55 protein-coding genes (2 of these 55 cut by a window edge) are annotated in these 57,109 nt (G+C 60.5%); 18 read left to right on the top strand and 37 right to left on the bottom strand.

Annotated elements, in window-relative coordinates; all coding sequences use genetic code 11:
- The 5 genes from U5G49_RS24655 to mug form a co-directional block, all read right to left on the bottom strand.
- Nucleotides 1-101, bottom strand: partial view of an antitoxin gene (locus U5G49_RS24655; protein WP_193444112.1) — the 5' end (the start) only. It extends 169 nt beyond the left edge of the window; only the first 101 of its 270 coding nucleotides appear in the window; the start codon lies at nt 99-101; its stop codon lies beyond the left edge, outside the window.
- A gap of 194 nt (nt 102-295) precedes the next feature.
- Complete coding sequence (locus U5G49_RS24650; protein ID WP_003547964.1) at nt 296-514, bottom strand: hypothetical protein; 219 nt, start codon at nt 512-514, stop codon at nt 296-298.
- A gap of 60 nt (nt 515-574) precedes the next feature.
- Nucleotides 575-1,420, bottom strand: coding sequence for a pirin family protein (locus U5G49_RS24645; protein ID WP_193444169.1), 846 nt, complete (start codon nt 1,418-1,420; stop codon nt 575-577).
- Nucleotides 1,421-1,505: 85 nt separating this feature from the next.
- Entirely contained in the window at nt 1,506-3,266 is a 1,761-nt protein-coding gene (locus U5G49_RS24640; protein ID WP_193444109.1) for an MOSC and FAD-binding oxidoreductase domain-containing protein, read from the bottom strand.
- A 52-nt stretch (nt 3,267-3,318) separates the two neighbouring features.
- A complete protein-coding gene (gene mug, locus U5G49_RS24635) occupies nt 3,319-3,861 on the bottom strand; it encodes a G/U mismatch-specific DNA glycosylase (RefSeq protein WP_246288888.1) in 543 nt (180 codons plus the stop codon).
- 211 nt (nt 3,862-4,072) lie between these two features.
- Here mug and U5G49_RS24630 point away from each other — a divergent pair, with 211 nt between their 5' ends.
- Together U5G49_RS24630 and U5G49_RS24625 are read left to right on the top strand one after the other, a co-directional pair.
- Nucleotides 4,073-4,555 (top strand): DMT family transporter, encoded by a 483-nt coding sequence (locus U5G49_RS24630; protein ID WP_193444107.1) that lies wholly within the window; start codon nt 4,073-4,075, stop codon nt 4,553-4,555.
- Nucleotides 4,552-4,992 carry a DMT family transporter gene (locus U5G49_RS24625; protein ID WP_193444105.1) on the top strand — a complete coding sequence of 147 codons (441 nt, stop codon included), beginning with the start codon at nt 4,552-4,554 and terminating at the stop codon, nt 4,990-4,992. Before U5G49_RS24630 ends, U5G49_RS24625 begins: the two co-directional genes overlap by 4 nt.
- A gap of 114 nt (nt 4,993-5,106) precedes the next feature.
- On the opposite strand, the gene U5G49_RS24620 is transcribed toward U5G49_RS24625, so the two are convergent.
- From U5G49_RS24620 to U5G49_RS24545, 16 genes are all read right to left on the bottom strand, one after another.
- Nucleotides 5,107-6,267: an amidase family protein gene (locus U5G49_RS24620; RefSeq protein WP_193444103.1), complete on the bottom strand. Its 1,161-nt coding sequence runs from the start codon at nt 6,265-6,267 to the stop codon at nt 5,107-5,109.
- Between the two features lie 12 nt (nt 6,268-6,279).
- Entirely contained in the window at nt 6,280-6,987 is a 708-nt protein-coding gene (locus U5G49_RS24615; RefSeq protein WP_193444101.1) for an ABC transporter ATP-binding protein, read from the bottom strand.
- On the bottom strand, nt 6,980-8,737 hold the full coding sequence (locus tag U5G49_RS24610) for a branched-chain amino acid ABC transporter ATP-binding protein/permease (protein WP_284199441.1): 1,758 nt from the start codon (nt 8,735-8,737) through the stop codon (nt 6,980-6,982). Before U5G49_RS24610 ends, U5G49_RS24615 begins: the two co-directional genes overlap by 8 nt.
- Nucleotides 8,730-9,563 carry a branched-chain amino acid ABC transporter permease gene (locus U5G49_RS24605; RefSeq protein ID WP_193444097.1) on the bottom strand — a complete coding sequence of 278 codons (834 nt, stop codon included), beginning with the start codon at nt 9,561-9,563 and terminating at the stop codon, nt 8,730-8,732. The genes U5G49_RS24610 and U5G49_RS24605 overlap by 8 nt, the downstream gene beginning before the upstream one ends.
- A 51-nt stretch (nt 9,564-9,614) precedes the next feature.
- Nucleotides 9,615-10,763, bottom strand: a complete 1,149-nt coding sequence (locus tag U5G49_RS24600) for a substrate-binding protein (RefSeq protein WP_193444095.1) — start codon at nt 10,761-10,763, stop codon at nt 9,615-9,617.
- Between the two features lie 29 nt (nt 10,764-10,792).
- Entirely contained in the window at nt 10,793-11,638 is an 846-nt protein-coding gene (locus U5G49_RS24595) for a nitrilase family protein (RefSeq protein ID WP_193444093.1), read from the bottom strand.
- A 187-nt stretch (nt 11,639-11,825) separates the two neighbouring features.
- Nucleotides 11,826-12,449 (bottom strand): ANTAR domain-containing response regulator, encoded by a 624-nt coding sequence (locus U5G49_RS24590; RefSeq protein ID WP_112908695.1) that lies wholly within the window; start codon nt 12,447-12,449, stop codon nt 11,826-11,828.
- A gap of 1 nt (nt 12,450) precedes the next feature.
- Nucleotides 12,451-13,584, bottom strand: coding sequence for a transporter substrate-binding domain-containing protein (locus U5G49_RS24585; protein WP_193444091.1), 1,134 nt, complete (start codon nt 13,582-13,584; stop codon nt 12,451-12,453).
- 145 nt (nt 13,585-13,729) lie between these two features.
- Nucleotides 13,730-15,178 (bottom strand): M20 family metallopeptidase, encoded by a 1,449-nt coding sequence (locus tag U5G49_RS24580; protein ID WP_193444089.1) that lies wholly within the window; start codon nt 15,176-15,178, stop codon nt 13,730-13,732.
- A 133-nt stretch (nt 15,179-15,311) separates the two neighbouring features.
- Entirely contained in the window at nt 15,312-16,856 is a 1,545-nt protein-coding gene (locus U5G49_RS24575) for an ABC transporter substrate-binding protein (protein WP_193444087.1), read from the bottom strand.
- 24 nt (nt 16,857-16,880) lie between these two features.
- Complete coding sequence (locus U5G49_RS24570; RefSeq protein ID WP_193444084.1) at nt 16,881-17,744, bottom strand: serine hydrolase; 864 nt, start codon at nt 17,742-17,744, stop codon at nt 16,881-16,883.
- Nucleotide 17,745: 1 nt separating this feature from the next.
- Complete coding sequence (locus U5G49_RS24565) at nt 17,746-19,374, bottom strand: ABC transporter ATP-binding protein (protein WP_193444082.1); 1,629 nt, start codon at nt 19,372-19,374, stop codon at nt 17,746-17,748.
- Nucleotides 19,371-20,189, bottom strand: a complete 819-nt coding sequence (locus U5G49_RS24560) for an ABC transporter permease (protein WP_193444080.1) — start codon at nt 20,187-20,189, stop codon at nt 19,371-19,373. Before U5G49_RS24560 ends, U5G49_RS24565 begins: the two co-directional genes overlap by 4 nt.
- Nucleotides 20,186-21,130 carry an ABC transporter permease gene (locus U5G49_RS24555; protein ID WP_193444078.1) on the bottom strand — a complete coding sequence of 315 codons (945 nt, stop codon included), beginning with the start codon at nt 21,128-21,130 and terminating at the stop codon, nt 20,186-20,188. Before U5G49_RS24555 ends, U5G49_RS24560 begins: the two co-directional genes overlap by 4 nt.
- A 178-nt stretch (nt 21,131-21,308) precedes the next feature.
- The gene (locus tag U5G49_RS24550; RefSeq protein WP_193444076.1) at nt 21,309-22,214 is read right to left on the bottom strand and encodes a LysR family transcriptional regulator; all 906 of its coding nucleotides are present in this window, start codon (nt 22,212-22,214) and stop codon (nt 21,309-21,311) included.
- Between the two features lie 37 nt (nt 22,215-22,251).
- A complete protein-coding gene (locus tag U5G49_RS24545; RefSeq protein WP_193444073.1) occupies nt 22,252-23,226 on the bottom strand; it encodes a LysR family transcriptional regulator in 975 nt (324 codons plus the stop codon).
- Nucleotides 23,227-23,265: 39 nt separating this feature from the next.
- Here U5G49_RS24545 and U5G49_RS24540 point away from each other — a divergent pair, with 39 nt between their 5' ends.
- Nucleotides 23,266-24,639: an MmgE/PrpD family protein gene (locus U5G49_RS24540; RefSeq protein WP_193444071.1), complete on the top strand. Its 1,374-nt coding sequence runs from the start codon at nt 23,266-23,268 to the stop codon at nt 24,637-24,639.
- 69 nt (nt 24,640-24,708) lie between these two features.
- On the opposite strand, the gene yghX is transcribed toward U5G49_RS24540, so the two are convergent.
- Entirely contained in the window at nt 24,709-25,596 is an 888-nt protein-coding gene (gene yghX / locus U5G49_RS24535) for a YghX family hydrolase (protein WP_193444069.1), read from the bottom strand.
- 328 nt (nt 25,597-25,924) lie between these two features.
- Between yghX and U5G49_RS24530 the strand changes: the two genes are divergently transcribed.
- The 5 genes from U5G49_RS24530 (at nt 25,925) to U5G49_RS24510 (ending at nt 31,449) form a co-directional block, all read left to right on the top strand.
- Nucleotides 25,925-27,082 (top strand): Gfo/Idh/MocA family protein, encoded by a 1,158-nt coding sequence (locus U5G49_RS24530; protein WP_018448632.1) that lies wholly within the window; start codon nt 25,925-25,927, stop codon nt 27,080-27,082.
- 13 nt (nt 27,083-27,095) lie between these two features.
- On the top strand, nt 27,096-27,980 hold the full coding sequence (locus tag U5G49_RS24525) for a carbohydrate ABC transporter permease (RefSeq protein ID WP_018448633.1): 885 nt from the start codon (nt 27,096-27,098) through the stop codon (nt 27,978-27,980).
- On the top strand, nt 27,977-28,834 hold the full coding sequence (locus U5G49_RS24520; RefSeq protein ID WP_018448634.1) for a carbohydrate ABC transporter permease: 858 nt from the start codon (nt 27,977-27,979) through the stop codon (nt 28,832-28,834). The genes U5G49_RS24525 and U5G49_RS24520 overlap by 4 nt, the downstream gene beginning before the upstream one ends.
- A 73-nt stretch (nt 28,835-28,907) precedes the next feature.
- Nucleotides 28,908-30,113 (top strand): ABC transporter substrate-binding protein, encoded by a 1,206-nt coding sequence (locus U5G49_RS24515; protein ID WP_018246089.1) that lies wholly within the window; start codon nt 28,908-28,910, stop codon nt 30,111-30,113.
- Between the two features lie 202 nt (nt 30,114-30,315).
- Nucleotides 30,316-31,449, top strand: coding sequence for an ABC transporter ATP-binding protein (locus U5G49_RS24510; protein ID WP_246288885.1), 1,134 nt, complete (start codon nt 30,316-30,318; stop codon nt 31,447-31,449).
- A gap of 160 nt (nt 31,450-31,609) precedes the next feature.
- On the opposite strand, the gene U5G49_RS24505 is transcribed toward U5G49_RS24510, so the two are convergent.
- From U5G49_RS24505 to U5G49_RS24485, 5 genes are all read right to left on the bottom strand, one after another.
- Nucleotides 31,610-32,110, bottom strand: a complete 501-nt coding sequence (locus U5G49_RS24505) for an SRPBCC family protein (protein WP_113543217.1) — start codon at nt 32,108-32,110, stop codon at nt 31,610-31,612.
- Entirely contained in the window at nt 32,097-32,450 is a 354-nt protein-coding gene (locus U5G49_RS24500) for an ArsR/SmtB family transcription factor (RefSeq protein ID WP_193444065.1), read from the bottom strand. Before U5G49_RS24500 ends, U5G49_RS24505 begins: the two co-directional genes overlap by 14 nt.
- 275 nt (nt 32,451-32,725) lie before the next feature.
- On the bottom strand, nt 32,726-33,826 hold the full coding sequence (locus U5G49_RS24495) for a D-TA family PLP-dependent enzyme (RefSeq protein ID WP_113543216.1): 1,101 nt from the start codon (nt 33,824-33,826) through the stop codon (nt 32,726-32,728).
- Nucleotides 33,827-35,302 (bottom strand): M81 family metallopeptidase, encoded by a 1,476-nt coding sequence (locus U5G49_RS24490; RefSeq protein ID WP_113543215.1) that lies wholly within the window; start codon nt 35,300-35,302, stop codon nt 33,827-33,829. It abuts the gene before it with no gap.
- Nucleotides 35,303-35,332: 30 nt separating this feature from the next.
- On the bottom strand, nt 35,333-35,815 hold the full coding sequence (locus tag U5G49_RS24485) for a hypothetical protein (RefSeq protein ID WP_193444063.1): 483 nt from the start codon (nt 35,813-35,815) through the stop codon (nt 35,333-35,335).
- 110 nt (nt 35,816-35,925) lie between these two features.
- Between U5G49_RS24485 and U5G49_RS24480 the strand changes: the two genes are divergently transcribed.
- From U5G49_RS24480 to U5G49_RS24460, 5 genes are all read left to right on the top strand, one after another.
- Complete coding sequence (locus U5G49_RS24480) at nt 35,926-36,315, top strand: RidA family protein (RefSeq protein WP_193444061.1); 390 nt, start codon at nt 35,926-35,928, stop codon at nt 36,313-36,315.
- A gap of 21 nt (nt 36,316-36,336) precedes the next feature.
- Nucleotides 36,337-37,200 carry a MurR/RpiR family transcriptional regulator gene (locus tag U5G49_RS24475; protein WP_130767099.1) on the top strand — a complete coding sequence of 288 codons (864 nt, stop codon included), beginning with the start codon at nt 36,337-36,339 and terminating at the stop codon, nt 37,198-37,200.
- A 25-nt stretch (nt 37,201-37,225) separates the two neighbouring features.
- On the top strand, nt 37,226-38,002 hold the full coding sequence (locus U5G49_RS24470) for an SDR family oxidoreductase (protein ID WP_193444058.1): 777 nt from the start codon (nt 37,226-37,228) through the stop codon (nt 38,000-38,002).
- A gap of 163 nt (nt 38,003-38,165) precedes the next feature.
- On the top strand, nt 38,166-39,365 hold the full coding sequence (locus U5G49_RS24465; RefSeq protein ID WP_193444056.1) for an MFS transporter: 1,200 nt from the start codon (nt 38,166-38,168) through the stop codon (nt 39,363-39,365).
- 184 nt (nt 39,366-39,549) lie between these two features.
- Nucleotides 39,550-40,752 carry an ROK family transcriptional regulator gene (locus U5G49_RS24460; protein ID WP_193444054.1) on the top strand — a complete coding sequence of 401 codons (1,203 nt, stop codon included), beginning with the start codon at nt 39,550-39,552 and terminating at the stop codon, nt 40,750-40,752.
- A 138-nt stretch (nt 40,753-40,890) separates the two neighbouring features.
- Here U5G49_RS24460 and U5G49_RS24455 read toward each other — a convergent pair whose 3' ends face one another.
- A complete protein-coding gene (locus U5G49_RS24455; RefSeq protein ID WP_193444052.1) occupies nt 40,891-41,805 on the bottom strand; it encodes a DMT family transporter in 915 nt (304 codons plus the stop codon).
- A 276-nt stretch (nt 41,806-42,081) separates the two neighbouring features.
- On the opposite strand from U5G49_RS24455, the gene U5G49_RS24450 reads away from it, so the two are divergent.
- Nucleotides 42,082-42,822 (top strand): helix-turn-helix domain-containing protein, encoded by a 741-nt coding sequence (locus tag U5G49_RS24450; RefSeq protein ID WP_183620066.1) that lies wholly within the window; start codon nt 42,082-42,084, stop codon nt 42,820-42,822.
- Between the two features lie 107 nt (nt 42,823-42,929).
- Here the strand turns inward: U5G49_RS24450 and U5G49_RS24445 are convergent, their stop codons facing one another.
- On the bottom strand, nt 42,930-43,931 hold the full coding sequence (locus tag U5G49_RS24445; RefSeq protein WP_193444050.1) for an NADP-dependent oxidoreductase: 1,002 nt from the start codon (nt 43,929-43,931) through the stop codon (nt 42,930-42,932).
- A gap of 49 nt (nt 43,932-43,980) precedes the next feature.
- Nucleotides 43,981-44,796 (bottom strand): oxidoreductase, encoded by an 816-nt coding sequence (locus tag U5G49_RS24440; RefSeq protein WP_130653877.1) that lies wholly within the window; start codon nt 44,794-44,796, stop codon nt 43,981-43,983.
- Between the two features lie 90 nt (nt 44,797-44,886).
- Here U5G49_RS24440 and U5G49_RS24435 point away from each other — a divergent pair, with 90 nt between their 5' ends.
- A complete protein-coding gene (locus U5G49_RS24435; RefSeq protein ID WP_193444048.1) occupies nt 44,887-45,363 on the top strand; it encodes a winged helix-turn-helix transcriptional regulator in 477 nt (158 codons plus the stop codon).
- An 86-nt stretch (nt 45,364-45,449) separates the two neighbouring features.
- Here U5G49_RS24435 and U5G49_RS24430 read toward each other — a convergent pair whose 3' ends face one another.
- Genes U5G49_RS24430 through U5G49_RS24400 form a run of 7 tightly spaced genes read right to left on the bottom strand, consistent with a single transcriptional unit; the run spans nt 45,450 to nt 53,303 of the window.
- A complete protein-coding gene (locus tag U5G49_RS24430; RefSeq protein WP_193444046.1) occupies nt 45,450-47,471 on the bottom strand; it encodes a beta-N-acetylhexosaminidase in 2,022 nt (673 codons plus the stop codon).
- 21 nt (nt 47,472-47,492) lie between these two features.
- Nucleotides 47,493-47,963 carry a GNAT family N-acetyltransferase gene (locus tag U5G49_RS24425; RefSeq protein WP_193444044.1) on the bottom strand — a complete coding sequence of 157 codons (471 nt, stop codon included), beginning with the start codon at nt 47,961-47,963 and terminating at the stop codon, nt 47,493-47,495.
- 11 nt (nt 47,964-47,974) lie between these two features.
- Complete coding sequence (locus U5G49_RS24420) at nt 47,975-48,901, bottom strand: ABC transporter ATP-binding protein (RefSeq protein ID WP_193444042.1); 927 nt, start codon at nt 48,899-48,901, stop codon at nt 47,975-47,977.
- Entirely contained in the window at nt 48,898-49,713 is an 816-nt protein-coding gene (locus U5G49_RS24415) for an ABC transporter ATP-binding protein (protein WP_113543205.1), read from the bottom strand. The genes U5G49_RS24420 and U5G49_RS24415 overlap by 4 nt, the downstream gene beginning before the upstream one ends.
- Nucleotides 49,710-50,612: an ABC transporter permease gene (locus U5G49_RS24410; RefSeq protein ID WP_018246110.1), complete on the bottom strand. Its 903-nt coding sequence runs from the start codon at nt 50,610-50,612 to the stop codon at nt 49,710-49,712. The genes U5G49_RS24415 and U5G49_RS24410 overlap by 4 nt, the downstream gene beginning before the upstream one ends.
- Nucleotides 50,612-51,592, bottom strand: coding sequence for an ABC transporter permease (locus U5G49_RS24405; RefSeq protein WP_027687552.1), 981 nt, complete (start codon nt 51,590-51,592; stop codon nt 50,612-50,614). The genes U5G49_RS24410 and U5G49_RS24405 overlap by 1 nt, the downstream gene beginning before the upstream one ends.
- A gap of 19 nt (nt 51,593-51,611) precedes the next feature.
- Nucleotides 51,612-53,303 carry an ABC transporter substrate-binding protein gene (locus U5G49_RS24400; RefSeq protein ID WP_193444040.1) on the bottom strand — a complete coding sequence of 564 codons (1,692 nt, stop codon included), beginning with the start codon at nt 53,301-53,303 and terminating at the stop codon, nt 51,612-51,614.
- A 310-nt stretch (nt 53,304-53,613) separates the two neighbouring features.
- Here U5G49_RS24400 and U5G49_RS24395 point away from each other — a divergent pair, with 310 nt between their 5' ends.
- From U5G49_RS24395 to U5G49_RS24385, 3 genes are all read left to right on the top strand, one after another.
- Nucleotides 53,614-54,522, top strand: coding sequence for a flagellin N-terminal helical domain-containing protein (locus U5G49_RS24395; RefSeq protein WP_193444038.1), 909 nt, complete (start codon nt 53,614-53,616; stop codon nt 54,520-54,522).
- Nucleotides 54,523-54,789: 267 nt separating this feature from the next.
- Nucleotides 54,790-56,331: a DHA2 family efflux MFS transporter permease subunit gene (locus tag U5G49_RS24390; protein ID WP_193444035.1), complete on the top strand. Its 1,542-nt coding sequence runs from the start codon at nt 54,790-54,792 to the stop codon at nt 56,329-56,331.
- A 105-nt stretch (nt 56,332-56,436) separates the two neighbouring features.
- Nucleotides 56,437-57,109: the beginning of a GH36-type glycosyl hydrolase domain-containing protein gene (locus tag U5G49_RS24385; protein ID WP_193444032.1), read on the top strand. It continues 2,615 nt past the right edge of the window; 673 of the gene's 3,288 nt are visible here — the first part of the coding sequence; the start codon lies at nt 56,437-56,439; its stop codon lies beyond the right edge, outside the window.

The raw sequence follows: 57,109 nt of genomic DNA, 5'->3' as shown, positions 1-57,109 counted from the left end.
AGCTCAAAGTCAGCCGGGATTCGTACAGCCTGGCTCTTGTTGTTTCTGAAAAGCTTGGCCTCCCGCTGGGGATTAGGCTCTTGATGTCGGGAATTGACCACGTCGGACTCCTATGTATATACACATGCATATACATGGCATCGGCGAAGATTTCAAGTGGGATCTGGCTTGGGGCGGTTCGTGGTTGAGATTAGAAATCATCGAGTGAAATGGGATAACATCTCAGAGAAGCTATCTGAGGCCCGGAAGGTGTTGTGCTAACCACGTAACCCGATCTTTGCCGGAGTTTTATCGGTCAGGCCGTTCGTCCAAGGGTCGAAAGTGCATCCTGCAGTCTAAGCGCCGCCAGTGCCTCGGTTGCCTCATCCGAAGACCATCCCGCTTCCAGCGCCGCAGACAGGACCAGCGATTCCGTTTGAAGCTCAAGCTTCTCATAAAGCGGCTCGATGGCTTCGCGCGCTGTTACCACGTGCTGGTCTGGTGGGGTGATGGGTGTGGCGGCAACCGTAGGCATGAAATGCTCCTCCTATTGAACGCTAAGGTTCGAAACCCGTTCGGGGCATCCTTGTTCCATTCATATCGCCTTTTCGGTCTTCGAGAGGCGATGCGAAAGATGACGACGCCACATATGGCGAAATTTCCTCCATCGCAGGAACGCGCGAATGATGATTGCCGGCGGAATCTTCTTGTGGTCGCCGACAGTCCCCTGCCTGGTGATAGATGCGTTCGGGTCGAGCAGAAACGCGACCAACGTGCTTGCACTCTGCGCCTCTAGTTCGAGCTTGTCATCAGATAAATGCAGCCCCTGCTCGCCTTCGGCGAAGGTCTGCTGATCGACGACAATGGATCCGCTAAAGATATAGAAATAGAGGTCTCGGCCTTGTTTCTGCGGGAATTCCACCCGTACGCCCGCGTCCAGCCGCATGTCGAAGACGTCGATTGCGCTGCGGACATAGAAGGGGGCGCCCTCACCTTCCGGCCCGACCAGGTGACGCCAGGCGTTTGCAGCGGCAGCTGGCATCGGCCCGTACTGGATCTTCGGCTCCAGATCGACCGCATAAGGGCGAACGAGGATCTGCAGCATTCGCAGAGGCGGGTCGGATGCCAGCGTCTCTTCGGAATGCCAAAAGCTTTTTCCCGCATTCATCACCATCAGATGGTCACGGTCGATCACCTGCCGGCCAGCGGCTTTGTCGTCGTGACGCATAACGCCTTCGGGCACCCAGGAAATAATCTCGTCGTTGCTGTGCTCGTGCATGGCGATCAGGCGGCCAGGATCGAGGATCGATTCAACGACCATGGCGAGAGGGCCTTGGCCGTGATCGGTCGGCTTGGGCTTCAACCACCCCGGCATGTTGATGTGCGCGACGAAGCCTCCCATATTCCGCACCACGAATGTTCGTTCGCCCTTGAGCAGCATCGCATCCTCCATGCTTGCAAGCGCCGGGCCATTACCGCGCCGTGCGTCGTCAGCACGAGTCACAATCGGCGCGTTCGTCCAGGCACTACAAATCAATCACGATGTCGCCCTCAGGTTTTGCGCAGCAAATCAGCACATTGCCATCCGCCGGAGCATCGACGGGGTCCGGCCGGTAGCCGACATTGCCCTCCACAAGTCCGGTCTCGCAAGTGTGACAGACGCCGGTTCGGCACGACCATCGCACAGGCACATCGCAGGCCTCGGCCAGTTCGAGCAAGCTCTGGAATGTCGGCTCCCAGCGCACGTTGAGACCGGTGCGGGCAAATGACACCAGCGGCCCCGAGCCTGTGAGCCCGGCCGGCAAATGTGGCGGCCGGGGGGGCGAAACAGCTATGCCGGGGGTCATCGCAGGACCGGCGCCAAACATCTCGGTGTGGATGCAATCAGGCGCGATGCCCAAGGCTGCAAGGCCGACGGTCAGATCGCTCATGAAGGTCGACGGTCCGCAGACATAGACGTCACAATCGCGCGGCAGGTTGAGCGACTTGAGCGCTTGCGCATCCAGACGGCCGCAAGCGTCGAAATCTACATCGGGCCGATCCTTGGGGTCGGGAGAGCTGTAGCAAATATGGCTGTGATGGTGAGCGAGCGCCTTCAGCAGCCCGCGCGCCTCCTCGGCAAACGGATGTTCGCGGCCATTGCGGGTTCCATATAACCACCAGACTTCCCGGGGCGATGCTTCGGCCGCCAAAACATGAAGCATCGCCAGCACCGGCGTCACTCCGATCCCGGCACTCATCAGAACAACCGGCCTATCGCCTGGCCGCAATGTGAAACTGCCGCGTGCGGCACTTGCCTGCACGATGTCGCCAACCTGCAGCTCGTCGTCGATGTAGCCGCTGGCAGCGCCATGGGCCTCCCGCTTGATGCTGACGCGGTAGCGGGTGGCGCTGGGCTCGCCCGACAGCGAATAGCTGCGCATCAGTGCTGGCGCAGAAGTCCCTCCGAGCCGCAGCACTACGAACTGCCCGGGGAGTGCGGCGGCAACAGGTTGGCCATCCGCCGGTTCGAGCACGAGGGAAACCACGCTGCCGCTTTCGCGCACCTTGCGCGACACACGCAGCGGGCGGAACCCGCGCCATGCCGGAGGTGGGGCGGACGCGGCGGTCAGCCCGGCATTTCCTGTCGGCGCGCCCTGCTTCCGCTCCTGTCTGATCAGCGCCTGGAAAGAACGACGCCAGCCTGGGCTCAGCGCCGGGATGCGCAGTGCGCGCTCCAATTGATCGCGGGGGTGGCCCGGCATATAAAGCAGCGCGTTGATCTCGAAAACGCTCATGCCTTCAGGCCCGGACGCCACTTTCGTGATCTCGTTGCCGGCCTGCACTTCCCCTTCCTCCAGCACACGGAAATAGAAACCGGGTCGACCGTGTTTGACCACCAGCGCGGCCATCTCCGGCTCGTCCATGCGTATGCCGAGCCGGTAGCAGGTGACGCGTGGTTGCGTCACTTCGAACAAAGCGCCGCCGATCCGGAAACGGTCTCCAATGCAGACCTCTGCGTCGGGCAGGCCATCGACGGTGAAATTCTCGCCGAACTGCCCGTAGACGAAGTCGTCTCGGCGCAATTGCTCCTGCCAGTACCGATAGGAATCGATTTGATAGACAAAGACTGCGCGGCGTTCGCCGCCGTGGCCAGCCAGGTCGCCTTGTCCATCGCCGTCAACGTTCAGGCGCCGAACCATACGCGGGCCGTCGACCGGCGTCTTCCAAATGGCCGTGTTGACGATCTTGCCTTGCCAGGCGACGTCGCGCGGCACGCCCACATTGACCGAAAGCAAGTGTACCATGACATTTCTCCCGAATGATGCTCACCGCAATTTCGAGATCGACGGAGGACGGTTACAGCGTCAATCTCAGCTCGAGATAGTGTTCGGTCAACGTCGTCAAGGTGAAGGCTCTGTTGAGGCCGCTCGGATTTGGCAAGAGCCAGACGGCGGCGCCGGCAAATGTCTCGGGTTGACGACCCCATTCAACATCGGCGCGAAGACTGATCGCCGCGTATGCCGCCTTTCCGAGAAAGGCCAAATTGGCCGGCGCAAACTTTCGTATCTTGTTTTCCAGGACAGGCGCGGCGCTCAGATAATCGCGCCTCTTGAGCTCGCTTGCGCTTTTCGTCGGACGTGAAACCGCCGATGTCAGACCACAGCCATATTGCAGCAGCTCGCGCTCTTCATCCGCCTGCAGCAGACGCGGTGTAAATCCAGCCAGATGCAACACGCGCCAAAAACGGTTGCTCGGGTTCGAGAAATTATGCCCGTCGCGAACGGCGGACAAAGCCGGATTCAATCCGCAGAAAACCACGGAAAGGTCAGGTGCGAGGATTTCCGACAATCCGGTGCTCGGCATCGTGGAGGCGTCTGAACTGTCGAGTTCCGCGGACATGGCATCATCTTGCATTATGGGACATCGCTCGAATTACGCCTGTCAAACATACCAACCGTGCATCGAGCGAAACGAGCTTCCTGAATACCATCAATGAGGGGCCGGTCTGACAGACGCACGGTGCTAATCATCTTGCCGAAAATGCCGATGAATGGCCTTAGTGGCAATTTGAAAAATATCGGGCGCAATCGATTCTTTGACAGGATCTGCAATGACCACCGAAGCACGTAATTCGCATCCCATCTACTTCGTCGGAGCTTTTGCCACCGGTGGGCTCCTGACTTTCATGGTGCACCTCAATGGGGAGTTGGCCCGTTATGGCAATCCCCTGTTCTCATCTTGGACCGCTCACGGCACAGGCATAATTGCTGCCGTCATTCTTCTCCTAATGGTCCACCGCCGGCGCACGCCGAGGGTAGAAAAAGCCCCCAATGCGCCTTGGTGGGCTTACTTCGGTGGGATATCCGGTGCGGCAACGGTCATTCTGACCTCGATTGCGGTCAACTCACCGCTCGGGCTCTCCGGCACCTTGGCTTTGGGTTTGGCGGGCCAGGTCGCCTTCAGCGTCGCGGCCGACAGCTGGGGATTGTTCGGTCTGCCAAAGCGGCGTCCGGATAGACAAGACATCGCTGCGCTCGGCCTGGTCGTCATGGGGGCTGCACTCATCATCCTGTTTGGGCGAGGTGCGGCGTGACGGGGTTCATTCTCCTCGCGTGCCTGGGCGGTGTGCTCGTCGGCCTCAGTCGTCAGCTCAATGGACGGTTGAGCATATCGACGACGCCGCTGATTGCATCCTTCTGGAATCATGCCATAGGCTTTGCTGCCCTCACCTGCCTTGGTCTCTTTGTAGGAGGTCTGCTTCCTGCGGGTGCTGCCGAGGCGCCTTGGTATGCCTATCTGGGTGGTCCGATCGGCGTCATCTTCGTGGCCGCGGGCAGTTGGGTCATTGCTCGAATAGGTGCGGTCAATTCGGCTCTGTTGATCATCGGTGGCCAGATGGTGACAGGGGTAGCGTTTGATTATATCAGCGCCGTTCCAGCGTCATTTTGGGCAAACGCGACCGGAATTGTTCTCATCGTCGGCGGAATGATGGTCAGCCGGGGACGACGCAAAGCCGGCGGTTCGCAATAGCCATGCGTTGCGCTGCGATTCAGGTGCCATTGCTGACCGAATAATTTCATCGGCCGGTCGCAAGCCATGGGGACGGATAAACGGTGGGGCATGCTCCGCGCCGCATTTGCTCTTTCACTCAACTTTTAGTCGCCGGGCCACATTCATAAGCATCCTGTCGGCGCTCCTTGCGCCGAACAAGGAAAGCGAAACATTTCCCGCACAATTGATAATGGGAAAAGCCAGTTGGGGGCAGCCGCTAAGGCCCGAGAGACACAGGAGCTTGATGCAGGCGGAACGAAATGCGGCGAAGCTTTCCGGTTCGGCATCGCGCGTGGGCGGGTTCATGGCCAAGGTCGGAAGAGCGACAACCACATTTTCGCACAGCAACCGGTCGATCTGCCGGGAAAAGAGCGCGGCGATCCTGAATGCCTCGCGCACCTCCTCGTCGTCCAGGCGAGATCCTGACAGGAGGCGCGCAGCAATATCGGGCGCAATGGCTTCAGGGCTCCGCTCGAAGAGTGTTTTGTTGCTTTCCCAGGCTTCCCTTTGCAAGATGGTGATGAACGCCAAAGCAAGATCGGCGAGGCTGAACGAGGCGATAGCATTGGTCATGCGAATAGGCATGCCCGCTGATCGAAGGCTGGCGATCATCTCGTCGGCGACCGCGTCGTCGATGGTTGCGAAGATATCCTCGGGTATGAGAATAGATGTTGGTTGGTCATTTGCCGCGGGCATGCCGACGGCGCTCATCACCACGGCCATTGGTTCCAGGCTTCTCGTCATGAAGCCCGGCACGTCGAAGCTTGGCGCCAGCGGACGCAGCGCCCTGTTGTCGAGGCTTCCATGTGTCGGCCGCCAGCCGATGAGACCGTTGACGGCGGCGGGCAGACGGATGGAGCCGGATGTGTCTGTTCCAAGGCCGATATCGGCGAAGCCAGCGGCAACCGCGACGGCCGAGCCCGACGACGATCCGCCGGGAATGAGGTGGGGATCGCGCGGATTGATCGGCATGCCGAAATGGATGTTGCCGCCGATCAGGGAATAGGCGAGCTCATCCGTATTGGTTTTGCCGACGAAGCAGACTCCGGCATCGAGCAGCGTCTGGACCAGAGGCGCCGTCGATGTCTTGATGCCGGAGGCGGCGAGCACCGCGGCATTGCCAGCCGCTGTGGGATAGCCGGCAACGTCGAAAAGGTCCTTGACTGCCAGTCGAAGGCCGGAAAGCGGACCGGTGGTCGCGTGCCGTACATCCGCATCCGGATAGGGCATGAAAGCGTTCCATGGGTCGCGCACTCGCCCCGGCTCCTAGATCTTCAGATGTTGCAGCACACGGTCGCGGCTCTCTGGACCATTGGGGCTTTCGTCTTCGATCGCCCCGAGTTTGAGAATGGCCCAGCGGTCGGCCACCGAAAGGGCAAAATCCAGGTTCTGTTCGACCAGCAGAATGGTCGTGCCGCGCTTCTCGCGCTCGTCCTTCAATGCTTTGGCGATGTTCTGAACAACGGAGGGCTGCAGGCCTTCGGAGATCTCGTCGATTAGCAACAGTTTTGGCCGCAGCATCAGCGCCCGCGCGAGGATCAGCATTTTCTGCTCCCCGCCCGACAGGGTGCCGGCCTTCTGTGTCAGCCGGTCCTTCAGGAAAGGGAAATAACCGTAGACCCGCTCCAGGGCGGATGCCAGATCCCGGTCGCCTTTGAGCGCGAGGCGCAGATTGTCGCGGATGGAGAGATCCTGAAACAACGGCAATTCCTGAGGGGCATAGCCTATTCCGGAAGCGATCAGCTCGGCAGGCTTCCTGTCGGTGATGACAGCACCGTCGACCTCGATCGTGCCTTTGCCCACACGCAGGAAGCCAAGGATCGTCTTCAGCAGCGTCGTCTTGCCCATACCGTTCTTGCCCATGAGAGCGAAGATCTCGCCCGGCCGGATGGCGAGCGACACGCCGTTTACGACATCGACCGCGCCATATCCGCTCGATATGCCGCTGAGCTTGAGTTTGAACGCGTCAGCCATGGGCGCCTCCTGCGTAGATGGTTCGAACCGTTTCGGAATTGACCACGTCATTCACCGTGCCGTCGAGAACGAGCTTGCCCTGGTGGAGAACCACGATGCGGCTCGATATGTCGCGCACGAAATCCAGGTCATGTTCGACCAGGATGGCGGCGAAACCCATCTCGTCCGTCAGTTTCTTGAGGATGGTGCCGATGGTCATGCGCTCGGTCTTGGTAAGGCCCGCAGTCGGCTCGTCGAGAAGAATGATGCGTGGTTCCAGAGCGACGACCATCGCCAGTTCGAGAGCCTGCCTTTGACCGTGCGACAGCAGCGAGACCGGCTTGTCCAGCATATCAGCCATGCCGGTGAGCGTCAGGATCTCGGCTGCAGCTAGCGGCAGCACGATCTCGGCGAGCGATCGCATCGGGTCGGGTTTCTCGCGGCTGAAACGCGCCATCTTGAGGCATTCGCCGATGGTCATGCTGTCGAAGATGCTGGCGACCTGGAATTTACGGCCGACGCCGAGGGCGACGATCCGTTCGGGAGCACGACCGGCGATATTCGTGCCGATGATATCCACTTGACCTTCGATCTGCTGGGTGCCGTCCGACAGACAACGCATCAGCGTGGTCTTGCCGGCGCCGTTGGGGCCGACCAGGCTAACGAGTTCTCCGGCGCCGATTTCAAGGTCGATGCCCTTGAGGACGGAGAAGCTGCCATAGGACTTGCCGAGGCCGCGGATCGACAGAAGGCTTTTGCCTGCCAGGGCACCGTCCTTGGCGACGATGCGCGTCGGCAAGGATTTCAGAGTGCTGTTGGAGTTTGTGGATTGCAGGAAACGCGTCACCAGGGAGGCGAGGCCGCCCGGCAAAAGGATGATCATGGCGACGAAGAGCGCGCCGATGATCAATTGCCACAGGAAGGGCAGATCGCCCGAAAGGCTGGCGCTCAGATAATCGATGCCGATTGCGCCGAATAAGGGTCCGATAATCGTTCCCCGGCCACCGAGCGCCGTCCAGACGACGAGTTCGGTTCCGAATACGAAGCCGGTATTCTCAGGCGCGACGACACCGGACGCGTTGGCATAAAGGAAGCCAGCCAGACCGCATACCCCGGCCAGAACGCCCGTCAGGACGATCTTCAGCCGAGCGGGGTTCATGCCGAGATAGGCGATGCGGGCTTCGTTGTCGCGGATTGCAAGGAGCAGACGGCCGGCGTCCGACCGGACGAAGACGATGGCAAGAACGGCCAAGACCAGCAGGCACGCGCCCGACAGGCGGAAATAGCCGGGAAGCCCGAGCGGGAGGGTTTCGTAACCGACAAGGCCGCTCGAGGAACCGGTCCAGGTGCCGCCGGAAAAGACGAGTTGCGTAACGACGATCGGCACGACGAGTGAGATCACGGTAGCATAGAGTGGTGTCGATCCGTGATAGAACGACAGCCAGCCGACGGCGAGGCCAAGCACGAGAGGAACGAGCACGGCGGCGACAAGAGCGACGACGAAAAGCGCCGGGCTTGCGCCGATATGGGTGAGGACCATGGCGGTGGCATAGGCGCCCACGCCAAAGAATGCCGCCTGCCCGAAGGTGAGAACACCCGTATAGCCCCAAAGCAAGTCGACGGTGATCGCCAGCATTGCGTAGATCATCGAACGCGTTAGCACGTTGAGGCTGAAGCGGCCGAGAAACATCGGTCCGAAGACGATCAAGAGGAGAGCTGTGAGCGCCAGCGCCAGAAGAAGGACAAGCCGGAGTTTTTGTCTGTCACGCACGGGCAAATCCTTTCGGACGTATGCGCAATGTGATTGCGCAGAGGACGGCCACGGTGATGCCGCCGAGGATTGGACTGAAATAGATGCTGACAAGCACCTGAGCGGCCCCGAAGATGAGGCAGGCGGCGGCAAGCGCGCCGAAAGAAGAGCCTGCGACCATCACCAGCATGAAGGCGCCCGTCAGCCAGGCGACGCCCATATTGGGATCGACGCTGGTCAGCGGCGCGAGCAGCACGCCGGCAAGGGCCGCCAGGCCGGTGCCAATCATGAAGGTCGCGAGCCGCACCTTTTCGGTATCGATACCAAGCCCGCGCGCCAGCGTTTCATTCATGATGACCGCCCGGGCGGAAAGACCAAGCCTTGTCCCATCGAGCAGCAAGGTGAAGCCGAGACCGAGACAGATGGCGGCGACAATGGCGAAAAGACGGTAGGCCGAGTAGCCGGTCCCAAAGAGATCGAATGTGCCGGGCAGCAGCGCCGGCGTAAACTGGACATCACGGCCAAACCAGAGCGTAATCAGCTGGCCGATGACGATGCCAAGGCCCCAGGTTGCAAGAATGGCGTCGAGCGGGCGGCGATAGAGAGGCCGCACGATGAACCGTTCGGCAACACCGCCGAGGATCGCGCCGACCAGAAACGCGAAGGGAATGGCAAGCCACGGATTGAGGCCGAACCGGCTGACGACGACAGCGCAATAGGCCCCGATGGTCAGCCATGCGCCATGCGCGAAATTGATGATCTTCAGCACGCCGAAGATCGCAAGCAGCCCGGCGGCAACGATGAAGAGAATGGCCGCAGTGCTGACAATATCGAGAAAGAGCGTCATTTCTAGAACTCCGATGCTGGAGGCGGGGCGCCCTGCCCCGCCACGCTGGTTTCAGAGATTCGGGCACTGATCGCCAGGATCGACGTCTTTGAAGCTATCGACGACTGCAACGCTGCCATCGTCCTTTACCTGGCCAAGATACATCGTCAGCGGCGCATGGTGCTGCTTGTTCATGGAGATCTTGCCGCGCGGACCGGTGAAGGATACATCGGGAAGGGCTTTGAGCACGTCCGCCGTATCCGTGCTGCCGGCCTTCTCGACGGCTGCCTTGTAAAGGTAGATCGCTTCATATTGCGGCACGGAAAGATCGTTCGGCGTGCGCAATTCCTTGCCGAACTTCTTGTCCATGGCCGAGAGAAAAGCCTTGTTTTCTGGGCTGTCGATGCCGGTGACGTAGGATGCGGAGAGGAAGATGTCCTTGGCATCGCCGCCCATGCTCTTGGCGGTGCCTTCGTCGACCGCGAGATTGCCGTAAGGCAGGGTGACGCCAGATGAGCGCAACTGCTTGGTCAAGGTCACGTTCGGTGCACCGCCGGCCGTCGAGGTGATGATGGCATCGGCGCCCGAGGAGCGGACCTTGGAGATGATGGCCGTCCAGTCGCTGCCGTCCATCGGCAGATATTCCTCGCCAACGACCTGAGCCCCGGCTTTTTCGATATAGCCCTTGGCGAAGGTTAGCATGCCGCGTCCGAAGGCATAATCCGAACCGATCAGGAAGAACTTCTTTGCGCCCTGTTTGCTGATGAAATTGTCGACGACGGGCGGCACCTGCTGTTCCGGAACCCAGGCATCGACGAAAAGATTGGCGTTGCAGGATTTGCCTTCGTAGAAGGACGTGTAGATGTATGGCACGTCACCCTTGGAAATGATCGGCAGGCCGGCATTGCGCGCAGCACTCGTTTCCATGGAGATGATGACGTTCACCTCCTTCTGGAAAACAAGGGAGTCGAAGGCCTTTTGGGCGCCGGCCGCCCCTGATGCATCGTCGGCGATCTCAAGCTCCAACGGCCGCCCGAGCACGCCGCCTTTGGCATTGATTTCTTCGACGGCGAGCTCCGCAGCTTGGACGACGGACGGCGCGACCACGCTGTTTGCGCCAGACAGCCCCACCGGCACGCCGATCTTGATCGGATCCTCGGCGAAAGCTGCGGTGGCGAATGCGGCAGATGCCAGCGTAAGGATTATGGTTTTCATTTGCATTTTGTTCCCCTTTCTTGAGTGGGTTGATATTACCCGTAGACATCGGCTCGGCGGTCGCCGAGCAGATGATTGAAGCTGTTGAGCGTGCGGGTTTCCGTCACGCTCGACAGATCGATTTGCGCAAGGAGGATTTCCTCGCGATCGGCACTGGCCGGACCAGATATCGGCCAGCCCTGCGGGCCGACGATAAGGCTGCGGCCGATGAAGGACTGGCCGCGCTCGATGCCGATACGGTCGGCGCAGGCGATGTAGAGACCATTGGTGTGGGCGGCCGCCTTATGGAGGATATTGGCCATAGGCTCGGGAACGCTTTCCGCACCGGCCATCGGGACCCAGTTGGTGGGCACGCAGACCAGCTCGGCGCCGGCTAGCGCCAACTGACGAAACGTTTCCGGAAACCAGCCGTCGTAGCAGATGGCGATGCCGATACGGCCGAAAGGCAGGTCGAATGCCGGCAGTCCGAGATCGCCTTTTCTGAAAAGACGGTTTTCGTTGTTCCACAGATGAAGCTTGCGGTATTTGCCGATATATCCCTCGGGACCGCAAAGAAGAGCGCTGTTGTAAAACCGGTCGCCATCCTGCTCGGCAACGCCGCTGACGATGTAAAGGCCAAGCTCCTCGGCAAGGCGGCAGAGCGTCTCGGCACTTGCGCCGCCGGGTACCGGGCCGGCCAATGCGGCAAGCTCGTGGCCGTCGCGGAAGGTGTAGCCGCTATCGGCCAGTTCCGGCAGAACGACGATCTCCGCGCCTTGGGCCTTCGCCGTCCTCGCCAGCCGCTCGATAGCCGCGAGATTACCGGCGCGATCACCGACGATCGGTTCGAACTGGACGGTTGCAACGGTTACCGTCCGTGCGGTTGAGGTCTTGACGCTCAATCTTGTCTCCAAACGCAAAAAACCTCTGGCACGGAATTCAATCCGTGAACCAGAGGCTACATAGCCAAATGTGAATGCGGCAGCCCTGCCGCTGAGCAAACCTGCTCGTTATCTTTAGGCTTGCACGAAAGAAAGTGACCGTCAAGCCGCTTCAGCAGGCATTTTCAGGGGTGCAAGGGTTAGCGACCTAAGGTTGAGTTTTTGCGCCGATGGAAAGTCCGAGGCTTTTCATGGTGTCTTGTGCGGCAATGATGGATTCGGCGATCGTCGCCATCGGAACGCGCTTTGACGTCGCCTGATCTCGCAAGAGTTTATAGGCTGCCGCCTCGTCGAGACCATTCATGACCCGCAGCGCCGAAACGGCTTTTTCGACCAGCCGGCGACTTTTCAAGGTTTCCTCGAGTTTCTGCACCTTGCCGGCGAGCCTTTTTTCGTAGCTCTGCCGATAGCGTGCAAGCGCAAATTGCGTCAGGATGCCAAGCGGCCGCAGCGGTTTGCTGATAACGCCGTGGGCGTTGAGATCGATGATCGCCTGGAGGGCTGTCGGGCTCTCATATGTGACGATGGCGATGATCGCCGTTTGCTGGAGGTCGATGATCTCAAGCGCGTGCTCGACATGCACATCCTCGACATGCAGGAAGACGGTGTCTACGTCGGGAGGCAGGGCTGGCGGAAGCGGCCATGTCGCCCGGACCTCGCAGCCAAGGCGTTTAAGGTGGGCGATCAGCACGTCGCCGTCCTCGTCGCGCGGATGGACGACCAGAACGCGTGCACGCCGCAGATCCTGAACGATCCTGCTCGGTCCCGCCATATCAGGCCTCCAACCAAACGTCTTCGAACCGCGACGCCGTCAGGTAGGGGTCCGGCCGGATCGGGCCAGGCGCCTGCCAGGCAATATCGAAAAGTCCATCGGCGCGCGCCACGCCGATACGGGGATGCAGCCAGAGATGACGGGTATCGGCGTCGAAGTTGATCCGGCCCTCCGGAGCAAGAAAATCTTCCTGGAGAATTTCTTCGGAAATGCGATGGGTCTCGAGCGAGCCGGCCCGGGCAAGCGCGCGGGCAAAAAGGTGCACCTGCGCATAGGCCGGCTGCGACCAGACGCTCGTGGTGAACTCCTGGCCGAAACGGGCCTTGAATGCTCCCACGAAACGCTCATTCGCCTCGTTCTCGACCGTCTGGAAATAGGTCGCCGAGAGAATATGGCCGGTGCAGGCATCTGCTCCGATCTCGCGAATCTCGCTCTCGGCCATGGTCAGGCTGGCAATCGGAACCCGCCTGCGATCGATTCCGGTCTCGGCATACATGCGATAAAATCGCTGCGCCGGCCGGCCGATGATCGTCGAGAAGATGGCATCGGGCTTGAGACGGACGATATCGGAAATAACCGAACGCAAGGTCTGTTCGTCGGCATGAAGAGGTAGATATCGCTCGCTGACGACTTCACCGCCCTTTGCCTCTACCACATCCCGCATGACCCGATTGGATTCGCGCGGATAAATATAATCCGCGCCGACGAACAGGATGCGGCATCCGTGGTGGCGGAGAAGGTATTCCGCGAGCGCGAAGGTGTTCTGGTTGAGGGTGGCGCCGGTATAGACCACATTCTCCGAATATTCGAAACCTTCATACATCGACGGATAAAACAGCAGTCCGTTGTGCCGCTCGACGATCGGCAGCACCGCCTTTCGGCTGGCCGACATCGAGGCACCGAAGATGATGTTGACGTCGTCATCGGCCAGCAGGCGCCGTGCCAGATTGCGATAGGCGGTTTGATCCCCGCCCGGGTCATAGGCGATCGGAACGATGGGCTTGCCAAGCACGCCGCCCGCCGCATTGACTTCCTCGATCGCAAGTGCGGTGCCAAGAAAGTGCTCGGTTTCCGTAATTTCGCTAATTCCGCTTCTGGAAAACAGCACTCCCACCCGCCATTCGGAGCTTGTCATCTTTGCCTTTTCCGACGTGTTGGAGGTTCGAAAGCGGTGAATGCCTCAGTTCCGCGCTTTCGACTTCCATACCCTTAGTGCTTTTTCATGGGATCCTGCAAGCGGGTGCGATGCAGGTCGCTCTCACAGCAGACCGAGACGGGAATTACCGGCTGTGAACCGTTGCGGGCATCACATTGTCGGGGATCGGGCATATATAGGCTTTACCGCTGGTCTTTTCTCGCCACTCGGCCGTCGCGGCTGCCAGGAGGTCGGATGACGACATCAATGCGAGCCCTGTTGTCGCAAGCGTCTTGGCCGCATGCGCCATGGCTTTGTGCGCGGCCGGGCTTTTTCCCTGCGCGACGACCTGCCAGGTATGGGGATTGGTGCCGATCGCCCAGGCTGGCGCCCAGCATTGCGCGGTTGGCGTCACCCAGCTGACGTCACCGACATCGGTCGATCCGGCCCGGAAATGCGATAGTCCTTCGAAATCGCGCAGACCGGTGTGCAAGGGCGTCGAGCCATCGACCTTGGCATTGGAGAACACATCGCCCTTCATCTGATAGAGGCGGATGCTGCTCCTGATCGCTTCCTCAGTGAAGGTATCCTGGATTTCCCTGGCGAAGGCGATGTCAGCCTCGTCGAAGGCTATCGGCCCGAGCGCGACCATGTTCTCGTGCATTGCCGTTTCAAGCGTGATGTTGGGAAGAAGGTTCGTCGAGGCGGTGTCGAACACGATCTCGACTTCGGTTTCGGTCATCATCGCGGCACCTCGTGCAACTTTCTCGACGCGCCCGGCAAGCTCAAGCGTCTGCGGCATGTCAGGCGCCCTGATCAGATAGAGAACCTCGGCGCTGGCCTGCACGACATTGGCGGCCCTGCCGCCGGTGTCGGTGATCGCGTAGTGAACGCGACAATCCTGCGGCATGTGTTCGCGCAGGAAATTGACGCCGATGTTCATGAGTTCGACCGCATCGAGCGCCGAACGGCCGAGATGGGCGCTGTTGGCAGCATGTGCCGCGACACCCCTGAAGCGATAGTAATATTCGAGAACGGCGAGATTGTTCGTTGAACGAACACCGTTGAACGGAGCCGGATGCCAGGTCAGGGCGGCATCGACGTCATCGAATGCCCCGGCACGAACCATGAATGTCTTGCCGGAACCGCCCTCCTCTCCTGGGCAGCCGTAATAGCGCACCGTCCCAGGCAGGTTGTTCTCCTTGAGGTGGCGCGCAAGCGCAACCGCCGCCATCAGCGACCCGACGCCAAGCAGATTGTGCCCGCAGCCGTGGCCGGTCGCTCCCGCCATTTGGGGACGAGGCTCGGCCAGGTTGGCGGTCTGGCTCATTCCGGCCAGGGCATCGAATTCGCCGAGGAATGCAATCACCGGCTTGCCGCTGCCGGATTCGCCGATGAAGGCCGTTTCCATGCCTGCGACGCCGCGGCGCACGGCAAAGCCGTTTTCCTCGAGTGTCCTTGCCAGCAATTGCGACGAGCGCCGCTCCTCGAACTTCAACTCCGCGAAATCCCAGATACTGTCGCTGAGAGCGACATAATCCGGTTTCATCTCTTCGATCGTCGCGGCAATAGAGCTGATCGCGTCAAGATTCATGGTATTCCTCGCTGTCTGTCATGCCGCCACAGGGACGTGTTGCACCGGACCCGGCAGGACGGCCTGCCGGATCTCCTATTGACTGTCGAAGTGGGATGGCGGCACCCGATTCACCGGGCGCGGCAATTCGGGCTCAATTGTCGAGCGAAACTTCCCAAAGACGGGCATTCGATTGCCAGACGGGCTGACCCTTCAGCTTCTTGGTCGCGCCCCAGACATCGACCATGTCGTAGAGGAAGATGCCGGGCATTTCCTTGAGCATCAGCGTGTGAAACTCGTCGAAGATCGCCTGACGCTTCGTCTGGTCGGACTCCGCATAGGCGGCCTTCATCAACTCGACGGCTTTCGGGTCATCCCACATCAAAGAAGCGTTCTTGTCCTTGTTGCCGACATAGAAGCCGTACATCAGCGCCGGATCGAGCCTTGGCGCGACCGACTGCGAGATGATCTGATAGTTGCCGGAGCGGCGACGATCGACCTGCGTCGCATAGTCGAGCACCTCGATCTGCACATTGAGACCTGCCTGCTGCATCATGGCCTGCGCCATCACAGCGGCCGGGAAGCTTGGCACGTTGCTGCGCTTGTTGGCGATGATGGTGATCGGCTCGCCCTTGTAGCCGGCCGCCGCAAGCTCCTTCTTCGCGGTCTCGAGGTCATAGGGCAGACGGGTCTTCTGGACATCGTCGAAATAGAGCGAGTCTTCCGAAACCATCGAGCCGTTGGCTGCGCCGGTGCCATTAGAGGCGGCCTCGACGAGCTGGTCGAGATCGAGTGCCATCGCCATGGCGCGGCGCACGCCGGGATTGCTCAGCACCTTGTCGCGCGTCTGGATGTAGAAGAGGTTTTTGCCGTTGTTGCGAGCCACGATCAGTTGCATCGTGTCGCTCGTCTTGAATTCGGGAATGAGATCCGGCGAAATCTCCGCCGTATCGAGTACGCCAGACTGAAGGCCGGCCTTTACGGTCGAAGCATCGGGAATGACCATGAACTTGATGCCATCGACGAGAGGGCGTTTGGAGCCGACCATGCCGTCGGGCTTGCCGTCGTTCTGGGGCGAGACATAATCGTCGAACTTGGCAAGGTGGATATACTCGCCCTTCTTCCATTCATCCCATTTGAAGGGACCGGTGCCGATCGGTTTGATGAAGCTTCCGTCCGCACCGACCGATTCCGGGGAAATCATCCCGGTATAACCGCATTCGGGGCGCGACATCAGGCCAAGGAAAATCGCGGATGGCTTTTCCAGCGTGATAGTGACCGTCGAAGTATCGACTGCCTTGACCCCCGTAACATGCACGCTGCCGCTGCCGTCGAAATCAGGAAGGCAGGTCCATTTCGTTTCGGGCTTGAGATAGCGGTTCCAGTTCCACACGACGTCATCGGCGGTCAATTTCTTGCCGTTGTGAAATTTGACGTCGTCACGCAGTTTGAAGCTATAGGTCAGCCCGTCAGCCGAGACTTCGAAGCTCTTTGCCAGCAGCGGCTTGACCTCGCCGTTGTTGGCATAGCCGACGAGCCCTTCGACGATATGCAGGATGACGCCATCGGTATTGCCGTCGCGATTGACGCCTGGATTGGCGCTGCGCAGATCGGAGCTTTGAGCCACGACGATGTCGCGGGCGTCGACCATGCCGGTCATCGCCATCAACATGGTCCCTGCAAGAAGAAGCTTATGCATTGTTCTACCCTCTTTTATGGATTGTTAGGATCGGAGTTCATCCCAGCAGGCGCGTGAAAGCCTGCCGATGGTTTCAAGCGCGACCGTGTAGCCAGGGGTGCCGTCCGGCATTTCCTGCGGCACGTCGTCGGTATAGGCGGCGATGATGTAGAAGGGGGACCCGTCGCGATAGACGATACCGGCATTCATGCGGCCGCGCTTTCCCGTGCCGCCCTTATGGGCGACGAGCACGCCGAATGGCAGCCGGGAGGGAATGGCATAACGCAGGATCTGGTTCTTCAGGGTTTGAAGCGCGTAAGCGCACAGCGTCTGCGAGCAGCCGAGCCGGTCCGCGGCTTCCGGCGAATCCTGCGCATCCAGGATGGTCTGCAGCAGATAGGCCTGATCCCGCGCGGTCGTCGTGGTGACGGCCTTCAAAGAATGATCGGGCGACAGTGCCAAGGGAGGGATGAGGAAGCGATGGTTGGTGCCTGACATGCCGATCGACTTGCAATAACCGTCGACCTCTTCGAGCGTCAGCCTTTCGAAGACCATCTTGGTGCAGACATTGTCGCTCAGCACCATCATGCCGGTGATGGCATCACGCAGCGATATGACGATACCGGGCGTCAGATAGCGGAACATCCCGCTCGCCACTTCCTCGGCGAAGCGCTTTTCGTAGGTGATCGGTTCGTCCAGATCCAGGCGGCCTTCATGCGCGGCCTTCAGGGCTGCCATCATGATCGAGGTCTTTCGGGTGCTGGCGGAGGGCGTTTCCTCGTCCGCGCCTCTGCCGATCGTTTCACCACTGCCAAGCGCACGCACCATAAAACGTGTCACGAACGGCTGGGCATCGCAGATCGCGGTCAATCGCTCCGCAAGCTTTCCGGATTCAATCATCGTCGTCATGTCAGTTCTCCAGGCGCCATTTGAGGATCACGCCGCCCTGAGCATTGTGGTCCAGAGCGGGGATGGCCGAGAGAAGCCTTTGCGTATAGGCCTCCTTCGGGCTGTCGAAAACCGTATCGCGGTTGCCCTCCTCGATGATCCGGCCGTCCTGCATGACGACGACGCGATCGGCCACCTGTTCGACCACGCCGAGATCGTGGCTGATGAACAGGCAGGAAAAGCCGTAGCGTTTTTGCAGATCCGACAGGAGTTCGAGCACCTGCGCCCTGACCGTCACGTCAAGCGCCGATACCGGCTCGTCGGCGATCAGGAATTTCGGCCGGCGCGCAATGGCCCGGGCAATCGCCACGCGCTGACGCTGGCCGCCCGAAAGCTCATGCGGGTAGCGCCCGGCGTAGTCGGCCCCAAGCCCGACTTCTTCCAGCGTCTCCAGGGCGCGCTTGCGCTTTGCCGCAGCGTCGAGATCGGGAACGAGCCGCAGAGCTTCTTCCACAAGCGCGACGATGGTCATGCGCGGATTGAGCGAGGAATAGGGATCCTGAAAAACCATCTGGCAATTCAGCCGGTAGTCCATCCAGTCGTCGTCGCGGCTGCGTCCCTTGAACCGAATATCGCCTTCGCTCTCCCGGACCAGTCCGGCAATGGTGCGGCCGAGCGTGGTCTTGCCGGAGCCCGAACCGCCGACCAGTGCCACGACTTCGCCCTCGTGGATATCGATGCTGACGCCATGCAGCGCCCGCTTTGTCGTTGCCTTCTTCATCAGCGACCGCCGGCCCGCATAGTCGACGACGATATCCCGCGCCGAGACCATCGGCGCCTTGGTCTTGTCGATCGTCCGCGTCTCTCCGCGAAACGGCAGGGAGGAGAGCAGTTTCTTGGTATAGGCACGCTGCGGTGCGTCGAGCAGATCGGCGGTGCGTCCTTCTTCGACGATCACGCCCTTTTCCATGACGACGATGCGGTTCGTGTAACGGGCAACCATCGGCAGATCGTGACTGATCAGCAGCACGGCGGTGCCTTCCGCCTGTGTCAGTTCCACCATCAATTCCATGACGTCGCGCTGGATCACGGCATCGAGCGCGGTCGTCGGCTCGTCGGCGATCAAGAGCGCCGGTTTCAGCAGCATGACGGATGCCAGCATGATGCGCTGGCGCATGCCGCCCGAGAATTCATGCGGATAGGAAGTAAGCGCTCCGGCGGGATCGCGGATCCCGACCCTGTTCAGCATGTCGAGGATCCGGCTGCGCCGCTCTTCCCGCGAAAGTTTCGTATGCAGCTGCAACCCTTCTTCGAGTTGGCGGCCGACGGTCATCGAGGGATTGAGCGAGGTCATCGGCTCCTGGAAGACGACACCGATTTCCGCACCACGCAATTGGCGCAATTGCGCGCCGTTCATGGAAAGCACGTCGCGTCCCTTGTAGGCAACAGAACCGTCGATCACCTTGATGGGTGCCGGCAGCAGCGAAATCAGGGCGCGTGTTGCCAGCGTCTTGCCCGATCCGCTTTCTCCGACGATGCCGAAGATCTCGCCTGGCGCGATGTCAAAACTGACGTTCTTGACGACCTGCACACCGGTCCCAGTGGCCTGAAGCGACAGGTTGCGGACATTCAAAAGAGTTTCATTGGTCATTTCAGCCCCCTCATCCGCGGATCAAGCTTGTCTCTAAGAGCATCGCCCAGAAGATTGATGCCGAGGAGCGTCAGCGCGATCGCCAGGCCCGGGAACAGACCCAGCCAGACAGCCTGTTCGATGAATGGTCGGCCGGCAGCCAACATGTTGCCCCAGGTCGGCGCCGGTGGTGGAACGCCGAGACCGAGAAAGCTGAGCGCGCTTTCCGAAAGGATCGCCCAGCCGAACATCGAGGTCGCAAGCACGGTGATCGGGGCGATGCAATTGGGGAGAATATGGCGGAACATGGTGTAGAGCTCGCCATTGCCCATCACCTTGGACGCCTCGATGAACTCCCGCTCGCGCAGCGACAGGACCGCACCCCGAACAACGCGGGCCATCGAGGGAGAATAGGCAATGCCCAGCGCGAAGATGATGCCATATTGATTGGCGCCGAAGACCGCGAGCAATCCTAGCGCCAGAAGGATGCCCGGAAAGGCGAGCAGCGCATTGTTGACGGCCATGATGACGGCATCGATCCAACCGCGGGCGTAACCGCTGACGAGACCGATCAGCGTGCCGCAGGCCGTCGCGAATGTGACCGTCAAGGTGCCGATCCAGACGCTCGCCCGGGCGCCGACGATCAGGCGGCTGAGAACGTCGCGGCCGAATTCGTCGGTTCCGAGCCAATGGACGCTGCTTGGCGCCGCCAGCCGTGCCGTGAAGCCGAGCTTCATCGGATCATAGGGGGTCCAGAAAAGGCCGATCGCAGCGGAGATGAGCAATGCGGCGATCAGAATGCTGCCGATGAAGCCGTTGAAGGTGACGTTTTTCATTCGGCGACTACCCGCGGATCGAACAAGGGATAGAGCAGGTCGACGACCAAATTGACCAGCACATAGGAAAGCGAGACGAACAGCAGACACCCCTGGATAACGGGGTAATCGCGGGCAAAAATACTGTCGACCATCAGTCGCCCGAGCCCCGGAATGGTGAAGACCGTCTCGATGACGGCAATGCCGCCGAGCAGATTGCCGAGGATCAGGCCGATGACTGTCCAGGTCGGGCCGAAGGCATTCTTGAAGGCGTGCCGCCAAAGGATGGCGCTTTCGGAAAGCCCCTTGGCCCGGGCGTGAGTGATATAGTCGAGACGCAGCACTTCCAGCGTCGAAGCGCGTGCCATGCGGATCAACACACCCATCTCGTGAATGACCAGGGTCATGATCGGCAGCACGAGATAGAGCAGGCCGCCGGTAACGTTGCTGCCGATCGAGACATAGCCCAGCACCGGTAACCAGCCGAGTTTCAAGCCGAAGAAAAGCAGAAGCAGGAGGCCGAGCCAGAATGTCGGGATCGACAGCAGGATCGTGGCCGTGCCGACCAGCGCCAGGTCCGTCAGACTGTTCTGCCGCCAGGCGGCGATGACGCCGGCCGGCACGGCGATGAGGCTCGCCAGAAGGACGGCGACGACGACGACTTCGGCGCTGACCAGAAAGCGTGATGCGACGAGCGGCAGAACCGCCTCGTCATTGACGATCGAACGGCCGAAGTCACCCTGCACGACGTTGGCGGTCCAGATCAGGAACTGTTCCGGCAGCGATTTGTCGAGGCCGAGTTCAGAGCGCATCGCCGCGATCTGATCCGGCTCAGCCATATCGCCCAGCATCAGTGCCGCCGGATCGCCGGGTATGAAGCGGATCAGCGTGAAGACGGTCACCGAAACGAGGACGATCGTCGGCAATGCCATCAGCAGGCGGTTCAGGACGAATTTCAGCATTTTTGTTCCCCGCGATGGGCGATGGACAGTGTCCGGCGCCATCGGTTTCGTTGCTGCAGACTATGATCGAATGAAGAAATATCCGCAATATTATGCGATTCCGTCATAAGTCTATGCGGAATACGACCGCAACCAAAGCGGCTGCGTTCGCGTAAGAATTCAGGCTAAAAATTTGATTTTAAATGTCTTTTTGCGAAAGCTTGATCTGTCGCTTCAAGGCGTCGCTTAGAGCGTGGGCGGCAATCGAGAGTGGCGTCCCGACCGCCCTCGCCAATCCGAATTCCTGGGTCGCGCGTGGCACGAAAGGACGGTGAACCACCGGCAGGTGGCGATAGAGATTCGCATAAAAGCTGCTGATGATCGTGACCCCAAGGCCATGCGCGACATAGGAACAGGCGGAACTGTTGGTATGCGTTTCGATCTTGACGATCTGCTTGATGCCGGCCCGCCGGAAGGTCTGGTCGAGCGCCATGCGGTTCGGCCGTTGGCGGCCAATCAGAATGAGAGGAACGTCGCGCAAATTCCTGACCGTGATTTCCTCCAGTTTCGCAAGAGGATGATCCTTTGGAACGACGCAGACGCTTTCGCCGGTCGCGACGCGCTCGACCTCGATGCCCGGTCCGCTCTCGCCCTCCATGCGTAGAAAGCCGAAATCGATCACCCGCTGCTCGACGAGCTTGTTGATCGCGGTCGTCGTCTCGAAGAAGGTTTCGATCCGCACACCGGGGAAATCGCTGATGTAATCGGCCAGCATTGCCGGCGCGAAATGCTCCCACATGCTGCTCGGCAGGCCGATGCGGACGATCTCCGGGCCGGCGGCGCCGCTTCTTAAGTCCTCCGCATGGCCCGACATCCGATCGACCGCAAGCAAGATGTTCTCGGCATCGCGGGCAAGAAGCAGGGCCTCGGGGGTGGGGACGAGACGGCCTTTGTCGCGCACGAACAGCGACATCGAAAGGTCCGCCTCGAGCTGTTGCAAGAGGCGGCTGACGCCGGATTGACTGAGCCCCATCGTCTTTGCCGTGGCAATCGTCGATCCCGTCGCCAGAAGCGTGCGCAGGACTTCCAGTTGCTTGATATTCATGCGTTTTCGATCCCCCGGGACGGTTCATACACCGTCATCATGCCCAGTCCGAAATGCTTTGAAGGAAGAGGCCGGCTGCCTTAGGCATCGGAAATTTCTCTCCGCTGATCAGCGCATAGGCAACCGGCAGTTCCGGTTCGAGCGGAATGAACTGCAGCGGCAGCGTCGCATATTCACGGGCGATGATCTCGCCGACCAGCGCAATGCCGAGCCCCTGGGCGGCTAGCGCACAGGCACTCGCCACCGAATGTGCCTCGAGCAAGGGGCGTTGACGGATGCCGGCCTTGTAAAACAACGCCTCCAACTCATGGCGAACCGGTCGCTCCCTATTCAGCATGATCAGATCCTGCCCCTTCAGGTCGCCGACAGACAACAGGCGGCTGCCGGCCTTGGGATGATCGTTGTGCAGGGCGCAAATGATCCGCGACGACAGGATCTTCTCCTGTTTCAATCCCGGGCTCATCAGCGGCAGACGCGCGAAACCGAGATCGGCCTCGCCGTCGGCCACCATCCGTTCTATTGCGAGATAGCTGCCGGATGCGACTTCGACGCGCATCGGACCATTCGCGGCGAGAAAGCTCTTCACCAGCTTCGGAATGCGCGTCGAGGAAAGGCTGGCGGGAAAGGCGAGCCGCAGCATGATCTCGCGCGATCGACCGCTCTCAAGCTCCATCGCCGCCGTTTTCAAAGCGCGTAGCCGGTCGGAAATGGCACGGATTTCCGGGCCGAGCTGCAGCCCCTCGCGGGTCGGTTGAAGCCGGTTCTTTTCCCGGTCGAAAAGCCGGACGCCGAGATAGTCTTCCAGTTGCTGCAACAGGCGGCTGGCGTTCGATTGCGAGATTCCAAGCTCGACGGAAGCGGCGATCGTCGAGCCCGTGGCGGCGATGGCGTCATAGGCCTCGATATGCTTCAGGCTGATTGCCGCGCTCGTGTCTCGCGCCATTCTATCTCCAATGTCGATAGCCCTACCCGCAAACCGCATAAGATTGCGGACCTGCGGAAAGTTGAACATTTTCCGCTGAGAACCAAACTCACGGAAAGACTTTCGTCAATGGCCACCATTCTCCGGAAGATCGCGGGACAGGTCCTGTCGCGAACGACGTTCTCAAACCTCGCCATGGACCGGGCAAGAGATGCTGCGGTGGACACCATCGGCTGCATGATTGCAGGCAGCGGCGATGAAAGCGTTGCCGCGCTCACCCGCGCCTTCGACGGGGAAATCGTCGGAGGCGGCGAAGCGCGGCTCGTCACCGGCGGCTCCGCCTCGCCCTCGCTCGCCGCACTCATCAACGCAACGGCGGCTCATGCGCTCGATTTCGATGACAATTTCCATCCGGCGAGGGCGCATGCTTCCGCGGTGCTGGTGCCGGCGCTGCTGGCGGTTCTGACGAGCGGCAAGGTGACAAGCGGAAGACGGTTTCTCGAGGCCTATCTGGCCGGGCTGGAAGCGCAGGCGGCGGTCGGCTTCGGCGTCAATCCGTCTCACTACAACAGGGGCTGGCACGCGACGGCGACGGTCGGCAGCATTGGGGCTGCGGCTGGCGGGGCACGGCTTCTCGGTGCCGGCGAAAACGGCTTAGTCGCGGCCATGAGCCTCGCGACGAGCTTCGCCTGTGGCCCGAAAGGGCAATTCGGCACGACCGCCAAACCGCTTCACGCCGGCATTGCAGCGCGCAATGCCGTGGATGCGGCGCGCATGGCGCTTGCGGGCATGAGTGGGCGGCCGGATATCCTCGAGCGGCCGCAAGGCTTCCTCGACCTTTACGGAGGCGATGATGCCAAGGGTTGGGAAGGCCTGACATTTGACGAAGAGCATATCATCGAAAGCCGGGGTGTGGTCACCAAGCGCCATCCTTGTTGCGCCTCCACCCATCGCTCGATCGACGCGCTTCTGGATCTGAAGCAGGAGCATGGGCTTTTGGTGGGCGACATTGCCAGGATCGAGACGAAAGTCGGGATATCCGCTGTCCGCAACCTCGCTTATCCCGACCCCGCCGACGAGATGCAGGCCCGCTTCTCGATGCAATATTGCCTGGCGACAGCTTTCGTCAAAGGCGCTCTTAGCCTTTCGGACTTTACACGGCAGGAGATCGGACGGCCGGAAATCCGGGAATTCATGCCGCGCATCGAAATGCAGTCCTATTCGGCCGATGAGGAAAAGGGCGTGGAGCGCCTGCCGCATGTCGTCACGGTCACGATGCGCGACGGGCGCATTTTGAACAAGTCCCGCTTGCATGCGAAGGGATCGCTCGAAGCGCCGATGAGCGTTGATGAACGTGAAGTCAAGTTCATCGACTGCTTGCGCTGGGGAAAACGGAATGTGTCCGGCGCCTCTTTCCTGCAGCTTCGCAGGCTTGCCGATTTGGAAAACCTGTCCGGCGACGATCCTTTCTGGAGCCTGATCACAGACCGTCAGTCGCCTTGACAAGCCACGGGCACGGATAAACGGCGGGGAAAGCCTCCCCGCCTGCAGCATCGTCTAAGCCAAGCCTTCTCAGGCGAGGTATTTCGTAAACCAATCGACCGTTCGCTGCCAGGCGAGCTTGGCTGCCGCTTCGTCGTAGCGGGGCGTGGAATCATTGTGAAAGCCGTGATTGACGTCAGGATAGATGTAGGCCTCGAATGTTTTTCCCGATGACTTCAGCGCAGCTTCATAGGCTGGCCAGCCTTCGTTGATCCCTTTGTCCAGCCCGGCATAATGGAGAAGCAATGGCGCCTTGATCTTCGGCACGTCTTCGGCGCGCGGCTGCCTGCCGTAAAAGGGCACGGCTGCGGCAAGTTCCGGATAGGCGACCGCCGCAGCGTTGGCAACGCCGCCGCCATAGCAGAAGCCGGTGATGCCGACCTTGCCGGTGGTGAGATCGCTGTGCATCAAAAATTCGACCGCCGCGAAGAAATCGTTCATCAGCTTTTCCGGGTCGACCTTCTGCTGGAGCTCCCGCCCCTTTTCATCGTTGCCAGGATAGCCTCCGACCGAGGTCAGGCCATCCGGCGCCAACGCGATGAAACCCGCCTTTGCCACGCGCCGCGCCACATCCTCGATATAGGGGTTCAGGCCCCTATTCTCATGAACGACCACCACGGCCGCGATTTTGCCGGCGGCCTTTGCGGGGCGGACGAGATAGCCGCGGACATCTCCATTTCCTTTCGGCGAAGGATAGGTGATGTATTCGGCTGATATATCGGGGTCAGTGAACTCGACCTGGGTCGCCAGCGCATAGTCAGGGCTCAGTGATGCAAGAATGGCGGCTGCCGTCACGCCGCCGACAGCGAATTTGCCGGCCCGGTCGAGAAACTCGCGCTTGGTAATTCTCCCGTGCGCGTAATAATCGTAGAGTTCGAGAAGTTCCTGAGGGAAATCCTTGGCTGTCATACGTGTCATGATGGCTCCTCCTTGCCTCCGGTTGTCCCCCATCCTACACACGCAAACTCGCGGCTCTTTTCAACATTTCGCGAGTTCCGCGTGAGCTTGCCGGGACGATCGGCGGCTGCGCCAACAGGCGCTAAATTCGCCGCCCCGGCTTCAAGAGATGCGCACTATTCCCTTTGGCAATCGGCGTCCGGCCGGTTGCAGCCATCAATCGACCGCCGGCTACCGATCTATGAAAATTAATTTCATACTCGCGCTTTGAGGCCCGTTTTCTATTGACGCCTCCCGATTTTTGTCCCAACTTAAAGAAAATAAATTACTAAATGGGAACTTGATCGGCATGAAAGTGGGAATCATCGGGCTAGGATTCCGGCTCGGCTATCTCGGCTATGTTTTCAAGGCAATTGATAGCAGCTTCGACATCGTAGGCTATGTGGATCCGGAACCTGCCGGACTTCCCGGATTGACGGAAAAGGGAATTTCAGTCGGCAAGGCCTATGGCTCGCCGGAGGAACTCCTCGCTTCCGAAAAGCTCGATCTGCTGATGATCGGCTCTCCCAATCACCTGCATCTCGATCATATCAGGCTCGGACTTCAAGCCGGCCTCAAGGTCTTCTGCGAAAAGCCGATCGTCACGACCATCACAGAAAGTATCGAGCTTGCCCATCTGATGGCAAAATTCGGCCACGAGCGGCTGATGGTCGGTCTCGTCCTGCGCTATTCTCCTCTATATAAGGATCTGCGCGCCATCCAGGCCGAGGGCAAGCTTGGCCAGATCGTGTCGATCGAGGCCTCCGAACATATCGAGCCTTATCATGGCGCCTTCTTCATGCGCGACTGGCGCCGCTATGAGCGCTATTCCGGCAGCTTCATGCTGGAGAAATGCTGCCACGACCTCGATCTCTACAATGGTGTCGTCGGTGCACGGCCGGAGCGCGTTGCAAGTTTCGGCGGCCGCAAGAGTTTCATTCCGGACAACGACCCGGCGCGCGAGGGTATCAACGACCTCGAGCTTTTCCACCGCAAGCCGAGCGGATGGATGGGGTCGGACAAGGTCTTCGACAGCGACGCCGATATCATCGACTATCAGGTCGCGATCGTCGAATATGCCAATGGCGTCGGCATGAACTTCCACACCAATCTGAACGTGCCCGACCAGTTCCGCCGTTTCGCCATCATGGGCTCGCGCGGCATGGCCGAAGGCGATTTCGTTCGCGGCTATCTCGACGTGCACGAACAGCTGACCGGCAACAAGGTGGTCGAAAACAAATATGCCGCCACGGAGCTGTCCCAGCATTACGGCGCCGATGAACAGATGGCGAGCGACCTGCTTGAAAGCGTGCGCACCGGGCTCGAGCTTCCTGTTTCGACGCTGAATGCGCTCGAAGCCGGCATCCTCGCCTTGGCGATGGACGAAGCGAGGATGAAGAAAATGGTCGTCGATCTCAGACCCGTCTGGGACCGCTTCGACGAAGCCCTTCACGCAAGAGCGGCTTGAGGAGGTCGGCAAGATGAGTGTTCAAAGAAGCACGGTCATCTTCGCCTGGATCCTTCTTCTTCCGGCTGTCCTTTATGTTCTCGCGATCGTCGCCTACCCGCTGGTCGACACGTTCATTCTCTCCTTCACCGATGCCTCCCTCAAAAAGACCACCAATTGGGTCGGCTGGATCAATTACGAGAAGATCTTCGATGCGCGGTTTGCGGAGGTCATCTTCCGTACCTTCATCTGGACGTTCTTCTCGGTCGCCTTGAAAATGGTGATCGGCACGTTCGGTGCGACCATGCTGAATGCCGCGGTGCCCGGCCGCTCATTGTTCCGGCTCTTGACCATGCCGCCATGGATCGTGCCGATGGCGATCGGCATCTTCATGTGGGGCTGGATGTATAATGGCCAGTTCGGGATGATATCGGGCATGTTGCAGCGCTTCGGTCTCGTCGACGGCCCGGTCGCCTTCCTCGCCTATGGAAGCACGGCCTTCTGGGCCACGATCATCACCGACGTGTGGATCGGCGTGCCGCTGGTGACGATCTATTTCCTGGCGGCGATCCAATCGATTCCGAAGGATCTCTACGAGGCCGCCTGGACCGACGGCGCCGGTCGTTGGTATCGCTTCCGCCGCATCACGCTGCCGCTGATGGTTCCGGCGATCATCACCATGTCGATGCTCTCGCTGATCGCCACCTTCAACTCCTTCGACATCATCTGGATTCTGACTCAGGGCGGACCGAGCGGCGAGACGACGACGATGATCATCGATACCTATCAGACCGCGATCGGCTCGAAGAAATACGGTGAAGGTGCAGCGCGCGCCGTTTTGATCTGCATCTTCCTGTCGCTCTTCTGCTTCGCCTATTTCCGCGTTACCCGCCGCCTCAATCCGGAGAAGCGCGCATGAGCAGTGCAGCCATGATCGACCGTTATCGCTGGTGGGAAATCATTCTGATTTATTGCGGCATCGCGCTGTTTCTTTTCTTCGTGCTGTCGCCCTTCGTTGAAGGTTTCCTGGTTTCACTGAAGCCGCTCAGCCAGCTCTTCTCCTCGCCCTACCGCTTCTGGCCGGAGAACGGCTCGTTCGAAGCCTACCGAACGATGTGGATCAGCGTGCCGGGCTTCGGGCGCTATATCTTCAACTCGTTCTTCATCTCGATCATTGTCACGCTGATCGTGCTTTGCCTCGTCATTCCGGCCGCCTATGCTTTCGCGAAGTTCGAATTCAAGGGCATGGGGATCCTGCTCGGCGCATTCCTGACCGTGAACATGTTCTCCGGCGCCGTGCTGTTGATCCCGCTCTTCCGGCTGATGCGCAGCATGGGTGTGCTCAACACCTATCTCGCGATGATCGTGCCGGGCGTCGCCTTCCTGATCCCTTCGGCGATCTGGCTGCTGCGCACCTACATGATCCGTATTCCGCAGGAGCTGAACGAAGCGGCCTATATGGATGGCGCCAGCCATTTCTACACGCTTCGCCGTGTCATCCTGCCCATCGCGATGCCGGGGATTATCGTCGTCGCCATAACCACCTTCATCGGCGCTTACGCCCAGCAATTCATCTTCGCGCTGACGTTCAACTCGAAGACCGAATACATGCCCTTGCCGGTGGGGCTCTTTGCTTACTTCGGCAAGCAGGAGGTCATCTGGAACGAACTGATGGCGGCTTCCTTCGTCGGTATCGCGCCGGCGATGGTCGTTATCTTCTTCCTTCAGCGCTACCTTGTCGGCGGGCTGACCGCCGGTGCGGTGAAACAATAAGACCAAAAAACGAGTGAACAGCTAACACAAGAATGGGAGTCACGACGTGAGCATTACCATCAAGACAGGCCTTATGGGGCTCGCTTTGCTCGGTTCGACGGCATTGACCACAGTCACTGTCCAGGCGGCCGACAAGGAAATCAGTTGGATCTATTGCGGCGACACGATCGACCCGGTCCACACCAAATACATCAAGCAGTGGGAAGAAAAGAACACAGGCTGGAAGATCGCTCCTGAGGTCGTCGGATGGGCGCAGTGCCAGGACAAGGCAACGACTCTCGCCGCCGCCGGCACGCCGGTGGCGATGGCTTATGTCGGTTCGCGCACGCTGAAGGAGTTCGCGCAGAACGACCTCATCGTTCCGGTGCCGATGACGGACGACGAGAAGAAGACCTACTATCCGCACATCGTCGACACGGTCACCTTTGAGGGCTCGCAGTGGGGCGTTCCGATCGCCTTCTCTACCAAGGCGCTCTATTGGAACAAGGACCTCTTCAAGCAGGCCGGCCTCGATCCCGAGACGCCTCCGAAGACCTGGGCTGAAGAAATCGAGATGGCAAAGACCATCAAGGAAAAGACCGGCATTCCGGGCTTCGGTCTCTCCGCCAAGACCTTCGACAACACGATGCACCAGTTCATGCATTGGGTTTACACCAACAACGGTGCGGTGATCGATGCCGACGGCAAGGTCACGCTCGACAGCCCTGAGATTCTTGCTGCGCTGAAGGCCTACAAGGATATCGTTCCCTACTCCGAAGAAGGCCCGACGGCCTACGAGCAGAACGAAGTCCGCGCCATCTTCCTCGACGGCAAGGTCGCGATGATCCAGGCAGGCTCGGGTGCGGCCGACCGCCTGAAGAAAACGAAGATCAGCTGGGGCATCACGACACTGCCGCTCGGTCCCGACGCCAAGGGCCCCGGCACGCTGCTGATCACCGACAGCCTGGCGATCTTCAAGGGTTCAGGGGTCGAGGACAAGGCGACGGAATTTGCCAAGTTCATCACCTCGCCCGATGTGCAGTCCGAATACGAACTGCAGGGCGGCGCCGGCCTCACTCCCCTGCGTCCGTCCGCAAAGGTCGACGAGTTCGTCGCCAAGGATCCTTACTGGAAGCCCTTGATCGACGGCATCAGCTATGGTGGTCCCGAGCCGCTCTTCACCGACTATAAGGGCTTCCAGAACTCGATGATCGAGATGATCCAGTCCGTGGTGACGGGTAAGGCCGAGCCGGAAGCGGCGCTCAAGAAGGCTGCTGGCGAAGTCGAGGCGTTCAAGTAAGCTTTTGGGCACCTTGGGATCGCGGACGGCAACAGCCCGCGATCCCTCCCCTACAGCGCCGCGCGTCTTTTCGAGAGCCGCAAGGGAACGCTGTAACACTTTGAATTGCTGCATAATTTCATCTCTAAATCGAATCCGATTTAAGGAATATGCAGGAACGATGATCGAATGTGCGACGAAGGCCGCCGGTGGAGACAGATTTTTGGGACAGCTCTTTCTCAACAAAGTTCAGAAGTTCTATGGCGACTACGAAGTTCTGAAGGGCGTGCAGCTCGATGTGAGGAACGGCGAGTTCGTCGTCTTCGTCGGCCCGTCAGGCTGCGGCAAGTCCACCTTGCTGCGCATGATTGCCGGTCTCGACGCGACGAGCGCGGGCGACATCGTCATCGATGGTATCAGGGTCAATGACCTGCCGCCGGTCAAGCGCGGCATCGCCATGGTGTTCCAGTCCTACGCGCTCTACCCGCACATGACGGTCTTCGAGAACATCGCCTTTCCGCTTCGCGTCGAAAAGATGGAGGAGGAAAAGCTCAAGGCCAAGGTGGAAAATGCAGCGCGCATCCTTCACCTCGAACAACGGCTGCAGCAGAAACCCGGCATGCTGTCCGGTGGCCAGCGCCAACGCGTGGCGATCGGCCGCGCCATCGTGCGCGAACCGAAGATATTCCTGTTCGACGAGCCGCTCTCCAACCTCGACGCAGCACTTCGCGCCGACATGCGCATCGAGCTTGCCAAGCTGCACAGGCAGTTGAAGGCGACGATGATCTATGTGACGCACGACCAGGTCGAGGCGATGACCATGGCCGACCGTATCGTCGTGCTGGATTCCGGCGATATCTCCCAGACGGGGGCGCCGCTGGAGCTTTATCACAAGCCCAGAAATCAGTTTGTCGCCGGCTTTATCGGCAATCCGAAAATGAATTTTCTTCCCGTGACCTGCAAAAGCGTCAGCGCCAATGGCGTCGAGGTGGAGTATCAGGGCCAGACAGCCCTGTTGCGGGTGACGCCGCGCGATGGCATGACCGGTAAGGCTTTGACGCTCGGCATCCGGCCGGAGCATATCCAGCTCGGCGGCGGCGATATCGTCTTTACCGTGACGCCGACGGTCATCGAGCGCCTCGGGGCCAATACTGTTGCTTACGCCTCGCTCAACGGCGAGGCCGAGAATTTCTGCGCCATGCTGCCCGGCAGCGTCGGCATCCGCGCGGACGCGCCGGTTGCGACCGGCATCAATGCCGTCGATTGCCACCTGTTCGACGAGGCGGGCGTAGCCTTCGAGCGGCGCGTGGAGCTCACCGAAATCGATATGAACGTGATCAATCCGACGGCAGCTTGAACCGACTGGTTTCGTGTCGGCGGTTCGTCCTGCAGGGTCGAGTCCAGGGGCGATGAGACGCGAGGCAATTACGGCTGCCGGCCGGCAGATATTACCTAGCCGGGGAATTTCACGAATCCCTATGTGCAGACGTTCCCTGGGGCGAACTTCCCGACCCGCGCTACTCGCCTATGCTGGAAAGCAATTCGTCGAGCTGCTCCAGCTGCTCCGGCAATGCGGCCGCCGAGCCCTGTAGTGCTTCCTCAAGCGCCTCCTTGGACGGATAGACCTCGTGGTATTTCAGTAGTGTCCTTCCGCCTTGGTCCTCGAAGGTCACGGTCGTGATCGCGCCCTCTTCGCCCTCGTCGTTGGTCCAGACGATGCGCTCGTTCGGCACCACCTCGAGATACTTTCCATAGAAGGCCATGGTGTCCGAACCGCCGGAGCCGAATTCCAGCCGATATTTGCCGCCGGTACGGACGTCCATATCGCACGATACGAGCGAAACGCCGGATACCGATTTTGGCACCCACCAGCGTTGGAACAGCTCGGGCTGGCTCCACGCCCTGTAAACCGTGCTCGGCGGCGCATTGAATGTCCGCGTTACGACGAGTTCGCGATCCCCCCGGCGCTCGACTGACGTGCGGTTCTGCGCACCACCTGCAATGTTAACTTGAGTCATCGCTTCCCTCCCGTTTCATTTCGCTGATGATTTCGTCCAATGCTTCGAAGCGGGCTTCGAAGAGCTTGCGATGCGCCTCGATCCATTCGGCCTCCGCCTTGAGGCCGCGTTTCCCGAGCTTGCAGGTTCTCACCCGTCCGACCTTCTGCGTGACGACGAGCCCCGCCCGCTCGAGAACCTGGACGTGCTTCTTCATGCCTGTCAGCGTCATCTGGAACTTATCCGCGAGACTGGTAATCGACGCGTCCCCTCGCCCAAGCTGATCGATGATCCCGCGGCGGGTCGCATCGGACAGCGCCGGAAACGAGAGGTCGAGGGGAGGACTTAGATACTGAACCATCTAGTTCAGTGTTTAACCTGCTTGCGCAGGAAGCGCAAGTGTCCCGAAATTTTCATGCCGTAGACCGGTCATCCGAGGTCATGCGCCGCGGCGGCGGCAGCAAAAAATCGTCTGCGTGGGTCAAAAGCGGACCTGCGAGCCGCTGATGAACGAATGTCAGCATTCAACGCCTGCTCTCCGAAAGCAGTCCGCCGCGCGCACGTGTTCTGATACTCGTTGCTGATACCGATACCTTCGGCGATCAGGGCCACTTCGCCCTCAACCCGAACCGGCTCCTACCAGACGAGGCCGCGGGCCGCGACCTCTTCGACGCGGGTGACGATGCCGCCGCGGTGGAAGACCATCGTATCGAACAGGTTGGACACCACGCAGGTGTGGTTCGGGATGATGAAGAGCTTCTCGCCGATCTGCGGCCGGGGGCCGGCGCAGTTCGAAAGGTCGATGACGCCATGCTCTTCCGAGAGGCTGCTGATCCGTGCCTCGGGATAACCGACGATCAGTCCGTAATCGCTAAAACCCTGAAGATCCGATGTCAGAGCCTTCGAGCCGGCATCGATAACGGCGCGGTCGGCGTTTGGCCGCGACACGACGGTTGCCAGCACATGCATGGCGCAATCGTCCTCGGTGCAATGGCCCATGCGCACCATCTGGCGATCATTGTAGATATAGGTGCCGGCGCGGTGTTCCGTGGCCGAGGTGACGAGATGCGCCTCGAAAAGGCTCGGCGTTCCGCCATTGCTGACGATCGGGCAGTCAATGCCTTCCGATGTCAGCTGTTGCAGCGTTTCGGCGATGAAGGCTTCCACGGCGGCCGCCGATTGCGGCTTCGGGTAGGTCACGATGCCGCCGAACACCAGACCGTCGGCAGCGGCAATGCGCTTGGCGAGCGAGGCCGCCTCTCCTGATGTCTGCACGCCGCAGCGGCTGCCGCCCGTATCGCATTCGACCAGGACCGTAAGCGGCTTGTGGCCGGAGAAATGCGCTGCGAGCCCGTCGACCGTCACTTCGCTGTCGGCGACGACCTTGAGGGCGGAAATTCTGTCGTTCAACTTGGCCAGGCGCTCGAGTTTCTGTGGTCCCAGGATGTTGAAGGTGATGAGGATGTCCTCGAAGCCGGCAGCGGCAAAGACTTCGGCTTCCGTCACCTTCTGGCAATTTATGCCCTTGGCGCCGGCGGCAACCTGCGCGGCGGCCAGGGCCGGGATCTTGTGGGTCTTGATATGCGGGCGAAAATTCAGCCCGTGCTGATCCATATAGGATTGAACGCGGCTTATGTTCGCTGCCAGCCGGTCTTCGTCGATCACAGGACGCGGCGTCGAGAGATCGGCGATCCTGTCTCCTGCCTTGGCGACGACGGCAAACCTGGCATCAGGCATCTAGGCGGCTCCGCGTTCTGTTCCATGTGGATCGGCGACGATCGGCCATATGGTCTTCGGTGCCCGCTGGTACGGCGTCGTCGCCGGATTATTGGGATAGGGCGTTCCGGCAGAGCAGTAAAGGATTTCCGCCGCAATCTTCGAGAAGGAGGCGAAGAAGTGGTTGGTGGATTTGATCACCAGGATCTTCTGCCTGGCGGGATCGATACCCATCACCGAAAACAGGCTCGGGTCGAAGCTTTGGGCGCGAGTCGAATTGAGGATGATGTCGATGCCGTTGAGGACGATATGTGCGGCATCGCCGAAAGGTGCGAGGCTCTCGCCGAACTGCATCTCGGCATTGTTCACCAGCTTGACGACCTTCACGGTGCCATCGATGGGATTGCCGGTGCCGGGCGCCGACTTGGCGCCGAAGCGCAGCGGAATTTCTGCCCCCTCGCCCGCTGCAAAACAAATCTGGACGGCCACTGGATCCCAGATGGTGCCGATCGCAGCACTGGTGACGCCGCGGGCCATGAGCTCCCCGAGAATGACAGTCGCATCGCCTGCCGTGCCGCCGCCCGGATTATCCCAGACGTCGGTAATGACAACAGGCCATGCGGTGGCGGTCATCGCGCGTGAGACGGCTTCCTTCTCGTCGATCTGCGGGACCATGAAGGTGCCGCGCTTCGAAAACAGCTCCAGGCCGAGTTCGCGCGCCAAAGCCGCGCCCTTTTCCGGCTTATTATCAGTCACGACAAGCAGCTTCGTTCCCATTTCAGGAACGTCGCCCACCATGAAGCCGTGGACCACCGAGATCGACAGGACGTCCGGATCATCCTTCTCGATCTGCATGATCTTGTCGACGAAGGAGCGCATGGGCTCGCGCGATGTCGGGAAAACGTCGATCATCCGGCAGTCGAACACCGACATATCAGGCTTGACCCGGCCTTCGAGCGTTTCGACCGCGATGCGCCAGAGGTCCTCGGCGCGGTCGACGAAGTCGGTATGCGGAAACTCCTTGAAATAGACCGCGAAATCGAGTGCAGCGACCCGTTTTGCCGTGAGATGGCTGTGCGGATCGAGCTCGGCGCAGATGAGCACATCAGGCCCGACGATCTGGCGGATGCGCGAGAGAAGATCGCCTTCCGTATCCTCGTATCCGGCCGCCACCATGGCGCCGTGCAGGCCCATGACAACCGCGTCGACAGGCATTGCCGCGCGGAGTTGACCGAGAATTTCGTCACGCAATTCCTCGTAGGTCGTCCGGTTGACGAGGCCTGCGGGGTCGGCCCAGGTGGCGGTTCCTTCGATCAGCTCCCAACCCTTTTCAGCAGTGACGCGCCTTCCGACGGTGATCGGCGCGGTGCAGAGTGTCGGTGTTTCGGGATGTTGGCCGGGCGGGGCATAAAGCGACGCTTCGAATGCGCGACGATCCACGCAGATCGGGGAAAAGGTGTTGGTCTCGGTCGCCAGTGCTGCCGTGAAAATGCGCAAGAAAGTCGCCTTCGTGTTGTCGACCCCGCGTCAACCCATCGGGTTCGGCAGGTAGCCGGTGAAACCTGAGATTTTCCAGCGTCCTTGGTGAAGCCTGCAATAATAGAGCGTCTGCCATTGCATGACGTCTCGGGTACCGTCAGGCTTGGAAATGCCGCCGTCGAATTTCTTGCGGACGAGCGCCATGTCGCCTTCGATTTCGATATCTTCCAGCGTCGTCGTGTTGAAGATCGCCGTGCGCGCATCTTCCGCGAAACTCTGTTTGGCGAAATCCTCCGCCTGCCTCAGCCATTCCTGGCGATAGGCAGACAGTGTCGGAAATGCGAGGCGCCACTTGTCGGGGCTGACTTCCTTTTGGCCATCGATGCCGATGAAGCCCTCTTCCACGAAGTCATGTTCGACCATCGACCAATCGGCGGCCAGAAATGCATCGATATCGCGCGGAACGAGCATCTCCCAGATAGCGCGCCGGGCGCTGTCGGACGGGAAAGGATTCTTGAAAGGATCGCGCATATCTGCCCCAGATTGAAATTCTTTTCATAAATTGTGTTTTTCACTGGTCAAATTCTGCTTTCTATGGTCACTTGTCAACTTATCAAGAAAATAATTTGCAAGGACTCAGCATGCCCATCAAGCGCTATGGCACTGTTCAAACGGGCGCCGGCGGCAAGGCGCTGCCTTTCGCACGTGCGGTCGAAGCCGACGGATGGCTGTATGTTTCCGGCCAGGTTGCGATGGAAGATGGCGAAATCATCGACGGCAACATCATTGCTCAGACCCACAAGACGATTGCCAATGTCCTGGCGATCCTCGATGAGGCCGGTTACGGCGTCGAGGACGTCGTGCGCGTCGGCGTCTGGCTCGATGATCCGCGCGACTTCTGGACCTTCAATAAAATCTATCAGGAGTATTTCGGCGAACATCCGCCGGCGCGCGCCTGTGTGCAATCGTCGATGATGGTTGATTGCAAGGTTGAGATCGACTGCGTGGCCTATAAGAACAAGGATAAGTAGAGAACCATCGGGGGGACGGGCTTGGATATCTTTTCAACGCTGCAGGAAGACAAGAGCCGGCTCTCTCCCTCCGAGAGCCGCATCGCGGAGATTATTGTCAACGATTTCGAGTTTGCCGTGAATGCCTCGATCATCGAACTCGCGGAGCGGGCCGAGGTATCGCCGCCGACCGTCACCCGCTTTTGCCGACGGCTCGGTTGCGAGAGCTTTTCCGACTTCAAGGTGCAACTCGCCCGCACCGCCCATATCGGCGTTCGCTATCTGAAACCGGAATCGAAAAGCACCGATCCGGCCGATGTCGCCCAGGATATCATCACCAAGGCCCAGAACGCACTCTTTCTCCTGCATCGGTCGCTCGATCTTGCCGCGATCGAAGCCGCCGTTTCGCATATCGCCAAGGCCGATATGATCTATGCGTTCGGGTCGGGCGGCAATTCGTCGATGATCGCAGATGAACTTCAAAACCGGCTCTTCCGTCTCGGGCTTCGCATCACGGCAAGTTCCGACCACAGCATGCAGCTGATGATGGCCGCCGCGGCACGGCCGGGCGACGTATTGATCGGCTCGTCCTTCTCCGGGCGCAATATGGAGCTGGTGCGGGCCTTCGAGCTTGCCCGCCAGACCAAGGTGAAGACGATAGCGCTCACCCAGACGGCCAGCCCGGTTGCCAAGGCTGCCGAAATCGTCGTGCCGATCGACCTTCCCGAAGGTAACAATATCTATCGCCCGACCTCCACGCGCATCGCCTACATCGCGACGGTCGATATCCTGTCGAGCCTGGTTGCCTACGCCGTTCAGCCAAAGGCGACGACCACGCTTCGGCGCATCAAGCAGCAACTGGTCATTCACCGCGACGGCGACGACCGGCAATTGCTTGGAGATTGAGGTTCATGTAGGGGAGCGACAGAAAATGACGCAGTCGATAGCCATCGTTACAGGCGCTGCCGGCGATATCGGCGCGGCGATCGCCGCGCGGCTCGCCGATGACCACGACGTCGTGTTGCTCGCCGACATCGATGCCGCGGCTGCGGCTACCGTGGCGTCGAAGCTCGGGCCGGACAACCGCTTCGTCGCCGTCGGATGCGATGTGACCAGCGAGACGAGCATTGCCGAATTGGCAACACGCGCTGCGGAGGCCGGTGTGGTTCGAACCCTGGTCAACAATGCCGGTGCCGCCCGCGCCACCAGCCTGCACGAGACGACGCCCGAGATCTGGCGGGCGGATAATGCGCTCAATCTGGAGGCTGCATTCTTATGTTTCCGCGCATTCGAGCCGATGCTGAAGGCCTCGAAGGGTTCCGTCGTCAATATCGCCTCGGTCAACGGCATGCATGTCTTCGGGCACCCGGCCTATAGCGCCGCCAAGGCAGGCCTTCTGCACTTCACCCGACTGGTCGCCGTGGAATACGGCAAGTTCGGCATCCGGTCCAACGCCGTCGCGCCCGGCACGGTGAAGACGCAGGCCTGGGAAGCACGCGCGGCAGCCAATCCGAATGTTTTCGAGGAAGCACGCCGCTGGTATCCGCTGCAGCGCGTTGTCGATCCGAAAGATGTTGCCAATGCCGTGGCCTTCCTTGCCGGTCCCCTGGCTGCAGCGATCACCGGCGTCTGCCTGCCTGTCGATTGCGGCCTCACGGCCGGCCAGGCCGAGCTCGCGCGAACCTTCTCGCAATCGGAACATTACTGAAACCTAGAGCGGTTCAACTTTTCATGGAACCGCAGAACCGCTTTAACTTTTTGTTTTTACCCAATTCCGGACAAAAAACCACTTCGCACTTTTCCTGGAATTGCTCCAGAGGAAGACGAGAGGAGCAGGTTGTGAAGCCGGCTTACTTCTGATCGATGACCGCATGAGCCGACTGTTTCCCGACGTCTTCCGCAATCCGTCGATCCGCGCCAGCATGATCGCCATTTTCACCTTCGGAATGGCGGGGGCGATGACCGCACCCTATCGTTCGGTCGTGGGTATCCGCGAATTGGGCTTGAGCGACGGCCTCTATTCCTTCCTGAGTTTCATCTCGGCGGCGGTGAACGTCGTCATCAGCATCCTGCTCGGCAATCTCGCCGACCGGCTTGGCGAGTACCGGTCGACGATGATCGGCGCCTGCCTCTTCGGCATCGTCGGCTACGGCATGGTCTACGCGTTTCCGACTGCGGCCATATTCGTCATTAGCGGGTTGCTGCCCCTGCCGATCTACGGGGCGCTGAACTCGCTACTGTTTGCCAATGCGCGCGCGGCGATGCACGGCATGAACCGAAGCGACATGGTGACGGCCAACTCGGGTGTGCGCGCCATGATCTCGCTGTCCTGGGTGCTGATCCCAGGCATCACCGGCCTGCTGCTGTCTGGCGCATCGAGCATGCTGCCGGCCTATCTTTTTGCCAGCATCTCATGCCTGCTCTGCCAGGGGATCATCGTCTTCGCCCTGCCGAAGCGGACGGGAACGGAGATGGCGGCGGCTCATCATCTCAGCTATCTCGGCGCGCTTCGCCAGGTGGTTTCGCCGCGCATCTCGGCGCATATTTGCGGGGTGGCGCTCATCACCAGCACGCTGCATCTCAATGACGCCCTTCTGCCGTTGATCGCCACTGGTGCTGCGCATGGCAGGCTGAGCGACGTCGGCATTCTCGTCGGCATTGTCGCATTGCTGGAAGTCGTCTTCATCATCGTCTGGTCGCGGATTGCGCGCAAGGCCGGCCAGATGACGGCGCTTGCCGCCGGTACCATCATCTATGCCGTGTTCCTCAGCCTGCTCGGCTTTGCCTCTGAGCCGTGGCACCTCTACGCGCTCACCTTGCTTGCAGGTATGGGAGCGTCGGCAATCATCAGCATTCCGATCACCTATCTGCAGGATCTGATCGCCGACCGGCCGGGGCTCGGTAGTGCGCTGATCTCCGTCAATATCTTTGCCAGCGCCGGGATCGGTGCGCTGGTCTTTGCCGCCGGCACCTACGTGACAGGTTATTCGGGAACCGCGATCCTGAGCGCCGTCACCGGATTGGCGGGGATAGCGATCATCGGCCTCCTGCATAGAGGCAAAGACCGCTAAAGCGCGTCGCGATCTTTCAGATTCGCTTGTCGCGCTTTGGGTCTTTGTTTTTACGCATGTCGTTGTCGCAACACCGCGCCACAGTTTTGCGCGACATGCTTAGTCCAGGGACGTGACGAAGAATGTGGCTTTCATCGGTGTTCGTCTTGTGACAAGGGTGACGCACCATTTCTTTGAAGGCGACATGAAGGCAATTTCCGGCACGAATCTCGAGCAGGCCAAGTCTCACAACCGGCGTGTGGTGATCGAGGCTGTCCGCACGAACGGTCCCTTGTCGCGCGCAGCGATCGCCCGGATGACGGCACTGACTGCTCAGACCGTGTCCAATATCGTCGAGGAACTGGAGAGATCGCACCTTCTCGTCCCGTCCGAGGCGCAGAAGCTGGCGCGCGGCCAGCCGATCATTCCCTACACCATCAATCCGCGCGGCGCCTATTCGATCGGCCTCGAACTTGGCCGCCAGCGCGCCAGCGGAGTTCTGACGGATCTCTCCGGCGCGGTTTGCGCCCGCATCGAGCGGCATGTCGAACATCCGGATCCGCAACGGGCCATGCCGGCGCTCCAAGCCATCGTCGAGGATCTTCAGCAGGTCTTCGCATTCGACCGGAACCGGCTGCTCGGCGTCGGGATGGCCCTGCCCGGCCGCTATGCCGATGGCGGCACCACCTCTCTCAGCCCGCTGAATCTGCCCGGCTGGCAGGGTTTTCCTGTCGGGCACGAGCTGGAACAGCGGGTGAAGGTGCCGGTGCTGGTCGAGAACGATGCGACGGCAGCAGCGATCGGCGAGCGTCTTCACGGTGTCGCCCGCGGTTTGGGCAGCTTCGTCTATCTCTTTCTCGCCGGCGGCGGTGGCATCGGCGCCGGAATGTTCCTCGACGGCCACCTCTACAAGGGCAGCCGCAACAATGCCGGCGAGATCGGCCATATCATCGTCGAACCGCAAGGCAAGCTCTGCAGCTGCGGCAAGCGCGGCTGTCTGGATCGCTACGTCTCGCCGGCCGTTGCCTACGAATTCATGGGCATTGCCAACGCCGAGGAGCTTTCGCCTGATGATCTTGATGCGCTGATCGCCAAGGGCGGCGAAGGTCTCGACGCCTGGCTGGATCAGGCCGTCCAGCCGCTGCGGCAGACCGTCGACTTTCTGGAACTGGCCTTCGATCCGCAGACCATCGTGCTTGGAGGCAGCATTTCGACATCGCTGATGCTTCGGCTTGCCGAGCGGCTGGAGCCGCTGCACACCCCGATCGACCCCAACCAGAAGCGGACATTGCCCCGCGTCATGATCGGCATGACCGGCAAGGATACGGCGATCCTCGGCGCCGCCGCCCTGCCGATCTTTTCCGAAACCAATCCGCGCTTCGACGTCCTGCAAAAGCCGCTCGGCTAGAGCAATTCCAGCAAAAGTGCGTAGCGGTTTTGCGTCCGGAGTTGCGTGAAAACAAAGAGATAGAGCAATTCCGTGATTCGGAGAAAAACGGAAAGGCTCTAGCACACCTCGTCACGGGAGATTGCCGAGGCCGGCGCCTCATCCGGCTGCCGGCAGCCTTGCATCTGCCTGCGGCGGGCGACGGACTAGAGGTCGCGCAAAGATGACCACGTTCCCGAGAAGCGTCAGCGCCAGGCCGATCAGGCCCAGACCGCTCCAGTGGTAGCCCTCGAAGACCGTCGACAACGACAGGGCGACGATCGGGAACAGGACGGTGGCATAGGCAGCGCGTGAGGAACCGATGCGGGACACCAGCATGAGGTAGGTGGTGAAGCCGATCACCGATCCGATCGCCGCGAGATAGAGCAGGGCGGCAAGATACGTGATGTTAGGCGGCGCCACGATCGGCGTTTGCGTCACGGCAATCAGGAAGAGGAGGACGATCGCGCCATAGGTCATGCCCCAGGCATTGGCGGTCAGCGGTGAGATTCCGGCCGCGCTGTTTCGGCGCGATGCCATATTGCCCAGCGAGAAGAACAGCGTGCCAAGCGCTGCGAGCCCGATCCCTTTCAACGTGCCCATATCGAAATCGACGACAACGTCTTGTCCGAAAAGCAGGAGGAGGCCGGTTGCTCCGAGCGCGGCTGCGAGAAGCGTGCGGCCTGTAATGCGGTCGCCGAAGAAGAGGCGCGCATTGACGGCATTGTAGATCGTTGCGAGTGAGAAGATCACGGAGATTAGCCCGGACGGGATAGAGGCGGCGGCGTTGTAGAAACAGATAAAATTGAGGCTGAACAGGCAGAGCGCCTGCGCAAGGATGAAAGGTTGATCGCGCAAGGCAGGGAGCTTGAGCCGCCGGATGACAGCCAGGATGGCGACGAGGATCACTGCTGCGACCGCAAATCTGTAAAAGACCGAGACCAAGACCGGCACGGGACCGACCTGCATCGCAATGGCGATCCAGGTCGTCCCCCATATGAGGACGGTTGCGATGAAGAGAGCGGCATTTGCCATGGAGTGATCCTCGTTTTCCCGACCATAGGCGAACCGTGAGCAGGCCTCTTGCAGATTCTTGCTATCAAATCGATCTGCCCGGACTTCCGGCTCGCCATGCGGGTCGTCCACCGGTATTGTTCGCGCGGCATGGTCAGGTGTGGGGAAGAATTGGTGAAATATAGTCACCCCTCGGTTTTCGGGTTTTTGTCAGCATCTCCCACTGCGCGGATGTCACAGTCCATCGATTTGGGGTTCGGGCGATCAGCTGCCATCTGGAGCAATGCACACGACAGGATGAGCTATCAGCGGCCGAACGGTCATACGTTCAGTCTTTATCTCAAAGGCGGCGCCGGAACGCGTCGTCTAGATGGCAGCCCCGCCGCGCGCGGTCGTCCGGGAGTGCTGTGCATCATGCCACAGGAGCACTCGTCCGAATGGGAAATCACCGACTTCTCTCAATTCGTCCATCTGTATGTTCCCGACGACCAGATGCGCCGGATGTTTGCGGAGACGTTTGACCGCGATGCTCGGCTCATGGCTCTTCCCGAAGTGACCTTCGCAGATGCACCCGCCTTAGCACGCACGCTTTGGCAGATGACGCAAGCGATGGTGGCGGGCGGTCATCTGCAGGCTGAAGAAGCGATGGCACAGACGATCAACGATTTCTTCGTCGATCCTCGTTATGGAGGGATGCGTCCCTGCGCGATCAACGGCGGGCTCGCTCCTCATGTGCGGCGCCGGAGTCTGGAGTATATCGAGGCCCATCTCGGTGAGACAATCCGATTGCAGGATCTGGCTGCGATCGGGCAGCTCAGCGCCTTTCATTTTCAGCGGATGTTCCGGGCAAGTTATGGTGTGTCCCCGCATGGCTGGGTCGCTCACCGGCGTGTCGAGCGCGCCAAATCGATGTTATCAGGCATGGACCCGATCGCGCAGATCGCTTCGGCCTGCGGCTTCAGCAGCCAGAGCCACATGACACGGGCATTCAAGTTGGGCACAGGCGTCACACCCTCTGCCTATCGGCAACGACAGTGAAAAGCCCCTTCGCTCGACCGCCCTTCTCTTTTCCGAAACCAATCCGCGCTTCGACGTCCTGCAAAAGCCGCTCGGCTAAACCGAGGGCTCTTCGGCCTTCCCGGGTCTCACTTCACCGCGATGACGACCTTGCCCTTAACGCGGCCTGTCTCCACATAGTCCAGCGCCTCGTTGGTCCTCTCGAATTGGAAGGCACGGTCGATGACGGGGCGGATGGCGCCCGCCTCGATCAGCGAGGTGATCTTGCCGAGCTGCGCGCCGTTTGCCGTCATGAAGAGGAAGGAATAGCCGATCCCCCGGCGTTTCGATTTCCGCCGGATGCCGAAGCTCAAAAGGCGCATGACCTGCCGCAGCAGCCAGCCGAAGCCGTTTTCCCTGGCGAAATCGGGATCGGGTGGACCTGATATCGAGATCAGCTTGCCGCCGGGCTCCAGGACGGCGAGCGATTTCTCCAGCGTATCCTTGCCTAGGCTGTTCAGCACGACGTCATAGCCCTTCAGCACCTTGTCGAAGTCGTCCTTCTTGTAGTCGACCACCACGTCGGCGCCGAGGCTTTTCACCAGATCGATATTTGCCGTGCTCACGGTCGTCGCCACATGGGCGCCGAGATGTTTGGCAAGCTGGATCGCGATAGTGCCGACGCCGCCGGAGCCCGCATGGATCAGCACCCTCTGCCCCTTCTGCAGTTTGGCACGCTCGACCAGCGCCTGCCATGCGGTCAGCGCCACAAGTGGAATGGATGCGGCTTCTTCCATGCTGAGATTGGCGGGTTTCAACGCGACATCGCCAGCGTCGATGGCGATATACTCGGCGAAGGTGCCGATGCGATCCTGGCCGGGACGCGCATAGACCGCGTCGCCGGGTTTGAACTGCCGGACGTTGGCGCCCACCCGGACCACGACACCAGCGACATCATTGCCGAGCACCAATGGAAGCCGGTAAGGCAGGATCAGCTTGAACTCTCCGTCCCGGATCTTGGCATCCAGCGGGTTTACGCTGGCGGCATGGATCTCGACCATAACGTCATTCTCGCGCAGCTGCGGTTCAGGGCTCTGGCCGAGCCTGAGGGCGCCGCCCTTCTTGTAGCGATCGATCAGGAATGCTTTCATGGGACGAACTTTCGTTTCTGTGGTGTGCCGGAAATGCGGTAAGGCAGGCTCAACCGGGAAGTTTGTTGAATTTCCGGAGGCTCTTGTCGACGAAGGACTCTGGCAGGAAGCGACGGATGAAGCGGACCTGTCCTGCCGCCTTTCCGGCAGTATAGCGTCTCTTGGGCGATGGCGCATTGGCGGCCCTGACGACGGTTGCGGCGACCACCTCGGGCGCATCTCCTTTTGAGACGATCTCGCGCATCAGCTTCTCCGCATCGGCGCGCACGGCATCATAGACGGCAAGCGGCCGGTCGGGGCGAGTGATGTTCTCTTCGAAGGAGGTGCGGGTGACACCCGGTTCGACAAGCACGACGCGGATGCCCTGTGTGCGCACTTCATGGTCGAGGGATTCCGAATAACCTTCGATCGCGTGTTTGGTCGCTGCGTAGAGTGCGTTGAAGGGCGCCGGGATCAGCCCAAGGATCGAGCTCAGGTTGATGATCCGGCCGCTACGCTGCCGCCGCATCACCGGCAGTACTGCATTGGTCATGCGCATCGTGCCGAAGACGTTGACGTCGAATACGGCTTTGGCCTGTGCCGTCGTCGATTCCTCGGCGCCGCCGAGCAGGCCGATCCCGGCATTGTTGACGAGCAGATCGATCCGTCCCGCGCGCTTCAGAACCTCGTCGACGACGCTCTGCACGGATTGATCGTCGATGACGTCGCAGACCAGCATGGTGATGCCGTCGGCGGTGTCGGCCATCGGCTTTCGGCTGGTGCCGAACACCCGGTAACCATCGCGCCGCAGCGCCTTCGCCGTCACCAGCCCGATGCCGGAGGAAGCCCCGGTGACCAGGGCAATGCCGCGTTCTCTCTTGCTCATTGACGTCTGCCTTCGTTTTTGTCGTGGAATATCTATGCGCATTCTGTTACTATCAAATTGATAGCAAGTCACTACTAAAAAGATATCGACATGAAGAATCTTTCGAAACAGCCCTGCCTGATCGCCCGCAGCCTGGCGCTCGTCGGCGATGCGTGGAGCATGCTGATCATGCGCGACGCCCATGCGGGGCTGACCCGCTTCGATGAATTTCGCAAAAGCCTCGGCATCGTCCCGACAATGCTGACGGGGCGACTGTCATCGCTGACCGAGGAAGGATTGCTGGAAAAGCGTCGCTATTCCGAACGTCCGCCGCGCGACGAATATGTGCTGACGGAAGCCGGCCGCGACTTTCTGCCGGTACTGTTTGCGATCGGCGCCTGGGGCCGCAAGTACCGCGGCGGCGGCGACGTCACCCGTTTCTTCGACGCCGAGACTGGTACGGAAATCGATCCCGTCACCATCGACCGCGCGACCGGCGCGCCGATTGGGACACGTGCTATTCGTATCGCAGCACCCGAATGTCAACCGCCCGCGGCAGATGAAGCGGCACCGGACAACGCCCTTTGAAAGCGATGTCAGTATCCCCCGCCATCACCGCCTCCGGCGATGGCAAGGGTGATCCTCAAATAAAGCCCGCGGTGCCAATCCGAGCGCTACGACTGCTGCAGTCCGTAGAGCAGCGGCATCAGTCCTGCGAGCGCCCTGAATCGCTCCCACGACTTGGATGACGGCTTTGTCCAGCCCGTTTCGGCAAGTGCGGAAAGGCGCGGGAATACGAGGCGGTCGAAAACAGCGCGATCCGTCATCGGCTCGGACCAGATGCAGGCCTGGATGCCCAGGAGTTTCTGTTTCTGGATCGCCGTCCAGCCACCGATGGGATCGAAATTGTAGAGCTTCTCGGCATCCGAAGTCCCTGCCCAGCTGGCGCCGGGCTCATCCCAGTCGGGCCTGAGCGCCATGTCGAGGTAGTAGACCTGTCCGGGGCAGACGACGATTTGGTAGCCGCGCTCGGCAAGTTCGGCCGAGACCTCGACATTGCGCCAACTGCAGAGATAGCTCTTCGATTTGTCGATGACATCGCCGTGGGCAGCCTCTTCCCAGCCGCCGGTGATGCAGCCTTTGCTCGCAAGGAAGCGCTGGACGCGGCTCAGGAACTCCGCCTGCAGGATGGCGGCACCCGAGCCGTGGATGTCGTCGGCGCCATGGGTATTGGTCACGACGTTCAGCCGTTTGGCATGCGCATCGGCAACCTCGTTGCCGGCCACGCTGCGCAGGCGCTCGAGCGCTTCCGGCGAGCCGGACCACGCGCCAAGCGGAACTTCGTCGGCGCCGAGATGGATGATCTTGAACGGAAAGAGTTCGATGAGCTCGGAGAGGATCGTCTCGATGATCTCATAGGTCTTCTCGCGGGCCGGATTGATGCAATTGTCGGGAAAGCCCTGAACCGAATAATAGCTGCCGACCTCGGCCGGATCGCGCAGCTCCGGTATCGCCTGCAGCATGGCGTAGCAATGGCCGGGGACATCGATCTCCGGCACGATCTCCACGCCGAAGCTCTTGCCATGGGCGACGATCTCGCAGATGGCGGCCTTGGTGTAATAACCGCCGGTGCGGGCCGGGCTCGAACCGAGCAGCGGCGGAACGGCCAGACCGTGGCCGCGCCAGGCGCCGACCGCGGTCAGATCAGGATAGGCGTCGATCTCGACGCGCCATGCTTCGTCGTCGGAAAGGTGCCAGTGGAAGCGGTTGAGCTTGTTCCAGGCAAGCACCGCCAACAACTTCTTGACCTCGGCGGCGCCGTAGAACTGGCGGGCGACATCGAGATGCAGCCCGCGCCAACCCATCGACGGCTCATCGACGATCTCGCCGGCGGCCGGAAACTGGAAGACCTCGGGATGCAGCCTTGCACCGCGCCAGATCTGGCCGAGCGTGACGAGACCGTAGAGGAAGCCGGTCCGGCTGCTTGCCTCGATCGTGATCGCCTCACCCTCGAAGCTCAGTCGATAGGCCTCCGGCCCGAACCCGGCGGCATCCTTCAGGGCAACCAAAACCGCGCCCTCCGCCTCGCTCCGTACGATGCCCTCGACGGCAAAGAGGTGCTCGACCAGCGCTGCAAAGTTTCGTGCTGCCGCCTCCCCTTCAGCGCTCTGCGCCTGCGGCGCAAAACCGGCCGGTAGCGGCCGGCGGGAAGTGACCGACACATGGTTCGGCCAGGGGATGATCGACACCTGAACGGGCGCATTGATCGGAACCGGATAGATCTCGGCGCCACGCTTCAGCGGCGCATTGCTGACCGAAGATCGCGTCGGCTCTATGGTGAGGACGATCGTGCTGCCATCGGAAAGCGCGAGATAGCCGCTCGTCGCGCCGTCCGTCCAGTGGCGGAACTGCCAGCTCAACGCGTAGACCGAAATCGTCCACGTCTCGCCGGCGTCGAGAACGAAATTGGCCGGCGGCTGGAATTCGGTGAAATTCGAGAGCCGTTGTGAGACCGTCGCGCCTTCGACGCGACCCGCCGGATCGACACGGCCCGGGCCGCTCACGCAGAGGGAGAAATTCGAAAGCGGCTCGGTGCCGAGGTTCTTGAGGCGCAGGACATAGGAAAACTCCTTACCATCAGCAGGCGGATTCCAAAGGGTTTCAAGCCGCAGGGCTTTCGGTCGCGAAATGGACATGGTCACTCTTCCTTCTGAAGATCAGGTCTTGAGCATTCCGGCGTAAATGCCGGGAGCGGAATTGGGGATAGGCATGGCCCCGACGGCCTTTTCGTAAAAGGCAGAAGGGCCGACGTCACCGATGATCGCGTAGGCATAGCCCATCGCTGTCAGGTCGTTCAGGCTGGCAAAAAGCAATGCCCGGCCGATGCCGAGCCCGCGAAGGCTTTCGTCGACGCCGGTCGGTCCGAAGAAACCGCGTGCCGTCGCTTCATGGCAGGAAAAACCGACGAGCTTCTGTTCGCGCGTGGCGATGAAGCAGGTCGTCGGCTGGCGGGTCATCGCGACGGATGCCTCGCTCGCCCATCCCTCACCGAATTGTTCTGCGATCCAGCCAGTGATCAGCCGGAATTCCGGCGGCAGAGCCCGGCGGATCGTCACACCCTCGCGGGCCATTCGCTCGGGCGATTGCGTATCTTGCGGCAGGGTGGAAAGGTTTACGAGATAGTCCACTTTGCCATCCTTCAGCCGGAAACGCCGAGCGCGCGTATGAAATGATTGGAGCCGACCTGCTCGATGACAGTCGATTCAGGACGGCTGAGCGAGCGTACCTTTTCCGCTTGTTCGAGGAAACGCGCGCTTCCGCCCGTCACGAACGGCCGGCTGCCATCTGGAACGGCTGAAAGCAGCAATCTTGTATAGGGATGGCGCGGATCGGACAGAACCGCATCGGTGTCGCCCCATTCGACCATCTGGCCGGCGAACATGACGACGATCTCTTCCGCCACATGTGCGGCCGTTGCGATGTCGTGCGTGATATAGAGCATGGCGAGCTCATTCTCGCGTTTCACTTTCGCGAGCAGATCGAGAATGTCCTTGCGGATGGAGACATCAAGCATCGAGGTCGGCTCATCGGCAACTAGCACGCTCGGCGCGACGGCCAGCGCCCGAGCGATATTCACACGCTGCCGCTGCCCGCCCGAGAGTTCATGCGGGAATTTCTGCCTGGTCACATCGGGCTCCAGCCCGACGCTTGCCAGCAGGCGGGCAATCTCTTCGGCAAGATCCGCCCTGGAGCCGCTCTGCCGATGCAATTGCAGTGGCCGCGCCAGATGATGGCTGACCGTGAAGGCTGGGTTGAGCGACGAGAACGGATCCTGGAAGACCATCTGCACCTCCCTGCGGTACCGATGCTCATCCTTCGCCTCGCCGCGGGCGGTCAGATCCTGCCCGCGGAAAAACAGCCTGCCGCCCGTCGGTTTGTCCAAGCGGGCGATAATGCGGGCGCACGTCGTCTTGCCGCAGCCGGATTCGCCGACCAGCGCCAATGCCCGCCCGGGAAAGAGCGAAAAGGACACACCTTTCAGCGCATGCACCGGGCCGAAATTACGCTTGATGTCTTCGAGCCGGATCACCGCGTCAGCGACAAGAGGATTTGCCTCCGCTTTCATGCCAAGACTCCCGATAGATGCGGATTGCCCGGAAGCTGCGGAATGGCATTCCAAAGCTTGCGCGTATAATCATGCCGCGGCGCTTGAGCGACCTGGCGCACGTCGCCCACTTCGACGAGTTCGCCCTTCAGCATCACGCCGATGCGCTGGCAGAGCTGCGCCATCAGATGCAGGTCATGGGTGATGAAGAGCACCGAAAAACCATAGGTCCGCTGCAGATCGACGACCTGCTCGAGGATCTCCCGCTGCACGACCACGTCGAGAGCCGTCGTCGGTTCGTCCATGATGATAAGCTCGGGTCTCAGCGCCAGGCAGATCGCGATGACGATGCGCTGGCGCATGCCGCCGGAGAACTGGTGCGGGTAGTCGCCGATGCGATGTGTGGGAATGCCGACGAGGCGGAACATCTCCTCGCCGCGAGCCCTTGATTCCTCATGCGAGCAACCGGTGTGTCGGCGCAGAACGTCATGGAACTGCGCCTCGACCCTCATCAGCGGATTGAGCGAATTCATCGCGCTCTGGAAGACCATGCCGATGCGCTTCCAGCGGATTTTCTGCAACTCGCGTTCGGGCAGCCTCAGGAGATCCTGTCCGTCCAGCCGGATGCTGCCGCCGCTGATCCAGGCAGGCGCCTTGGAAAGACGCGTGATGGCATAGGCAATCGTGCTCTTGCCGCAACCGGATTCGCCGGCCAGCCCGAAGATCTCGCCGCGGCCTATATTGAAGGAGACCTCCTTGACGGCCCGGAATTCTCCCTTGTCGATGAGGTAATCGACATTGAGCTTTTCGATTTCCAGAAGATTGTCGCTCATCGGCCAAGCTCCAGTTCCCTGTTGCGAGCGCGGTTCAGGCGGAACCAGCGCGTCAGCGCCGGGCCGGAGCGCAGCTGCGGATTGGCGATCTCGTCGAAGGTGAAATTCAAAAGCGCAAGGCCTAGCCCCGTCAGCGCGATGCCGACTGCCGGCACCCCGATGTCCCACCATGCGCCGACCATGATCGCCGAGGAATTCTGGGCATTGTAGAGCATCGTGCCCCAGGAGACCTTCAGCGGATCGCCAAAGCCCAGATATTCGAGCGTCGTCTGGGCAACGATGGCATAGATGATGCTGCCGACGAGGTTGATGCCGATCAGCGTCGTCAGGTTCGGCAGGATTTCCACGAAGATGATGCGCCAGGCCGGCTCTCCAATCATCTTGGAGGCCGTGACGAAGTCACGATTGCGAAGCGCCATGGTCTGCGAGCGTGTCATGCGGGCGCCCCAGGGCCAGGAGGTCAGCGCGATGATCGCCATGATCGTCATCGGCCCCACCGTCCCGGCGAAGGAGGCGAGCAGGATCAGCAGCGGCATGTTAGGGACAACAAGCACGGCATTGGTCGCAAGATCGAGCACCGCATCGGTCCTGCCTCCGGCATAACCGGCGACGAGGCCGATGGCCGTGCCGAGAACGGTGATGGCAATGCCCGTGGCAAAACCGACGGAGAGAGAGCTACGGGCGCCCCAGACGAACTGGCGATAGACATCCCGCCCCATCTTCGTCGTCCCCATGACATGTTCGATCGACGGCGGTTGATGCGAGCGCCCGACACGCGCTCCGGGCTCGCCGGGCGCAACGATCGGCGCAAACAGCGCCATCAGCCACAGAGCCACAATGATGATGAGGCCGGCCAGCGCTTTCTTCTGCCTGAGGATGGGCCGCAGCGTAAAGCTCATCATACGGCCTCCCGCAATCTGGGATCGACGAGCCCGTAGATGATGTCGACGAGGAAGTTGGCACCGAGCGTCGCGAGCGTCATCAGGAGCAACTGTCCCTGGATGACAGGATAATCGCGGGCGATGCTCGCAGTATAAAGTGTCAGTCCCAACCCCGGATAGTTGAAGACGATCTCGGTGACGATCGAGCCGCCGAAGACGGCGCCGAGCATCAGCGCCAGGTTGGTCAGAACAGGAAGCATGGCATTGCGTGCGCCGTAGCCGAACATGACGGTGAGGTGGCTGAGCCCCTTGGCGCGCGCCATGGTTACATAGTCCTCGCCGAGTACCGAGATCATCGACGAGCGCATCGTCGTCTGGAATTCGCCGATCAGGAACGGCGAAAGCGTCAGGACCGGCAGGATCGCATGGGCGAACACGCTGCCAATGAAGGTGAAATCGAAGGCGGGATCGAGGTTGGGATCATAGGCATATCCCACCGGAAACCAGCGCAGTGAGACCGCGAAGACGAAAAGTGTCGTCAGCGCCACGATAACAGGCGGCACCGAAATCATGATCACGGAGAGCGGCGAGACGATCGTGTCGAAGCGTCCGCCGCGACGCCAGGCCGAGATCGCGCCGAGCACGACACCGACGCAGAGCGAAAAGATGATCGCGGTGGTGACAAGGAAGACCGTCCAGAGCGTCGAACGGCCAAGAACCTGGACGACGGTCTGGGGGTAATATTTGACCGAGACGCCGAGATCGAGGGTCGCCAACCCCTTCACGTAATCGACGAACTGCCAGAGCATCGGCTGGTCGACCGCGCCGAAGCGCGCCTTGATCGCCTCGACGGCGGCAGGTGTTGCCCGCGGGCCGAGCTGGGCGACCATGGCATCGACAGGACTCCCCGGCATGAGCCGGGGAAGAATGAAGTTCATGACGATGGCGAACGCCAGGGCGACCGCATAGACGCCGAGGCGCCGGCTCGAAATGCGCATTTCCGCTCCCTCGCGAGGCTTATTGGACCGGCTTGAGGCGCAGCAGATGCATCAGGCGCATGCGGTTGTTGTCATGATCCTCCGGATTCATGACGGGATCCTTGTCGGTGACCCAGCCGGTGAAGCGCTTGCTGGAGAACTGATACCAGGTCGGTCCGTTGAATACCGGCACGACAGGGAAGTCGTCGGCAATCAGCAGCTGGATGTCGTTGAAGATCTTCTTGTGATCGTCCTCCGACGTCGCCTTCAGATACTGATCGAAAAGCGCGTCCAGCTTCGGGTTCGAATAGCGCGAGGGCGCGCCGGTGATGCGGCCGCCATATGCGGTCGAAAGGCTCTGGTAATAGCCGCGGAATGGCGTTGCCCCGTCGGCGCGGGAGTTCATGACGACCTCGAAGCTGCCATCGATGATCTGCTTGCGCCATTGTTCATATTCCGGCGTGGCAACGGACGCGTTGATGCCGGCTGCACGCAGTCCTTCGACCGCAATCTGGACAGCATCGATCCAGTCCGTCCAGCCGTTCGGAACGATGATCGGGAAGCCAATCGGCTTGCCGCTCGGCGTGGTGCGGAAGCCGTCAGCACCCTTCTTGTAGCCAGCATCGTCGAGGATCTTGTTGGCCTTCTCGGTATCGAAGCCCATGAAGGCGTCCTTGTCGCCTTCGGCGCCCTTGTTGCGCCAGGTCTCAAAACGCGGCGGCAGGCCGGTCGCATGCTCGTTGACGACAGGATAGCCGAAGCCGGCAATATCGACCATCGACGCGCGGTCCATGGCGAGGCTGAAGGCATGGCGGAAGTTCAGATCCTTGTAGGCCTCGAGGTTGCCTTCATTGCCGCTCTTGAAGTTCATCTGGAAGGCGACGGTTTCGGCCGGCGGCTGCCAATAGCCGTTATGGTCGGGATCGAGCGCCACGAAGGTCTTGTCGATCTGCGGAATGAAGGATCCGATCCAGTCCATGTTGCCTTCCGGCAGGATGGCAAGCATCTGGTCGTTGCCTGAGATCTGCGGCAGCCTGAGGCAATCGACATGCAGCGAGGCGGCATCCCAATAGTTCGGGTTGCGGCACTGCTCATAGACCTGCGGCGTGAAACGGCGCAGCTCCGTCATCGGGCCGGAACCGACCGGCTTCTCGTTCTTGAAGGCGACCGGATCGGAAACGTCCTTCCAGATATGCTCGGGAACGACGGCGAGATCGGCAAGCGTTTCCGGGAAATCGGAGTTCACGGCCTTGAGATTGATCCTGACCTCGGTCGCCGACGGCGCCTCGACGGAGGCAATGGTTTCGCCGACGCCGACAGTGTCGAGCGCGGGGTTCTTCAGCATGAGATCGATCGTGTACTTCACGTCAGCCGACGTCAGCGGCTGGCCGTCGGACCACTTCAGACCGGGCCGCAGCGTATAGGTGACCGATTTCATATCCTCGGAGAACTTATAGTCGGTCGCCAGGCGAAACACCGGCTTGCCGCCATCCTCGGCATTGAAGATGACCAGGGGCTCGTAGATGAAATCCATCGTGCTCTGCCGGCGGCCGGCAAGGTCGAACGGATTGAAGTTCTGAACCCAGCTGCTCTGCTCCTCGATATGCATCGTCAGCACCGACTCTGCGGCTGCACCGCGCGCCCCAAAAATGACGAGCGCCGTCAGAGCGGTTGCCGCCGCAAAGCCAGCGCGCATGGAATTGTTGCAGATTGCACTCTTGCTCAATCTCATTCCATCGTTCCCCTTGTTGTTTATTTTTGAAGTCAATCAAATTGATTTAATATTGATAGTCAGTTTCCTGCCGAGACGTCAATTGCCGATCTCAAACTTTTTGCAACGGCCTCCGAGCCGGTTACCTGCGTTGTTTTGTAAGGATAATTCCGGCGTTAATAATTAATGTACCTTTAAGTACCATAATTGTTTCAACGATGGCGAATCGACCGGCTCGAACATTGGTCGATAAGCATGAGGCTGCTCGCCACGGCCGGGATGTTCCCCGGGATGCAACACATTCAACTTCTAAGAGCGGGTCGAATTTCCCATGACGAGCATCAATACGAACAATTCAGCGATGTCTGCCCTTCGGACGCTGCGCAACATCAACTCCAGTCTCGAAACGACACAGAATAGTGTTTCTACCGGCTATCGGGTCGACACCGCATCCGACAACGCCGCTTACTGGTCGATCGCAACCACGATGCGGTCCGACAACAAGGCGCTCTCCGCCGTGTCCGACGCGCTGGGCCTCGGCGCAGCAAAGGTCGATACTGCCTATACGGCCATGGACAATGCGATCGACGTTGTCGACGAGATCAAATCCAAGCTTGTCGCAGCGACCGAGGACGGTGTCGACAAGTCCAAGGTCCAGGAAGAAATCAGCCAGCTTCAGGAACAGCTGCTGAGCATTGCCCAGTCGGCGTCGTTCTCGGGTGAGAACTGGGTCGCGGGCGCGGATGGCACGAAAAGTGTCGTATCGTCCTTCGTACGCGACGGCTCCGGCGCCGTTTCCGTTAAAATGACGGAATACGCTCTGGATACCAGCTCAACGGGCAATGTGTTGTTCGGCATGAGCAGCGGGACGATCGATACCGCGTCCGGCATCCTCGGAACGGCTGATGCAAACGGCGATTCCGTCTATTCGCTTGATATCACCGACTTCACCACCGGTCAGATCCAGTCGGCGCTGTCGACCATCGAATCCGCACTGTCGGCAATGACCTCTGCCGGTGCGCAACTAGGTTCGATCTCGACGCGCATCGATCTGCAGGAAGACTTCGTCAGTGCGCTTTCCGATTCGATCGACTCGGGTGTAGGCCGGCTGGTCGACGCCGACATGGAGGAGGAGTCGAGCAAACTGTCTGCCTTGCAAACACAACAACAGCTTGCGATCCAGTCGCTATCGATCGCGAATTCGTCGTCGCAGAACATCCTGTCGCTTTTCCGCAGCTAAGCGCCGGATATATAGGACGCTCGGAGCAAATCCGTTGGTGAGACGATCGAGCCTGGCCCACCCGGTCAGGCTCGATCGCGTTCAACTCACTCGTGCAAATTTGTGTCGCGGGTCCCTATCCCTCCTGTCCTCATCCGAACTATGGTGTCGCGATCGGCGAAATCGCGGTTCACTTCCGAGCCATGCTGTCCGTCGTCTCGATCGCAACCACGATCGCCCTTAGTCTTCGCACCCCAGGGCGGAGAACGCAGCGCGCGGGATCATCGCATGTCGGAACGACTTCAATCTGCCCGTCCTGATGAAACGCCCGCCATCGTCTGGCTCGGCTTCATGGCGATGTGCGTCGGCATGTTCATGGCGATCCTCGACGTCCAGGTGGTGGCAACATCGCTGCCGACCATCCAGTCCGCGCTCGGTATCGATCCGGATCAGATGAGCTGGATACAGACGGCCTATCTCATCGCCGAAGTGGTGGCGATCCCGCTCACCGGCTTCTTGACCCGGCTGCTGACGATGCGATGGCTGTTCGTCATTGCCATCAGCCTGTTCGTCGCAGCCTCCGCCGGCTGTGCGGCGAGCGGCAGCTTCGGCGAGTTGGTGGCCTGGCGGGTGCTTCAGGGTTTTTCCGGCGGAACCTTGATCCCATCGGTGTTTTCAGCCGTGTTCATTCTCTTTCCGAACGAGCGGCAGGCGCTTGCGACGACGATCGCCGGCGTGCTTGCGGTGCTTGCTCCAACCGTCGGACCGATCGTCGGCGGATGGCTGACGCAGACCTATTCCTGGCACTGGCTGTTCCTGATCAACATCATCCCCGGTATCGTCTCGGCAATCCTGGCCGCACGGTCCCTGCCGCGGCAGGCGACCGATCCGTCCGAACTGAGGCATCTCGATGGTCTGTCGCTCCTGCTGATGGCGACCGCGCTGACGACTTTGGAACTCAGCCTGAAGGAGGCGCCGACGAGCGGCTGGATCTCGGCCTATGTGCTCAGCCTGCTCACCGTCTGCCTTGCTTCGGGAGGCGTCTTCGTCTGGCGAACGCTGCGCCGAGGCAGGCCGATCGTCGATCTCGGCAATTTCGGCGATCGGAACTTTCTCGTCGGATCGGTTCTGAGCTTCGTGCTCGGCATCGGCCTCTTTGGCTCGGTCTATCTCATGCCGGTCTTCCTCGCTTTCATCAGGGGGCATGACGCGCTTGAGATCGGCATGACGATGCTGGTCACCGGCATCGCGCAACTGGTGACGGCGCCGATCGCGGTCGCGCTGGAGAAGCGCATGGATGCGCGGCTGCTGTCGGCGGCCGGTTTCGCGCTCTTTGCGATCGGCGTCGGGATGAGCGCGTTTCAGGATCCTCGCACGGATTATGACGCGATGTTCTGGCCGCAGGTCGTGCGCGGCGTCGCCATCATGTTCTGCCTGCTGCCGCCGACGCGGCTGGCGCTCGGCACACTTCCGCCAGATCGCATTCCCGATGCCAGTGGACTTTTCAACCTGATGCGCAATCTCGGCGGGGCGATCGGCATCGCGCTGATCGACACCATCATCTACACGCGCTCGGAACCGCTGGGACAAGCCCTGTGGACCCGTCTTCAAGCCGGCGACATCGAGGCTGGGACATTCGTCGGCGCGCCTCTCCAGACCATATCGGGGCATAGCGGCAGCTTCGATGCGGACGCCACGGCGCTGCTCGATCCGCTGGTCCAGACCGCGGCAAGTGTCCAGGCGATCAACGAAGCCTGGATGGTCATCGCCGCCCTGACCGGCTGCGCCCTGCTCTCAGTGCCCTTTGCCAGGCGGCCGGCCTCAACGTGAAAACCATGGTGACAAGTTGCCGATCTTCCGATCGCCGGTAAGATTTCTCTCAATCATTTTGCGTCATCTTCCAGTTCCCCTCTGAAGCCAATCGACGAGATCTCAATGGCCACGGACCTTACGCGCAGTTTTCAAATGCCCCGACGCGAAGAGCTTGGCCTCTTCACGATCAGCAACGGATCCGGCCTGTCGATAGCGGCCCTGCCGAACGGCACGCTGTTTGCCATCGAATATGCCGACGACAAGGGATCGGTGCAGGTCAACCAGATCCAGGGTTCGCCGCTCACCGGCGGCATCGGACGGCTTTATCTGCGCATCGGCGGTGCGGCACCTGATGTCGTCGAGATTGTCGGGCCTCGCGCCGATGGCAGCTTCGGGCACGATGCGACGAGCTTCTCCTGGAGCGGCAAAACAGGCGATATCGGCTACACCGTCCGCCTCGAGCTTCATCCATCCGAAACGGCCTGGTTCTGGCGTGTCTCCATCCGCCATCTGAAGGATGGAGCGCTGCCGGTGGATCTGGTACTGATCCAGGACGTCGGTCTCGGCGACCGCGGCTTCCTGATGAACAGCGAAGCCTATGCATCGCAATATGTCGATCACCATATCGCCGATCATGAGACATTCGGCCCGGTCGTGATGAACCGGCAAAATCTCAAGCAGTCGGGTGCCCGCAACCCCTGGCTCGTGCAAGGCTGCCGCGATGGGGCGGCTGCCTATGCCACGGATGCCATTCAGCTGGTGCAGGCGAAGGACAGCCTCGACGATCGGCTGGTCG

Source organism: Rhizobium indigoferae, from assembly GCF_034554815.1.
GTDB lineage: Bacteria > Pseudomonadota > Alphaproteobacteria > Rhizobiales > Rhizobiaceae > Rhizobium > Rhizobium leguminosarum.
Note: the sequence above shows the minus strand (reverse complement) of the source record. Positions and strands in the feature narration are given on the sequence as shown.

Excerpts from the sequence above, each read along its gene's own strand:
- U5G49_RS24650 (WP_003547964.1), bottom strand. The coding sequence starts at position 514 with ATGCCTACGGTTGCCGCCACACCCATCACCCCACCAGACCAGCACGTG.
- U5G49_RS24645 (WP_193444169.1), bottom strand. The coding sequence starts at position 1,420 with ATGCTGCTCAAGGGCGAACGAACATTCGTGGTGCGGAATATGGGAGGC.
- U5G49_RS24640 (WP_193444109.1), bottom strand. The coding sequence starts at position 3,266 with ATGGTACACTTGCTTTCGGTCAATGTGGGCGTGCCGCGCGACGTCGCC.
- mug (WP_246288888.1), bottom strand. The coding sequence starts at position 3,861 with ATGTCCGCGGAACTCGACAGTTCAGACGCCTCCACGATGCCGAGCACC.
- U5G49_RS24630 (WP_193444107.1), top strand. The coding sequence starts at position 4,073 with ATGACCACCGAAGCACGTAATTCGCATCCCATCTACTTCGTCGGAGCT.
- U5G49_RS24615 (WP_193444101.1), bottom strand. The coding sequence starts at position 6,987 with ATGGCTGACGCGTTCAAACTCAAGCTCAGCGGCATATCGAGCGGATAT.
- U5G49_RS24605 (WP_193444097.1), bottom strand. The coding sequence starts at position 9,563 with ATGACGCTCTTTCTCGATATTGTCAGCACTGCGGCCATTCTCTTCATC.
- U5G49_RS24600 (WP_193444095.1), bottom strand. The coding sequence starts at position 10,763 with ATGCAAATGAAAACCATAATCCTTACGCTGGCATCTGCCGCATTCGCC.
- U5G49_RS24590 (WP_112908695.1), bottom strand. The coding sequence starts at position 12,449 with ATGGCGGGACCGAGCAGGATCGTTCAGGATCTGCGGCGTGCACGCGTT.
- U5G49_RS24585 (WP_193444091.1), bottom strand. The coding sequence starts at position 13,584 with ATGACAAGCTCCGAATGGCGGGTGGGAGTGCTGTTTTCCAGAAGCGGA.
- U5G49_RS24580 (WP_193444089.1), bottom strand. The coding sequence starts at position 15,178 with ATGAATCTTGACGCGATCAGCTCTATTGCCGCGACGATCGAAGAGATG.
- U5G49_RS24575 (WP_193444087.1), bottom strand. The coding sequence starts at position 16,856 with ATGCATAAGCTTCTTCTTGCAGGGACCATGTTGATGGCGATGACCGGC.
- U5G49_RS24570 (WP_193444084.1), bottom strand. The coding sequence starts at position 17,744 with ATGACGACGATGATTGAATCCGGAAAGCTTGCGGAGCGATTGACCGCG.
- U5G49_RS24565 (WP_193444082.1), bottom strand. The coding sequence starts at position 19,374 with ATGACCAATGAAACTCTTTTGAATGTCCGCAACCTGTCGCTTCAGGCC.
- U5G49_RS24560 (WP_193444080.1), bottom strand. The coding sequence starts at position 20,189 with ATGAAAAACGTCACCTTCAACGGCTTCATCGGCAGCATTCTGATCGCC.
- U5G49_RS24555 (WP_193444078.1), bottom strand. The coding sequence starts at position 21,130 with ATGCTGAAATTCGTCCTGAACCGCCTGCTGATGGCATTGCCGACGATC.
- U5G49_RS24550 (WP_193444076.1), bottom strand. The coding sequence starts at position 22,214 with ATGAATATCAAGCAACTGGAAGTCCTGCGCACGCTTCTGGCGACGGGA.
- U5G49_RS24545 (WP_193444073.1), bottom strand. The coding sequence starts at position 23,226 with ATGTTCAACTTTCCGCAGGTCCGCAATCTTATGCGGTTTGCGGGTAGG.
- U5G49_RS24540 (WP_193444071.1), top strand. The coding sequence starts at position 23,266 with ATGGCCACCATTCTCCGGAAGATCGCGGGACAGGTCCTGTCGCGAACG.
- yghX (WP_193444069.1), bottom strand. The coding sequence starts at position 25,596 with ATGACACGTATGACAGCCAAGGATTTCCCTCAGGAACTTCTCGAACTC.
- U5G49_RS24530 (WP_018448632.1), top strand. The coding sequence starts at position 25,925 with ATGAAAGTGGGAATCATCGGGCTAGGATTCCGGCTCGGCTATCTCGGC.
- U5G49_RS24525 (WP_018448633.1), top strand. The coding sequence starts at position 27,096 with ATGAGTGTTCAAAGAAGCACGGTCATCTTCGCCTGGATCCTTCTTCTT.
- U5G49_RS24520 (WP_018448634.1), top strand. The coding sequence starts at position 27,977 with ATGAGCAGTGCAGCCATGATCGACCGTTATCGCTGGTGGGAAATCATT.
- U5G49_RS24515 (WP_018246089.1), top strand. The coding sequence starts at position 28,908 with ATGGGGCTCGCTTTGCTCGGTTCGACGGCATTGACCACAGTCACTGTC.
- U5G49_RS24505 (WP_113543217.1), bottom strand. The coding sequence starts at position 32,110 with ATGACTCAAGTTAACATTGCAGGTGGTGCGCAGAACCGCACGTCAGTC.
- U5G49_RS24500 (WP_193444065.1), bottom strand. The coding sequence starts at position 32,450 with ATGGTTCAGTATCTAAGTCCTCCCCTCGACCTCTCGTTTCCGGCGCTG.
- U5G49_RS24495 (WP_113543216.1), bottom strand. The coding sequence starts at position 33,826 with ATGCCTGATGCCAGGTTTGCCGTCGTCGCCAAGGCAGGAGACAGGATC.
- U5G49_RS24485 (WP_193444063.1), bottom strand. The coding sequence starts at position 35,815 with ATGCGCGATCCTTTCAAGAATCCTTTCCCGTCCGACAGCGCCCGGCGC.
- U5G49_RS24480 (WP_193444061.1), top strand. The coding sequence starts at position 35,926 with ATGCCCATCAAGCGCTATGGCACTGTTCAAACGGGCGCCGGCGGCAAG.
- U5G49_RS24470 (WP_193444058.1), top strand. The coding sequence starts at position 37,226 with ATGACGCAGTCGATAGCCATCGTTACAGGCGCTGCCGGCGATATCGGC.
- U5G49_RS24465 (WP_193444056.1), top strand. The coding sequence starts at position 38,166 with ATGAGCCGACTGTTTCCCGACGTCTTCCGCAATCCGTCGATCCGCGCC.
- U5G49_RS24460 (WP_193444054.1), top strand. The coding sequence starts at position 39,550 with ATGAAGGCAATTTCCGGCACGAATCTCGAGCAGGCCAAGTCTCACAAC.
- U5G49_RS24455 (WP_193444052.1), bottom strand. The coding sequence starts at position 41,805 with ATGGCAAATGCCGCTCTCTTCATCGCAACCGTCCTCATATGGGGGACG.
- U5G49_RS24450 (WP_183620066.1), top strand. The coding sequence starts at position 42,082 with ATGAGCTATCAGCGGCCGAACGGTCATACGTTCAGTCTTTATCTCAAA.
- U5G49_RS24445 (WP_193444050.1), bottom strand. The coding sequence starts at position 43,931 with ATGAAAGCATTCCTGATCGATCGCTACAAGAAGGGCGGCGCCCTCAGG.
- U5G49_RS24440 (WP_130653877.1), bottom strand. The coding sequence starts at position 44,796 with ATGAGCAAGAGAGAACGCGGCATTGCCCTGGTCACCGGGGCTTCCTCC.
- U5G49_RS24435 (WP_193444048.1), top strand. The coding sequence starts at position 44,887 with ATGAAGAATCTTTCGAAACAGCCCTGCCTGATCGCCCGCAGCCTGGCG.
- U5G49_RS24430 (WP_193444046.1), bottom strand. The coding sequence starts at position 47,471 with ATGTCCATTTCGCGACCGAAAGCCCTGCGGCTTGAAACCCTTTGGAAT.
- U5G49_RS24420 (WP_193444042.1), bottom strand. The coding sequence starts at position 48,901 with ATGAAAGCGGAGGCAAATCCTCTTGTCGCTGACGCGGTGATCCGGCTC.
- U5G49_RS24415 (WP_113543205.1), bottom strand. The coding sequence starts at position 49,713 with ATGAGCGACAATCTTCTGGAAATCGAAAAGCTCAATGTCGATTACCTC.
- U5G49_RS24410 (WP_018246110.1), bottom strand. The coding sequence starts at position 50,612 with ATGAGCTTTACGCTGCGGCCCATCCTCAGGCAGAAGAAAGCGCTGGCC.
- U5G49_RS24405 (WP_027687552.1), bottom strand. The coding sequence starts at position 51,592 with ATGCGCATTTCGAGCCGGCGCCTCGGCGTCTATGCGGTCGCCCTGGCG.
- U5G49_RS24400 (WP_193444040.1), bottom strand. The coding sequence starts at position 53,303 with ATGAGATTGAGCAAGAGTGCAATCTGCAACAATTCCATGCGCGCTGGC.
- U5G49_RS24395 (WP_193444038.1), top strand. The coding sequence starts at position 53,614 with ATGACGAGCATCAATACGAACAATTCAGCGATGTCTGCCCTTCGGACG.
- U5G49_RS24390 (WP_193444035.1), top strand. The coding sequence starts at position 54,790 with ATGTCGGAACGACTTCAATCTGCCCGTCCTGATGAAACGCCCGCCATC.